Here is a 57,671-nt window from a genome sequence, read left to right as displayed (position 1 = left end):
ACGTGCACACAGTTCAAAAATATTTTTAAAATAGCCACCACTGTTTCGTGCTTCAACAATTGCTTCAATTGGTCCTTCACCAACGCCTTTTATTGCACCAATACCATAAACAATTTCGCCTTTGTCATTGACATGAAAATGGTATAAACCGCTATTAATATCTGGAGGATTAACTTTTAGTCCCATTCGTAGGCATTCATCAACCAAGCCCACAATTTTATCGGTATTATCCATATCTGCTGTCATAACAGCTGCCATGAATTCAGCTGGATAATGGGTTTTCAGCCATAATGTTTGGTAAGACACCAGTGCATAGGCGGCAGAGTGTGATTTATTAAAACCATAACCAGCAAACTTTTCAACCAAATCAAAAATATGCATTGAAAGTTCACCATCCACGCCTTGTTTTTCTGCTCCTTCTTTAAAAACAGAACGTTGTTTAGCCATCTCTTCTGGTTTCTTTTTACCCATAGCACGGCGCAGTAGATCAGCACCGCCTAAGGTATAACCGGACAAAGTTTGTGCTATTTGCATGACCTGTTCTTGATATAAAATAATGCCATAAGTTGGCTCTAAAATAGGTTTTAATGACTCATGTTGATATTTTATATCGGGATAAGAAACATCTTCTCGCCCATGTTTACGATCGATAAAATTGTCTACCATTCCTGACTGTAAAGGTCCCGGGCGAAATAATGCTACTAAAGCAATCATATCCTCAAAACAGTCTGGTTTTAAGCGCCGAATTAAATCCTTCATGCCACGCGATTCTAGCTGAAATACTGCTGTTGTTTCGGCTTTTAGCAATAAATCAAAAGAGTCTTTATCATCAAGAGGAATGCGCGTAATATCAACAAGTTCTTTCCCTTCTCGAATTTGACGTTCATTAATCATTTTGATAGCCCAATCAATAATGGTTAATGTGCGCAATCCAAGGAAATCAAACTTAACTAAGCCGGCATATTCAACATCATTTTTATCAAATTGAGTAACAGGATGATGCCCTTCGGGGTCACAATAAATAGGTGAAAAATCGGTAATTTTTGTTGGTGAAATCACAACACCACCGGCATGTTTACCAGCATTGCGAGTCACACCTTCTAATTGACGAGCAATATCAATTAGCGACTTAACCTCTTCGTTATTATCATACAATTCTTGTAGTTGTGGTTCGAGTTCAAATGCTTTAGCCAGTGTCATACCTGGATCTAAAGGAATCAATTTAGAAATACGATCGACAAACCCATAAGGATGGCCAAGCACTCGCCCCACATCTCGAATAACTGCTTTAGCCGCCATAGTACCAAATGTAATAATTTGAGATACCGCATCACGACCATACATATCGGCAACATGATCAATAACCAAATCACGTTTTTCCATGCAAAAATCGACATCAAAGTCAGGCATTGATACACGTTCAGGATTTAAAAAACGTTCAAAAAGTAAGTCAAAGGCTAGCGGATCTAGATCTGTTATTTTTAATGCATAAGCCACTAATGAACCTGCGCCCGAACCTCGACCAGGGCCTACTGGGATATCATTATCTTTTGACCATTGAATAAACTCCATCACGATCAAAAAATAACCGGGAAACCCCATTTGATTAATAACATTAAGTTCGGTTTCTAAGCGCTCATCATATTCTGCTCGTTTTTGTGCTCTAATATCTGGATCAGGAAAAAGAAACGCTAGCCGTTCTTCTAGGCCTTCACGAGATTTATAGACTAAAAAATCTTCAGTAGACATATCCCCTGTTGGAAATTTAGGTAAAAAATATTCACCCAAACGTATAGTCACATTGCAGCGCTTAGCTATTTCTACACTATTTTCTAAAGCTTCAGGAATATCTGAAAACAACTCACACATTTCCTGTTCACTACGCAGGTACTGTTCTGGTGAATAGTTTTTAGGACGATTAGGATCTTCAAGAGTATTGCCATCATGTATCGCTACGCGAATTTCATGGGCCTCAAAATCAGAAGGTTGTAAAAAACGAACATCATTGGTCGCAACAACCGGCAACATATATTGTTCAGCAAGTTTTACCGCGCTATGAATAAACAACTCTTCGTTGTTACGTTTAGTACGAACTAACTCAAAATAAAAGTGATCATGAAAATTTTCTTGATAAAAATTAATAGCATTATCGATTATAGACGGATTATTACGAATAATACCTATACCAATATCACTTTCCCGCCCCGCTAAAATTATAAGTCCAGTACGATATTGAGCTAACCACTGTTGATCAACAACTGGCATATCACCAATATATCCTCTTTCATAAGCTTTAGAGATAAGTAATGTCAGATTTTTGTAACCTTCATTATTAGCAGCAAGTAGAGTTAATCGATAAATATCATCCGGTAATTGTGAGCTTCTAATTGCTAAATCAGCACCAATAATCGGCTTAATTCCTTTAGCCATCGCAGATCCATAAAACTTAACCAAACCACAAAGGTTGGTAAAGTCGGTAATAGCAAAAGCAGGCATATGCAATTGATTAACTTCATTAACCAATGCCCCCACTTTAGCGATACCATCAACCATTGAAAAGTCACTATGTAGATGAAGATGAATAAACTTAGGCTCTGTCATATTTATCAGAAATAATTATGCTAAAAAATTGTGAGCGATTATATCACAAGCAATAGTAATATTCTTACTTCTGTTTATAAACATGTTTTGTTTGAATTGAAAAAAATAGAAAGAATCTTTTTAATAACTTTGAACGATGAAAAGAATTAAAACTATACCACCGATAATCTATTTTATCGGTGGATAATCATTAACTAAATTTTCTTAAATAACACTGAACCATTAGTTCCGCCAAAACCAAATGAATTACAAAGTGCATATTCTAAGTTTTTGACCTGACGAGCGGTATGCGGTACATAATCAAGATCACAGCCTTCATCAGGATTATCTAAATTAATTGTTGGTGGTACAGCCTGATCGCGTAATGCCAATACCGTAAAAATAGACTCAACAGCACCCGCAGCTCCAAGTAAATGACCAATCATTGATTTAGTCGAACTTACCATTACTTTGTTGGCATTTTCTTTAAAAATACTTTTAACTGCTTGTGTTTCTGCTTTATCACCAGCTGGCGTTGATGTACCATGAGCATTAATATAACCCACTTGCTCAGGTGTTATTCCTGCGTCACGAATCGCACATTTCATGGCTAATGCTGCACCACTACCATCTTCTGGTGGTGAAGTCATATGATAAGCATCTGCGCTCATACCAAAGCCAACAACTTCTGCATAAATTTTTGCACCGCGTTTTTTGGCATGCTCATACTCTTCTAAAAACATAATGCCGGCACCATCACCCAGTACAAAACCATCACGATCTTTATCCCATGGTCGACTTGCCGCTTTAGGATTATCATTATTAGTTGATAATGCGCGCGCTGCACCAAAACCACCAATACCAAGTGGCGTACTCGCTTTTTCACCACCGCCAGCAAGCATACCATCAGCATCACCATAGGCTATCATACGTGCTGCATGACCAATATTGTGTACACCTGAAGAACAAGCAGTTGCAATTGTAATACTTGGTCCTTTTAATCCATAAATAATCGATAAATGACCAGCTATCATATTAACTATGGTAGAAGGTACAAAAAACGGACTAATTTTACGCGGACCACCATTAATTAAAGCACTATGATTTTCTTCAATTAATCCAAGTCCACCAATACCTGAACCAATAGCACAACCAATACGTTCTGCATTTTCTTCCGAAATTTCAATACCCGCATCTTTCATTGCTTGTATACCAGCAGCAATGCCATATTGGATAAAATAGTCCATTTTACGAGCATCTTTACGTGAAATATTATAATCTTCGCCATTAAAATTTTTAACCATAGCGGCGAAGCGCGTTGCGAAAGGGGCAGTATCAAAGTGTTCTATTAGTTCAACACCACTTTGACCAGCTAAAAGTGCTTGCCAAGTGGATTCAACTGTATTACCTACCGGAGATATCATGCCCATTCCGGTGACAACAACTCTGCGTTTAGACACATTGTCCTCCAGAAAAGGATTGAAATGAAATTTGAATCATTGAAAATTTTATTTTGAGTTTTCAATACATGAATATTAATTTTTATCTAAAAATTAAAGACACAAATACAAACTAGGCGATCATTTGACCGCCTATTATGAAAACTCTGCTAACCTTATTGATTTGCAGTAATATAATCAATTGCTGATTGTACAGTTGTAATTTTTTCAGCTTCTTCATCAGGAATTTCAGTATCGAATTCTTCTTCTAAAGCCATAACTAATTCAACTGTATCAAGAGAGTCAGCGCCAAGATCTTCAACAAAAGAAGATTCATTCTTAACTTCGTCCTCTTTCACACCAAGTTGCTCAACAATAATTTTCTTAACTCGCTCTTCAATAGTGCTCATACTCTTTTTTTTCCTATAAATATCGCCAAAAGTGGCGGTGAATGTAAGTTTATAAAATGTTGAAAAAGATGCAAATCATTTTTCAACCCAATTGCTTATTTTTTGCTCAAAAAGTCAAAATATTGGCTTATTCTACACTATTCTGATCAATTACACCATATACATGCCACCATTGACATGTAAAGTTTCACCAGTAATATAAGATGCTTCATCAGAAGCCAAGAATGCAACAGCATTGGCTATCTCTGACGGCTCTCCTAATCGCCCAGCTGGCACTTGTGCTAACGTCACGGCTTTTTGCTCATCGGTTAATGCTTCAGTCATATCTGTTGCAATGAATCCAGGCGCTACCACATTAACCGTAATACCTCGAGATGCAACTTCACGAGCTAATGATTTACTAAAACCAATTAATCCTGCTTTAGCTGCCGCATAGTTAGCTTGACCTGCATTACCCATTGTGCCAACAACAGAACCGATTGTAATAATTCGTCCATAACGTTTTTTCATCATAGATCGCATTAAAGCTTTAGATAGACGGAACACTGAGGTTAAATTGGTATCTAAAATAGATTGCCACTCTTCTTCTTTCATTCGCATTAATAAATTATCACGAGTGATACCAGCATTATTCACTAAAATATCAATATCACCAAATTCAGTTTTAATAGCATTAATGACCGATTCAATCGATGCTTCGTCAGTCACATTTAAAGCAAAACCTTTGCCATGTGTACCTAAATATTGACTGATTGCTTCAGCACCTTTTTCTGTTGTTGCAGTACCAATAACGGTTGCACCACAAGCAACTAACTTTTCAGCAATCGCTTTACCTATCCCGCGACTTGCACCAGTAACTAAAGCAATTTTTCCTGATAGGTTCATAACTACCCCTTTTATCTTCTATTTAGTATTTTCTATTGCAACATCTAATGACGCTTTATCATTTACCGCACATGCTGATAACGAATCAACAATACGTTTAGCCAATCCAGTTAGTACTTTACCTGGCCCTATTTCAACTAATAGTGTTACACCTTGTTTAGCCATTTGCTCAACAGTTTCTGTCCAACGAACTGGGCTATAAAGCTGCGCAATCAATGCGGCTTTAATTTTTTCTGCTGAGGATTCAATCTTAACATCAACGTTATTAATAACCGCAAATTTTGGCGTGTTGAAAGTAATTTCATTCAAGGCAATAGCTAATTTTTCGGCTGCGGGCTTCATCAATTCACAGTGGGAAGGAACACTAACAGCTAATGGTAAAGCACGTTTAGCACCTGCTTCTTTGCAAAGTACGCCAGCACGCTCTACTGCTTCTTTATTACCTGCAATAACAACTTGCCCTGGTGAATTAAAATTGACAGGTGCAACGACTTGACCTTGGGCTGCTTCGTCACAAGCTTTACGGATCGAATCGTTATCTAAACCGATAATGGCATACATCGCACCAGTTCCAGTTGGTACAGCCTCTTGCATAAGTTTGCCACGCAATTCAACTAATTTAATTGCATCTTTAAAATCAATCACGCCAGCACATACCAATGCCGAATATTCACCTAAGCTATGTCCTGCCATAAATTCAGGTTGTGCACCATTAACACTTTGCCAAACTCTAAAAGTAGCAACTGAAGCAGCTAATAAAGCAGGTTGTGTTTGCCATGTTTTGTTAAGTTCCTCAACTGGACCTTGTTGTACCAGATCCCATAAATCGTAACCTAATACTTGTGACGCTTCGTCAAAAGTAGATTTCACAATTGGATAATTGTCAGCAAGATCTTTTAACATACCGACGGCTTGTGAACCTTGTCCTGGAAAAACCATTGCAAATTTGGTCATTTTTAAATCCTTGAATACTCAAAATAATTTTTGTTTAAAATCTAACGAGCGCAGAGCCCCAAACAAAACCGCCACCAAAAGCTTCTAATAAGATTAGTTGGCCTCGCTTAATACGCCCATCTCGCACACCTGTATCTAATGCACATGGGACTGATGCGGCTGAAGTGTTGCCTTGTTTATCTAAAGTGACAATAACTTTACTTAAATCCATATCTAAACGTTTTGCGGTGGCTGAAATAATTCGTAAATTTGCTTGATGTGGTACTAACCAATCTAAATCGGATTTATTAAAGGAATTTTCTGTTAATAATTCATCGACTAAATTTGAAAGTTCTTTGACAGCAATTTTAAATACATCATTGCCTTGCATAGTCATATAAACGGGATCATTCATATCACGGCGATCAACATAAGGATATTTTAATAACTCGCCGTAACGACCATCAGCATGAAGATGTGAAGCAATAATGCCTGGTTCTTGAGAAGCACCAACCACAACCGCACCTGCACCATCGCCAAAAATGATAATTGTTCCACGATCTGTTGGATCGACGCCACGAGTTAGCATGTCCGAACCAACCACTAATGCATATTTAATTGCACCACTTTTTATATATTTATCGGCAATATCAAGTGCATAGACGAACCCCGAACATGCAGCAGAAACATCAAAAGCAATGACATCTCCAATAGCTAATTTTGCTTGCAGTTCGGTGGCTGAGCTAGGAAAGGCATTTACTGAAGTTGCAGTGGCAACAATAATCATACCTATCTCATTTTTATCAATCTTTGCCATTTCAATAGCATTTAAAGACGCTTCATAAGCCATAGAAGTTACTGTTTCGTCTGGTGCTGCAATGCGTCGTTCTTTTATTCCTGTTCGTGTTGTGATCCATTCATCACTAGTATCGACCATTTTTTCAAGATCAGCATTGGTTCTTATCTGTTTCGGAAGATAACTCCCTGTTCCTAATATCTTTGTATACATCTAATTATTCGCTCTTAGGTAGTACGGAAGAAAGGCTGCTTGCAATCTTCTCAGGTATATTGGTTTGGATAGCCAAAATAGCTTGTTCTATTGCTGCAAAGAATGATTTTTGATTAGCACTACCATGACTTTTAATCACAATGCTTTGAAGCCCAAGCAAACATGCGCCATTATATCGTCCGGGATCTAAATAACCAAAATTTTTAGAAACCTTTCTTTGTAACCACTTACTTAATAGTTTCATTAATAATGAATTATGACCAATAGATAACTTAAATGAAGACATGAAAATTTTAAGTAAACCTTCTACTGTTTTTAATGTCACATTACCCACAAAGCCATCACAGACTAGTACATCGGTTTTACCAGTTAAAAGCTCGTTACCTTCTAAATAGCCGATATAATTAATATTATCATTCGATTTTAAAATCGCTGCTGCAGCGCGTATTTTATCCAAACCTTTTGTATCTTCTTCACCAATATTAAGTAAAGCAACTCTAGGATGATCAATTTTGAGCACTGTTTTGGCTAAGATCTGCCCCATTATGGCAAATTGCACTAACATATCACTATCACACTGAGCATTAGCACCTAAATCTAATACTACTGTATTTTGATTATTTAATGCTGGAATGATGGCAACTAATGCAGGACGATCAATACCAACTAGTGCATGTAATAATAGCTTAGACAGTCCCATCAATGCACCAGTATTACCAGCGCTAACGCAAGCTTGAGCTTGGTTATTTTTAACCAATTCTAGTGCTATTCTCATTGATGAGCCATGGCTATGCCGAATGGCATAAGCTGGTTTCATATCATTAGCAATCACAGATGTTGATTCGATCAACGTGAGTCGATGGTCTTGTTGATATTGCTTAACAAACTTTGCATTTTCTTTAGATAAAAAAAGATTAATTTCTGTTGGATCACCCACCAGAAAAATAGAGAGATTTGGATAACAATTTAGTGCTTGTATTGCAGCAGGAACAATCACACGAGGACCAAAGTCCCCGCTCATAGCATCTAACGCAATGGTTAGATTATCCAAAATGTCACCTGAAGATTTCTAATGACTAAATAATTATTTAGAAATCACTTTACGACCACGATAATAACCATCAGCGGTTACGTGATGACGTAAATGTGTTTTGCCTGATTCATCAACTGAGATATTAGCAGCAGTTAATGCATCATGAGAACGACGCATACCACGTTTTGCACGAGTTTTACGATTCTGTTGAACAGCCATGGATTTACCCCTTATTCTTTAAACTAACTAAAATTGCAAATGGATTCGGCTTTTCATTCTCAACAGGAATTTCACCAAATACCATATCTGCCTCTGACACTTCGCAGTGTTTACTATCATGCACCGGCGCAATTGGTAACGAGAGAATAATTTCGTCCTCAAGTAACGCTAATATATCTACCTCGCCAAACTCGTTCATAAAAACGGGTTCATAATGTTCCGGTAACGCCTCTGCCTGAGCATCGCTCTTAACAGGACTAAATTTATTCATCACATGAACTTCAGTGATAAAAGGTTTAAAACAACGTTGACAAATAAGCTCCAACGTTACTTTTGCATCAATTGCGATAACACAAAGTTTCTGTTCATCGTAATAAAAAGACAAACTACACTCAATATCGCTTTTCAGACTTTCAACCCTTGTTGCACTTTGCGCTGGATAGTATCCAACATAATCAAGTCGTTTTTGTGCCGCTTTGACAGGGTCAATTGTTAATGGCAATTTATTTTGCATAAGATAAGCTTGCTACCTTGAAAATTATTTTGTGTAGTTAAAAACTACACAATGCCGTAAGGCGCGCATCTTACCTTTAAATGACCATTTCGTCAATGGGCGCAAGTAATATTATTTGTATTAGTTATTGATTATTCCTCTAATATTTTATCAAATATATTTATTCCAATTTCGTGAAAGGTTTAATATAAAAAATACAATTTTGACTATTAAAAATACCCATGAAAGTTTAAGACAATCGCCCAAAGCTATCTTTGACTATAGCTTGGAAATCTTCAAAGGTTTTGCTATTTAATAAACGTTTGGTTGAACGCTCCTTCACTAAATTGACAAACAAATTATAAATTCGCATCGCATCTTCATATTCATCCTTACTAATTGCTAATAAAAAAATGACGTGTGCAACTTCATTTTTATCCCATATGATTCCTTGTGGCGCTAATATGGTTGTCACAACCGTCTTTTTGGCTAACAAACCTACTGAGTGTGGAATAGCAATATTTTCACCTAATAATGTCGAAACAATCGCTTCGCGTTCAATGACAGAATGATAAAAAGATGCATCGACATATCCATGCTTTTCTAAACGATGACAAACCACTTTAAAAAGCTCTGATTGTGTTATTGGTTTATCCATGATAAGAAAAAAATTTTTATCGAAAAAACGCTCGATCAAATGGGGCATTGTTCTATCTATCATAGCCAATCGTCCTAATTGCTCGAGTTGATAGGTAGTTGGAAATGGCGCTATTTTAACAATCTGCTTATCTTTTTCAGTCAAGCGTACGGTTGAGACAATAAAATCTTCCTCAATATTTGTTAACTGCTCATATTCTCGATAGGAAAGTATACGACTAATTTGAATATGTGGAAAATCTCGCTTAATCTTCGATTCAATCATACGTAAAGTTGCATTACCAAGATCGCTCACTAGCAGTATTTGAGCATACCTTTCATGACCTGCACTATAGTTACGTTCTAATGCGACACCAATGTGCACAGCCAAGTAACTGATCTCATCTTCTGTCATTTTTGATTCGGTATATTTTTCAGTATTTGCTAGTGCTGATAAGGTAATATCATAAGCAAACGGATAATATTGTTTTATTTCTTGCAATAAAGGATTTGTTGTACGAATTTGATATTTCACGCGCGATAGCATCGATGAAACATGAATTGACATATCTTCGAATAATTTTTCATCCTCCAATAAATTATAGTGATAAGTATGATTAATATAAGATAAAATATGTTTTACAAGTGCTAAACTTTTTGCTTGATTTGGCGAATCAATAATGGTGCGAGACATGATTTGAACGCATAAATAATTCAACTCAGCTTGAGAAAGTACACTACCTAAAAAATAAGAAAACTCTTCAGAAATCTCTTGAGCTGCGCCAATAACAGTACTATTAATCTGATCTATTTGATAATCAATTAACTCATAACCTTGCGTAATTCGGCTAATTGAAACAGCACAACTATAAAGTAAATAGCTTTGTCCTTCAGCGTTTAATTTTAATTCAAAACGCTCAATTTGATCTTGCAATACCTTTGCTAAATAATCCAACTCAATATCATTTAATATATGTTTTTGAAGTCTACCAATTGTTAAAGTATCTTCCGCCATATATCGTTGCCATAAAATATCGGTTAAACATGCTCGAATGGAAGACTCTTCACCAATTAAACGCATACCATAATAGGGACGGTTTTCTAATTGCAAATTATACTTATCTAAATATTGTTTAACTTCAATCACATCATTTTGCAACGTACTACGACTTAAAAACCATTTATCAGCAATATCATCTAATTTGACAGAATTAGATTGTGTGAGAAAAGCGATTATTAATGCAACTATCCTTTCTTTGCTTGTTCTTGGAATATTTTCTATTGAATGCGAATTAGTTAAAGCTGCATAACGTTTAGCATCAGATATTAGCAGTTGATAACCAATATTTTTAGTATAATCAATTTGCGCGCCATAATGACGTAAAATATCATTAAGTGCTGAAATGTCAGTACGAATAGTACGAGTAGATACCGAAAAACGGTTAGCGAGTTCCTGTTGAGGCAGCGTTTCGTTTTTTATGGTATCAAATAAATACGCTAATCGCTGATAAGAAAACAGCACTTTAGATGACATTATTTATCCTACCAATTTTTGTGTAATTGCCAAAAGTTTTTCAACATCAGCAGTGCGCGTTTCTCCTGTCGCTTGATTAATAATAGAACTATAAATATGTGGGATAATCCTTTTCACACCAGCATCTAAAGCTATCTTCAAAATGACTTCATAGTTGTCTAAATCGATTCCCCCTGTGGGCTCGAGATAAAAATCTTGTTCAGCACAACACTTTGCCACATATTCAAATTCGGCTCGATGTTTTAATCCACCCATTGGAAAAAATTTGATTGAACTTCCGCCCATATCTTTGAGTAACGCAATTGCTGTTTCAATCGGTACCTCACCCTTGGTAGTTTTACTACTTAACGGGCCAGTAGCAATATTGACCAATCCAATTCTACCCGTTGGTGATACTAAGCCATTAATCACAGTCTCTTTTTGACCTAACAATGCACGGCTAGTCCCTACACCAGTAAATACTTGATTGACATGTTGCGGTTGAAGAACTGCTGATATTTCAGATACCATAGTTGACTGATTTGGATCGCCAGCGCCTAAACCAACTGAAATTGCATTATCAATTGCTTGCGCATATTTTTTCATATCGGTTATTGCTGATTGATTATCACAATAGTTTTTCGATAAAATACCGACTACAACATGAGTTTGTGCTGCTTCATAAACGGCTTTAGCATTATCAATTGAATTAGCCAGAACATTTAAACAGACACGATCATTATAATAATTAGGTGTCAGTTGCATCATTTTACTCCTAGTATAATACGTTTAATTTTATTATAAATAATGTCAAGTTGAGCAGAAGTTACACTACGTACATCAACATCAACTTTACCTTCGTTAGCTTTATATTCGCGAAAATAAACAGCAATTTCACCTTGCTTCATTAATTCAACTATTTCGATAGCGCTTTTACCTATTACAGTGGCATCAAATGCGATTTCTGTTCGAGCAATATCTCGCCCTGCACTATCCCAAACAACTTTGGCTAATACGCCAGGTAAAGCATTAAGATTATCAATAAATGGGGCCATTTTACTCACCATTTGCTGACCAGTTTCTTGCTTAGGATCGTTAACATAAAGTTCAATGGCTTTAGTTAAACCTAAAATACCCTCTTTCCCCACTTTCATTGGGCGTCCAATTCCTTGAGATTGCAGTTTTAACCATTCAATCGCTTGATGACGGCCTATCACTAAACCACTAGTCGGCCCTTCAATTGCTTTTGCACCACTATAAATAACTAAATCGGCACCTTGTTGATAATAGGCTTGCAAATCCTCTTCTGCGGCAGCATCAACAATCAGAGGTATATTATGTTTTTTGGCAATTAAAGCAGTTTGCGCAACCGTTAACATACTTTTTTGTACACAATGATGAGATTTAACATATAAAATGGCTGCTGTATCGGCATTAATTAATGATTCGATATGTTCTGGCTTACATTCATTAGCGTAACCTGCCTCTACTACAATGCCGCCACCTAAAGACACCATTGTACCAATTGGCGCCCCAAAATTGACGTTATGTCCTTTAGGAACAATAATTTCACGGGGTACATATTTATCAGACGAATGGAGATTAAATAATAGATCGTGATCATCCTTAATAATAAACCCTGCAACAGCTTGTGCTATACCTGCTGAAGCACATGAAACCACAACCGCACTTTCGACATTGAGTAATTTGGCAATATATTGCCCTGTTTTATCAACTAAATCTTTGATTTCAAAATATTCGCTTAATCCCTGCGATACCGTATCCACTACTTCAGGTCTTGGTGTTGAAACACCTAATATAGTCATACGCCCTGATGCGTTAATGACCTTTTTTAAATGATATTGACTATAAACGTCTTTTTCAGTTTGAGATTCTGAGCGCATTTTTACTACCTTCTTCTGTTATTTCTATGTATAACGAATGTTTTGTCGTATCAGCAACAATCGATGCTAGAGGCACGAATTGTTCATGACTTTGTCTGACTTCACCGTCTGAATCAGCTAACTCAATAGCTTGTTGTTTAATATCAAAAACAGTCAAATCAGCATCATAACCAACAGTTAACTTGCCTTTATTTTTAAGACGCAAAACTTGTGCCGCATTTTGAGTAACACTATCAAGAATTCTTTTTCGGCTATAACCAAGACAAATAAACTTGGTCATTACATTTGCTAAACTAAATACGGGGCCTTGTAAGCGATTTTTGGAATAAATGTCGGAACTAATTGTATTAGGATAAATATCCAAGCACTTGGCACGCTCGGCGACAGCAAAGCTAAAGCTTTCTCCACCATGACCAATATCTAAAATGACGCCACGTTCAATAGCTCGTTTGATTGAATCTCGCAAATTGTTCTGTTTATCAAATATTTGATTTGGCTTACCATTAAAACAGTGAGTAATAATATCGCCTTTAGTTAATAAATCGGCAATTTCATCCAGCTCTGGCGGATTATTCCCGACATGAATCATCAGAGGTAAACCGGTTTTTCTCTGCATCTCTTTCGCTTTGATTAATGGTAAAATACCATTTTCACCCACCACACTCCGGCTCATCCTAACTTTTATTCCAATAATAAAATGTGGATATTTAGCTAAAGTTTTGTCAAATAACGCGACATCAATATCTTGCATATCGGCAAGTTCATTTTGTCTAATTAAACCAATCTTTGAGATATTCAAAAATGAATAAACATGAGTCTGCGCTTGCTGAGCTAGTTGATAGAACGCATCAACATCAAGTGCGCCAACACTACCTGCATCCACAACAGAAGTTACGCCAGCTTTAACCCCAATTAAATCAGGCTCATCATGATAGATGGGTGAACGCGCAAAGCAATGAGTATGAGAGTCGATCCATCCGGCACTGACATAATATTTCTGTTTTAGGTCTAAAATGCGAATAGTTGGATCTGAAATGACACTGTCTATTTTGACAATTTTTCCTTGATAAATAGCAATGTCGGTTATCGAGTCATCAATTAATATGGCGTTTTTTATAATTAAATCATACATAAGTTGTTCCAAATCCGCTGTAATTTAACTAACTACAGCGGAGAGTTAACATTAGACAATAGGAAATATTCCACCAAAAATCATCGCACCTAAAATTGCACCACCAGTGATTGGTTTTTTCCATACATAAAAGAGTAATGCACCCAGTAAAGAACCTATACCAATAGGAATTGAAGCTACCATAGCTGATAAAATAATCATTGGCCCTAAGAATCGTCCCGATGCATTACCGGCGCCCATCATCACATCAGCACCAAAAGTCGATCCACTGCCACTATTAACAGTAAATTTTCGGATAAGAATAATAATTGCGCCAATCAATGCACCTAAAACTAATCCAGTCGCTAATGCAGCTAAAAAGTTTTCAACAGGAAAGGTATAACCGCCCGCTAGCAATAATGCCGGTACACCTAATCCAATACCTGTTTGTAAAGCGCCACCAATGTCTAATATGCCAACTAATGAACCTTCGATAACGCGAGCAAACAAAAAACTAGCGCCAAATGCTGCAACTGCACCATAATCACCAGTTGTCATTCCTGATTTGAGCATTGCAACAAACGCAATCTCATTAAATGCACCTATACCATATACATAAAAAGTATGCGTTCCAGCAAAAATACCTGCTGATAAAAGTCCACAAATAATCGGGAATGACCAATCGGCATACCAAAAACTTTTATTAATGGTTGTTTGAGTATTCATAATGTGTTATTCCCTATATTATTTAAACCAATAAGACAGACCATCTCGAAATGAATTTATCATCTTCATATCAAAACCGCGAAAATAGCCACTCATTACAAATAGAACAATGACCGCGACTAACATAATCTTCATAACACGATTCCAGCCACTGTCATCAACACCTTTACCAATTAGGATACCTAAAACTAAGCCCGGTACAGCATTACCCATAATCAATTGCGCAAGTCCACCAAACAATGTCCCCCAAAAACCACTACGACGACCAGCATCTAACGCTGCCAACCAAAAGATCACTGGCATTACTGTTGCCACAAGCAGATTTGCCGCAGGGACTAATACTTTCGTCGCTGTAATTTTTAATGAATCAGGAATAACAGAAGTGGTGGTATTTAAAAATAACACCACTATGACGCCGATAAATGCACAAGCTAATGCCATTTTTTTAGGATCATGTAGCGTTTCGGCAAGATTACGATTTTTTATCATCAATAACGATGCTCCCCAGTTGGGGATAATTCGGTGATCGACATCTTGGGTAAAAGAGCCCGCAGCCACTGATGATGCCCATGCATTAAAAAAGAAACCCAGACCAAATGAGAAATGTGCCGCAGGATCACCTTCACAAGAATTAAGTTCGCCAAGTGTTCGAAAAGCCCCCATGCCTTGATAGGTTGGCGCATGAAACATTCGAGCCGCCCCCGCACCAACGCCAAAACCACAAAGTCCACCAATAATAATAGACTTTAATGCAATAATTAGAATTTCCATCATTTCCCTTATACGTTATGTTATTCAGATTTAAATTCAATATCCGCAAGATCAACAAAACTTACATTAACAGAGACATCAAGAGTGACGTCGTAAAGGGTTCTTTTCCTTGGCAGAAAAACAAACAAAAAGCGCTCAGTGGTTATCATTTGTTTTGCTGATACAACTTGAATATCTTGTGGTTCAATACGTAATACAATATTGCCAATATGGTTAAACACCTCTTTTTGAACCTGACTTAATGCTATTGCAAATGCCCGTTGTTTAGATTCACCTTTACCATTTACCCTGACATACAACTGTTGTGTTTTTTTCATTTTTATCTTCGCACTTATGGACGTGGATATTTTTTCAAAAATGCTTGTGCGATACGCTTGCCAAGCTCTTGTGTATCCATAAAACCAAAACCAAGAACTTTACAACCATCATTAATCGCAGTCTCACCTTCTTCTATTGATCGCATACCATGGCGTTGTGAATAGCCATATTTATTTTGTGCAGTAATCGCACCAGCACCGCCGCTGCCACAAAACGATAAGCCCAAATCAGCATGCTCGTTATTCATGACATCACCTAATTTCATATCAGCAGCCATACCAGGAATAACAATTGCCCTGCAACCTTCTACAGAGTTAATCCCTTCGGCAATCTTTTGCCCTTTTCCCATTCTATCGCCAATAACAATGACTACTTCAGTCATAATATTTCTCCTATTAATTATTGTTTTTAATTGTCTAGTAATCTTTTTAATTCGCCTTAGCCACCTCATAATGCACCGCTAACAAATAGGCCTCTTCCATTGGCAAATTATCAAATAATTTTACTGTTCTACGAGCTAGCGCTAATGATTCCTGTGAAAGTTCATCAAATAAGCTCGGATCAACTTCTGGCAATTTTTCAAGTGTTTTGGCTCGTTGTACCATAGCTTTAACGTGTGAAAGTAACATAGCCTTTTGCACATCATTTTGCGTAATCTGCTGTTCAATCAACCACCCATTTATAATTTTAATAATTTGTGGTGTAACTAATTCTGGTTCAAGATTATCTTCGATCATGCGGAACTTTATTGCTGACATAACAAACATTATTCTCTTCTTTTTTAAGCATGATTTAAGCGTAAATGAAACCACAATTAACGTGGATAGAGACTTTTTCCGTCAACAACAGGAAATTAATTATCATTTATCACAATAAATGGCATCATCTGTGTTTATGGAGGGAAAAATTAAGTTGAACCAAACTAAACTAATTGTTAATTTTGTGAGTTTGATCATAAAAATGGTACATAGGGAGGGAAGTGAAGATTTTTTGTTTTTGGGATTTTATACACAAAGTTTTCGGATTTTAGTGGTTTTGCTTAAATTCAGGATAGGATTCCATACTGAAACGTATCAATTTCCTTAAACTTTTTGATAATGTTTTTTATTCTTTAGGATTTCTGCCGTTAGTAGTTTGGTGATTTTTTCTTTTCAGTGCAAACGCCCGAGTAGGAGGATTTTGTGCTAAATCCCCCAACACCCCCTCGCAGTGTAATAACAAAACGGTCTGCAACTTCCCTCCGCCTTCGTGCGGTTTTACGCACCGTCGCTGATTTGTTCCTGACAAAACAGCGCCTTCCCAAACATCCCTGTTTGGCGTGCTAACCTTACTCAGTTATCGGTACTTTGTAATTGCGCAATAACAGTCACTTTCACAGCCCTTGATAAATAAAATTGGATACACTTCTAAATATTTTTTACAAAACATCTTTTATCTTGGTTAAAAAATGTGTTTTTTGGAGATAAAAATATGTTTTTAATTGAAATTTATTGGCAATAAATTAAATGTTTTATTGATTTAAAACAAAACCTAATCAAGATATCAGTTTCCCGTTTAAATGCTGCCGAGTGAGGGAATTGGCATAGAACATTCGGCAAGACGCCGAATGAGGCGAGGATGTACATGGATGAACGATACTCGCGGTTCGTTAAGTGACAATTTGCGAAGTGAGGATAGTCACACAGTGACCAGCATTTGTACGGGTGTGGGGGACAAATTTTTATGGATAAAATTTGAACAGATGATGACCTCAAAGAGGCGAGCATCATGGATGATACGAGTAGTTTATAAAGTGGGGCTCATACCATCCCCGCTTTACTCGGACGTTTTCACCGAAAAGAAAAAATAACCAAACTACTAACGGCCGAAAACCTAAAGAACAAAAATCAAAAAACGTTATCAAGAAGTTTAAGGAAATTGATATGTTTTAGTATCGGATTCCAAAATCTTTACCAACTACCAGAAGCACCACCACCGCCACTGCGTCCGCCGCCTCCACCACCGAATCCGCCAGAGCCGCCAAAACCACCACTATTACCACCAAAACCTCCGCCTCCACCGCGTCGGTTAATCCCCCCTCCACTTCCTTTAGCCATTAAAATACCACTTAAAATGGTACTTGCCACAAAAGCTAAAAATAATAGTGGTAAAGCAATAGATAGTGGATAGCCATGCCATAATGTAAATCCGCTAACGGAGAGTCCATTGAGTAATCCTGTACTTAAACTTCGTTTCGCACTGATTTTGCCTGAATTAGATAAGATGAAGTTAGCAATGACAAAGCAGAAAAAAAATGAGACTAACCCATAATTAAAAACAGTTGCGCCAAAGTCACTTGCTAACAATGAGTTCAGATTCTGTTGTGGGTCATCATCGGTTGTAGTATCTGAATTATCGATTTTTTGACTTAATACGGTTAAAGCATCATATATGCCTTGATAATAGTTATGTTGTTTAAACTGTGGTGCAAGTTGGTCACGAATAATGTGACTAGCAACCAAGTCGGTAATAGTACCTTCAAGTCCATAGCCGACTTCGATACGCATGCGTTTATCATCTTTGACGATCAGTAATAATATGCCGTTATCTCGACCTTTTTTACCAATTTTCCAGTTAATAAAAACTCTGTCGGCATATTGCTCAATTGTTTCATTATCAAGCTTAGCTATCATCAATACCGCAATTTGTGCACCATCAGTACGTGGTTTTTCAAATGCAATTAAACTTGATTCTAGCTCATCGATTTGTGACGATGTCAGGGTATGCGTGATATCAATAACACGTTGGCTAAAAACGGGGATCTCAGTTAGCCCATAACTGAGCCAACTGATCATCAATAACACGCTGAATACAAATAACCTTTTCATTTATATTTACTGGCCAAAATTGACAGCAGGTGCATCAGAGATCTGTTTTTCATTATCGACGGTAAATTGTTGCTTAGGTTGCTGGCCTAAAATATCTGCAACCCATTTAGTTGGTAGCGTACGGATATAACTGTTGAAATTTTTAACCGTTTCAATGTAGCGCCCTCTTGCTACTGTAATACGATTTTCTGTACCTTCAAGCTGGCTCATCAAATCTTGGTAAAGGGTATTAGCTTTAAGATCGGGATAATTCTCACTTACTGCAATAAGCCTACTTAATGCTGAACTTAAATCGGATTGTGCTTGTTGGAATTTAGAGAATAAAGCGGGATCCGTTAATTGATCAGCATTAATTTGAACTGATCCAACTTTAGCTCGCGCATCAGTTACTTGTGTTAATACTTCTTTTTCGTGAGTTGCATAACCTTTTACCGTATTAACCAAATTAGGCACTAAATCAGCTCGTCTTTTATATTGGTTAATAACTTCTGACCAAGAAGCTGCAACCGCCTCATCTTGAGTTTGAATACTGTTATAATCTTTAAAAAAGATAAATCCACCAATAATAATGAGTACAAGAATAACTAATAAAGATTTTGATTTCATTATAAACCTCTTATAAAGTACTTAACTTTGGTTAAATGTGAATACTAAGTAATTAAGCAACGATAAAAATACATTATTATGACATTCAGTTACTGCTTTAAATAACCATAATGCACAAACGCAGATGGCGTAAAAACAACAATGGACAACTTAATCGATAAAGATGAGATTATTAAAGATAAAGACAAAAATTTATGTCGCTAACTGATTGTTATAATTCACTATATTTCAGTTGCATACCACATGGTTTAAATTAACTGTTAAATATTATATCGAGTTTTAGTAAACTTGCGAAGTGTAATCGAAGGAATTTATGCAAAACACTTCATTGCTTTATTAATGGTTGCTCACAAAGCTATTTATTATAAGTATAACAATCTTTTAATTTTTAACGATAATTATAATCAGATTACTGGCTATAAAATCACTTCAAAACATTCAAGCTCTGCTGGTGCAAAATAGATATCACTATTATTTGGCCGATTATTGGTATTTCGGTGAGTATGTTTGAAGTGTTCAGAGTTTACCCAAGCTTCAAAATCCGCTTTAGTTTCCCACTCTGCAAAAGATGAAAATAGTGTATAGTTTTCTTCTGTTTTTCCTTGTAAGAAATAAAAACGATTAAATCCCTTCATCTCTTTCAAATGGCTATCACGATTTCGCCATATATCAATAAAAGTATCTTCGCTACCACGTTTAATTTTAAAACGATTCATTACTATATACATAAATATCTCCTTTTAATTTACTTATGTCCGATAAAAAAATAGCACGTTTACACGTGCTATTTTAAAAATTAAATCAACAAATTATTGATTGTTGTTTTCTTCCGCTGCAGAGTTAAGTAATTCAGCTAAGTTTGCTGTTGCTTCTTCAGCAGAAACAGTTGTTTGAATGTCATCAGTTGATGGCATTGCACGTTTACGTAAACGCTCTTTATGGTAAGCATAACCCGTACCAGCCGGAATTAATCGACCAACGATAACGTTTTCTTTCAAGCCTCGTAACTCATCATTTTTACCAGCAACAGCTGCTTCGGTTAATACGCGAGTTGTTTCTTGGAACGAAGCCGCAGAAATAAACGATTCAGTCGTTAATGATGCTTTAGTAATACCAAGTAAATCGTGCAAGTAAACAATTGGTTCTTTACCTTGTGCTTCAAGTTCACGGTTGATAATCTTCAAGCGTGACACTTCAAGTTGTTCACCGTCAAGTAGACGAGAACCACCCGGATGAATAACCGTTGCTTTACGTAACATCTGACGAACAATAACTTCGATGTGTTTGTCATTGATTTTTACACCTTGTAGGCGATAAACTTCTTGAACTTCGTTAACAATGTAACGAGTTACCGCATTAACACCACGTAAACGTAAAATATCATGTGCTGATTCCGGACCATCTGAAATCACATCACCACGTCCAACTTGTTCACCTTCAAATACGTTAAGTTGACGCCATTTTGGAATCATCTCTTCGTATGGTTCACTGCCATCTAGTGGCGTGATAATTAAGCGTCGTTTACCTTTGGTCTCTTTACCAAACGAGATAATACCATCGATTTCAGCAAGAATTGCTGGCTCTTTCGGTTTACGCGCTTCAAACAAGTCAGCAACGCGTGGTAAACCACCGGTAATATCTTTAGTCCCTACAGAGGCTTGTGGAATACGTGCAAGGGTATCACCCACATTGATTTCAGCACCATCTTCTAATTGGACTAATGCTTTACCAGGTAAGAAGTATTGCGCAAGCATTTCAGTGCCAGCAACATAAATATCATTACCTTTTGCATCCACAATCTTAATTGCCGGACGTAAATCTTTACCTACCCCAGTACGTTCAGCCACATCTAAAATTGCAATTGATGATAAACCAGTCAATTCGTCAGTTTGACGAGTAATAGTTTGACCATCAACCATATCTACAAATTTGACAAAGCCTTTCGCTTCAGAGATAACTGGCATTGTATGTGGATCCCAGTTAGCAACTGTTTCACCAGCATCAACCGCTGCACCATTACCTTTTGTTAAAATCGAACCATAAGGAACTTTGTAAGTTTCTTTCATTCGACCCAATTCATCAATAATGGTTAACTCAGCATTACGTGATGTAATAACTAGTTTCTTATCTGGGTTAGTTACAAATTTAGCATTGGTTAATTTAATGCTACCTTTGTTTTTAACTTGAACACTCGATTCTGCTGCCGCTCGTGATGCCGCACCACCGATATGGAACGTACGCATGGTTAACTGTGTACCTGGCTCACCGATTGATTGAGCTGCGATAACACCGATTGCTTCACCTTTGTTAACCAAGTGACCACGGGCAAGATCACGACCATAACACTTCGCACAAACACCAAAATCAGTATCACACGAAACCACAGAACGAACTTTCACACTATCAACAGATTCAGCTTCGAGTAAATCACAGTAGCTTTCATCAAGTAATGTGTTACGTGGAATTAAGATATCCGCACTACCTGGTTTTAATACATCTTCAGCCGTTACACGACCTAATACACGTTCACGAAGTGGCTCTTTAACATCTCCACCCTCGATAACTGGTGTCATTACTACGCCTTCTAAGGTGCCACAGTCATCTTCAATAACAACGAGATCTTGTGCCACATCAACTAAACGACGAGTTAAGTAACCTGAGTTCGCTGTTTTTAACGCGGTATCGGCAAGACCTTTACGCGCACCATGGGTCGAGATAAAGTACTGAAGAACGTTCAACCCTTCACGGAAGTTTGCCGTAATTGGAGTTTCGATGATAGAACCATCCGGTTTTGCCATCAAACCACGCATACCTGCTAACTGACGAATCTGAGCTGCAGAACCACGAGCACCTGAGTCGGCCATCATATAAATGCTGTTAAAAGAAGATTGTACTTCTTCTTTGCCTTCACGGTTAGTCACTTTTTCAGTTGATAAGTTATCCATCATCGCTTTTGCAACACGTTCATTGGCTGCTGCCCAAATATCGATAACTTTATTATAACGTTCACCAGCGGTAACTAAACCTGATTGGAACTGTTCTTGAATTTCAGCAACTTCAATTTCAGCTTCATTGATGATTTGCGATTTTTTCGCTGGAATTTCCATATCATCAATACCAACTGATACACCTGAACGAGCAGCATAAGCAAATCCAGTGTACATTATTTGGTCAGCTAAAATGACGGTTTCTTTCATACCTAATTGACGATAACAGATATTCAAGATACGAGAGATCGCTTTTTTACCTAGTGGTTGGTTAATCACAGAGAAGCTCATACCTTTTGGCATAATTAACCATAAAATAGCACGACCAACTGTAGTATCTACCACAGAGGTTGTTTCTTCCCACTCACCAACACTGTTACGTTGACTTTCAGTAATACGAACCTTAACTTTCGCATGTAACTCAACAAGACCTAAACGATACAGTTTTTCTGCTTCTTTAGGACCAGTTAAAATCATGCCTTCACCTTTCGCATTGACTTTGTCACGAGTCATGTAGTAAAGACCTAATACCACGTCCTGAGAAGGAACAATAATAGGCTCACCGCTCGCAGGTGAAAGGATATTGTTGGTTGACATCATCAACGCACGCGCTTCTAATTGCGCTTCTAACGTTAATGGTACGTGAACCGCCATTTGGTCACCATCGAAGTCAGCATTGAATGCCGCACAAACTAATGGGTGTAATTGAATCGCTTTACCTTCAATTAGAATAGGTTCAAATGCCTGAATACCTAATCTATGTAGTGTCGGTGCACGGTTTAGTAGTACCGGATGCTCACGAATAACTTCATCTAAGATATCCCAAACAATTGCATCTTCACGCTCAACCATTTTCTTCGCAGCTTTGATGGTTGTAGCATAGCCACGACGCTCTAATTTACCGTAAATAAATGGTTTGAATAGCTCAAGTGCCATTTTTTTCGGTAAACCACATTGATGTAATCGTAAGTATGGACCTACAGTAATTACAGAACGACCTGAATAGTCAACACGTTTACCTAATAGGTTTTGACGGAAACGACCTTGCTTACCTTTGATCATATCGGCAAGTGATTTTAATGGACGTTTGTTTGAACCGGTAATTGCACGACCACGGCGACCATTATCAAGTAATGCGTCAACAGATTCTTGTAACATACGTTTTTCGTTACGTACAATAATATCCGGTGCAGCTAAGTCTAATAAACGTTTTAAACGGTTATTACGGTTGATCACTCGACGATATAGATCGTTTAAATCTGATGTTGCAAAACGTCCGCCATCTAGTGGCACTAATGGACGTAAATCGGGTGGCAACACAGGTAATACATTTAAGATCATCCATTCTGGTTTATTTTCTGATTGAATGAATGCTTCAATGATCTTGATTCGTTTAGTTAATTTTTTACGTTTAGTTTCTGAATTCGTCGTTTCTAGTTCATCACGTAGTGCTTCACATTCCGCTTGCACATCAATATTACGTAATAATTCTTGAATAGCTTCAGCGCCCATACGAGCATCAAATTCATCGCCAAACTCTTCTAACGCATCTAAATATTGTTCTTCAGTTAAGATTTGACCACGTTCTAAGTTTGTCATTCCGCCGTCAAGAACCATAAATGATTCAAAATAAAGCACACGTTCAATGTCACGAAGTGGCATATCTAATAATAGACCAATACGTGATGGTAATGATTTTAAGAACCAGATATGTGCAGTTGGTGATGCAAGTTCAATATGCCCCATACGCTCACGACGCACTTTAGCTTGTGTGACTTCAACACCACATTTTTCACAAATTACACCACGATGTTTTAAACGTTTATATTTTCCACATAAACATTCATAATCTTTAACGGGTCCAAAAATACGCGCACAAAATAATCCATCACGTTCAGGTTTGAACGTACGATAGTTAATTGTTTCAGGTTTTTTAACTTCACCAAAAGACCATGAACGAATCATATCAGGAGAAGCAAGGCCTATCTTGATAGCATCAAAATCTTCTGTTTTTGTTTGTGCTTTTAGAAACTTTAGTAAGTCTTTCACAATTGGCTCCTATGGAGTTAAACCAATTAGATAACTTATTATCGCTAATAAGTTATCCCTATAAATAGAAATCATTTTTAGTTAGTTAAGATTACTCTTCATCTAACTCGATATTAATACCTAGCGAACGTATCTCTTTTAACAATACATTAAATGATTCTGGGATCGCAGGTTCCATACGATGATCGCCATCTACAATATTTTTATACATCTTAGTACGACCGTTTACGTCATCTGATTTAACCGTTAACATTTCTTGTAAGGTATAAGCAGCACCATAAGCTTCAAGTGCCCATACTTCCATCTCACCGAAACGTTGACCACCAAATTGAGCTTTACCACCCAATGGTTGTTGAGTAACCAGACTGTATGAACCAGTAGAACGCGCATGCATTTTGTCGTCAACTAAGTGATTTAGTTTCAGCATGTACATGTAACCAACCGTTACTGGACGTTCAAATTGTTCACCGGTACGACCATCATACAAAGTAATTTGACCAGAGGTTGGTAAATCACCCAGTTCAAGCAAAGATTTAATCTCTTGCTCTTTTGCACCGTCAAATACTGGTGTAGCAAGTGGCATACCATTACGTAAATTTTGCGCTAAAGTCATCACTTCTTGATCGGTAAATTCTGCAACATTAACTTTTTGTGCAGCACCTAAACCAAGGTCATACGCTTTTTGGATAAATTCACGTAATTTGGCTAACTCTTGTTGTTCTTTTAGCATTGCATCGATCTTCTGACCAATACCTTTTGCCGCCATACCTAAGTGAGTTTCGAGAATTTGTCCGATGTTCATACGTGATGGAACCCCTAGTGGATTCAACACGATGTCAACTGGACGACCTTTGTCATCATATGGCATATCTTCAATTGGGTTGATTTTTGAGATAACCCCTTTGTTACCATGACGACCCGCCATCTTATCACCAGGTTGAATTTGACGTTTAACCGCTAAATAAACTTTAACAATTTTGAGTACGCCAGGTTGTAAATCATCACCTTGCGTAATCTTCATGCGTTTAGCTTCAAGTTTTTTGTTAAACTCAACTTTGATTTCTTCGTGCTGCTCGGCAAGTTGCTCTAATTGTGCTTGCTTATCTTCATTAGCAATACCAATAGTTAGCCATTTTTCACGTGGCAGAGCATCTAATTTATCTGCTTTGATACCACCTGAAATTAACACATCACGAATACGTGCAAACAATGCTGCTTCTAAGATTTTAAGTTCTTCAGTCAAATCTTTTCGTGCTTGTTTAAGTTGCATCTCTTCGATTTCAAGTGCACGTTTATCTTTTTGTACACCATCACGAGTAAAGACTTGAACATCAATAACTGTACCTGAAACACCATTTGGCACACGTAAAGACGTATCTTTAACATCTGACGCTTTCTCACCGAAAATAGCACGTAGTAATTTCTCTTCTGGTGTTAATTGTGTTTCGCCTTTAGGCGTTACTTTACCAACCAGAATATCACCACCTTTTACTTCAGCGCCGATATAAACAATACCAGATTCATCAAGCTTAGAAAGCGCTGCTTCACCCACATTTGGAATATCAGCAGTAATCTCTTCAGCACCTAATTTAGTGTCACGCGAGACACAAGATAACTCTTGAATATGAATCGAGGTGAAACGGTCATCTTGTACCACTTTTTCAGAAACTAAAATAGAATCCTCAAAGTTATAACCATTCCATGGCATAAATGCCACGCGCATATTTTGACCAAGTGCTAACTCGCCTAAATCGGTTGATGGACCGTCTGCAAGCACATCGCCACGCTCAACTTTTTCACCTAACTCCACGCATGGAATTTGGTTAATACAAGTATTTTGGTTAGAACGGGTATATTTCGTTAAGTTATAAATATCAATCCCTGTTTCACCAGCATACATTTCGTCAGCATTGACATTGATTACGATACGTGATGCATCAACATATTGAACAGTACCACCACGACGAGCAACAGCCGTTACACCTGAGTCAACCGCAACTGCACGTTCCATACCTGTACCAACAAATGGTTTTTCCGCTTTTAATGTCGGTACTGCTTGACGTTGCATGTTTGCACCCATCAAAGCACGGTTCGCATCGTCATGTTCCAAGAATGGAATTAATGACGCACCAACAGAAACGATTTGTTGTGTCGAAACGTCCATATAATGAACTTGTTCAGGGCTGTATAAACCAGATTCACCATTTAAACGACAAGTCACTAAATCTTCTTTAAAACGACCATCATCATCTAAATTTGAGTTTGCCTGTGCAATAACAAATTCACTTTCATCGATTGCTGATAAATAGTTAATCTCATCAGTTACAACACCGTCAATCACTCGGCGATATGGCGTTTCTAAGAATCCATACTCATTAGTACGAGCATACACCGCCAATGAGTTAATCAAACCAATGTTTGGACCTTCAGGTGTTTCAATCGGACAAACACGACCATAGTGAGTTGGATGTACGTCACGCACCTCAAAGCCAGCACGTTCACGCGTTAAACCACCAGGGCCTAATGCTGAAATACGACGTTTATGCGTAATTTCAGATAATGGATTGTTTTGATCCATAAACTGAGATAATTGGCTAGAACCAAAGAACTCGCGAATTGCTGCTGAAATTGGTTTAGCATTAATCATATCTTGTGGCATTAATGAATCAAGATCGCCTAGCGATAAACGCTCTTTTACGGCTCGCTCAACACGCACTAAACCAATACGGAATTGGTTTTCTGCCATTTCACCAACACTACGAATACGACGATTACCTAAATGGTCGATATCATCCACTTCGCCGTGACCATTACGGATAGCGATAAGTTTCTTCATAACATCAACGATATCGCCTTTGGTTAACACACTTTCGCCTTCGATATCATCTCGTCCTAAAGAACGATTGAACTTCATGCGTCCAACGGCGGATAAGTCATAACGTTCGTCAGAGAAGAATAGATTATCAAATAGTGCTTCGGCTGCTTCTTTTGTTGGTGGCTCACCAGGGCGCATCATACGATAAATTTCAACTAATGCACCTAAACGGTCACGAGTTGAATCAACATTTAATGTTTCAGAAATGAATGCACCATGATCTAAATCATTGGTAAATAATGTTTCAATTTTTTTATGGCCAGCATTGGTTAATTCAAGCAATAGTTCCAACGAAATTGGCGTGTTAGCAAAAGCAATAACTTCACCAGTCTCTTCATTAACATAATTTTTTGCTAATACTTTATTAACGATATATTCAACTGGTACATCAATCTTAGTTACTTTATCTTTTTCTAGTTCACGAATGTGGCGTGCGGTTATACGACGACCTTTTTCAGCATAAACTTTACCTTTTGATTCAATATCAAACAGGGCTGTTTCACCACGTAAACGCTCAGGAACTAGATCCATTTTTAATTTTGATTTGCCAACTTCAAAAATAGTTTTTTCAAAGAAGATATCTAAAATTTCTTCGGTTTCATAACCAAGCGCTCGTAAAATAATTGTCGCTGGAAGTTTACGACGACGGTCAATACGAGCAAAAAGATTGTCTTTTGGATCAAATTCGAAATCAAGCCAAGAGCCACGATAAGGAATAATCCGCGCATTATATAAAACTTTACCAGAAGAGTGTGTTTTACCTTTATCACTATCAAAGAACACACCCGGACTACGATGTAATTGTGAAACGATAACACGTTCAGTGCCGTTAATCACAAATGTACCATTATCCGTCATTAAAGGAATTTCGCCCATATAGACGTCTTGCTCTTTAATATCTTTAACTGTTCCTTCTGGCGCATCTTTATCATAAATAACTAAACGTAATTTAACGCGCAACGGTGCTGAGTAAGTGATCCCTCTAATTTGACATTCTTTAACATCAAACACAGGTTCGCCCATTTTAAAGCTCACGTATTGTAACTCAGCGTTACCACTATAACTTTTTATCGGAAATATTGAACGAAAAGCGGCTTCTAAGCCATACTGACCTTCTGGATCTTGCTCAATAAATTTCTGGAACGAATCAAGTTGAATAGAAAGAAGATACGGTATATCCAAGACTTGTGGACGTTTACCAAAATTCTTACGAATTCGTTTTTTCTCGGTATAAGAGTAAACCATTAGTTCCTCAACTTGCTTATCTGCTATTTTAGCATGATTAAATATTCATCAGGGGTATTACTATCTATCAAATAAGAACGCCTGACACCTCATCGAAAATATCTATAAATATCAATTGATTAGGCTTAATAAATATACTATTTCTTTATTACTTTTTATTGATAGTCTTCAAATAAAATTCTTTGACTTTTTACAGCGCAAAAAGGCTGGAGGTAAAAACCCCCAGCCACTTAGCTTACAATTGATAAACTTATTTAAGTTCGACAACTGCACCAGATTCTTCAAGTGCCTTTTTAAGTTCATCTGCATCAGCTTTGCTAACGCCTTCTTTAACTGTTGCTGGAGCTGATTCAACAAGATCTTTCGCTTCTTTTAAGCCTAAACCTGTTGCACCACGAACCGCTTTGATAACAGCTACTTTGTTAGCGCCAACATCTTTTAAGATTACATCAAATTCAGTTTTTTCTTCTGCTGCTTCAGCTGGACCAGCTGCTGCAACTGCTACAGCTGCCGCTGCAGAAACGCCAAATTTTTCTTCCATCATTGATACAAGTTCAACAACGTCCATTACAGACATTTCAGCAACTGCATCTAAAATTTGTTCTTTAGTGATAGACATAATATAGTTTCCCAAATTTACAATTTTTTAATTAATAATATTCACAATCACACTGCCAATTAAGCAGCTTGTTTTTGATCGCGAACTGCTGCAAGAGTACGAACCAATTTGCCAGCTGCGGCTTCTTTCATGGTTGACATCAAGCGAGCTAATGCTTCTTCATAAGTAGGTAATGTTGCTAAGCGATCAATGTTCGCTGCAGTAATCAACTCACCTTCAAAGGCTGCGGCTTTAATCTCAAATTTTTCATTTTCTTTTGCAAACGCTTTAAAAATACGCGCAGCAGCACCTGGGTGCTCATTTGAAAATGCAATAAGAGTTGGACCAACAAACGCATCTTTTAAGCACTCGTATTGAGTTCCCTCAACAACGCGGCGTAATAGGGTGTTACGAACAACACGCATATAAACACCCGCTTCACGAGCAGATTTACGTAATGCAGTCATTTTTTCTACAGTTACGCCACGAGAATCAGCAACAACTGCAGATAGCGCACCTTTGGCGATTTCATTAACTTCAGCAACAATTTCTTGTTTATTTTGAAGATTTAGTGCCATTGGTATTGCTCCTGGATTATATACTAGGCAAAGCCTAGACTTATTTTAACTAACTACACATGTAGCTAGCACAACCACGATGAGCAGAATCCCTCTATTATATCTTATCAGGTTCTGTCACCGTCTACGTAGGAAGATTAAGTAATTAAATATCAATTACACCTACGGTCTTGGACGGGGTCTGGTTAAGGCCAGACACCAACCGATTTTTTGTTTAATTATCGAAATAATTAAACTGTTGCATTCAATGTCGCTTGATCGATAGCAACACCTGCGCCCATTGTAGTAGATAGGCTAACTTTCTTCACAAATACACCTTTAGCAGATGCAGGTTTTGCTCGTTTTAACGCAACAAGTAATGCTTCTAAATTTTCTTTAAGTTTATCTGCATCAAAGTCAGCTTTACCGATAGTGGTATGGATAATACCATTTTTATCATTACGGTAACGGATTTGACCAGCTTTAGCATTTTTCACTGCTTCAGCAACGTTAGGCGTTACAGTACCCACTTTAGGGTTTGGCATTAAACCACGAGGCCCTAAAATTTGACCTAATTGACCAACAACACGCATCGCGTCTGGTGATGCGATAACGACGTCAAAATTCATTTCGCCTTTTTTGATTTGATCAGCTAGATCGTCCATACCCACTAATTCAGCACCCGCTTCTTTAGCGGCATCAGCGTTTGCACCTTGAGTAAAGACTGCAACACGAATACTACGGCCAGTTCCGTGTGGAAGTACAATTGCACCACGTACGTTTTGGTCTGATTTACGTGAATCAATACCTAAATTAACTGCAACATCAACGCTTTCTGTAAATTTAGCAGTTGCTAGTTCTTTTAATAAAGCAATTGCTTCGTTGATATCATATTGTTTAGTCGCATTCACTTTTTCGCGGATAAGTTTAGCTTTTTTAGATAGTTTAGCCATGAATTAACCCTCCACTTCCAAGCCCATTGAACGTGCAGTTCCTTCAATAGAACGCATCATCGTTTCAATGGTAGCACCATTCATATCTGCAGCTTTTAATTCAGCGATTTCGCGAATTTGCGCACTTGTTACTTTACCTACTTTTTTCTTGTTAGGTTCGCCAGAACCAGACTTGATTTTAGCAGCTTTCTTTAATAATACTGCCGCAGGTGGAGTTTTAGTAACAAAAGTAAATGAACGATCAGAATAGACTGTAATAACAACAGGAATAGGTAAACCTTTTTCCATGCTTTCTGTTTTAGCGTTGAAAGCTTTACAGAATTCCATAATATTAACACCGTGTTGACCAAGTGCTGGACCAACTGGTGGACTAGGATTTGCTGCACCAGCTGCAACTTGCAACTTGATGTAAGCTTGTACTTTTTTTGCCATTTTTAGTTTCCTTTTCTCGGGTGCAAACGCCTCTATTAATAAATAGACAGCTCCCCTAAGTTAAATGAGGGCAGAATTATCCTACAATCGATTAATAAATGCAAGATTTATTTATTACACATAAAAGCAGGCAATGTTTACCGCCTGCTTTTTATTTAATAACAATGTTATTTGAGAATTAAAGTACATTAATTGCATTGAGTTCTTTAAACGCAAGTTCTAAACGTGCAACTAATGATTCTTGTCCTTTACGTAACCATACACGTGGATCGTAATATTTTTTATTAGGTGCATCAGGTCCTTCTGGGTTGCCTAATTGACCTTGTAAATATGCTTCGTTGGCTTTGTAATAATCTAAAATACCAGCCCAGTTTGCCCATTGCGTATCAGTATCGATATTCATTTTAACAACACCGTAACTGACTGCTTCAGCAATTTCTTCAGGAGTAGAGCCTGAACCACCATGGAATACAAAATTCAATGATTTTTCAGGTAAACTGAATTTTTCAGAAACATATTTTTGTGAATTATCAAGAATTTTTGGTGTTAACTTAACATTTCCTGGTTTATACACACCATGAACATTACCAAATGATGCTGCAATAGTAAAACGTGGACTAATTGCACTTAGACGCTCATAAGCATAAGCGACATCTTCTGGTTGAGTATAAAGTGCTGAACTATCCATATGGCTATTATCAACACCATCTTCTTCACCACCAGTACAACCAAGTTCTAACTCTAATGTCATTTTCATTGCTGACATACGAGCAAGATATTGGCAACAAATATCAATATTGTCTTTTAAAGTTTCTTCTGATAGATCGATCATGTGAGAAGAAAATAGTGGTTTACCCGTTTTAGCAAAATGCGTTTCGCCAGCATCAAGTAACCCATCAACCCAAGGCAGTAATTTTTTCGCACAGTGATCGGTATGAACAATCACTGGCACACCATATTTTTCAGCCATTAAATGCACATGTTTAGCACCAGATACAGCACCTAACACTGCACATTCTTGACCTTCAAGTTTTAAACCTTTACCCGCAATAAATTGTGCACCGCCATTAGAAAATTGCACAATAACAGGTGAACCAACTTTAGCTGCTGTTTCAATAACCGCATTGATTGTATTAGTGTCAACACAGTTTACAGCTGGTAATGCAAAATTATTTTCACGTGCAATTTGAAATACTTTTTGCACATCATCACCAGTTACAACACCTGGTTTAACAACATCAGAAATCTTTGTAGCCATTTTATTACCTATTAAATTTATTTATATAAAAAGTAAAAGGATGAGTGATTGGCTCATCCTTTTTTATTAAATGTCTTACTATGCTTTAGCTCTCGCTTCTAGCATTGCAACAGCCGGTAATTTTTTACCTTCCACAAATTCAAGGAAAGCACCACCGCCAGTTGAGATATAAGAGATTTTATCTTCAATACCGAATAAATCAATTGCAGCTAATGTATCACCACCGCCTGCAATAGAAAAACCTGCACTATCAGCAATGGCTTTCGCTACAATTTCAGTACCACGACGGAAATTCGGGAATTCAAACACACCAACAGGACCATTCCATAAAATAGTTTTCGCTTTTTTGATGATGTCCGCTAATGCTTCTGCTGATTTATCACCTAAATCAAGAATTTGTTCATTTTCTTTAACATCTTTTACTGATTTTTCAGTTGCAGTTGCAGTTTCACTAAATTCTGTTGCTACGCGAACATCAGTAGGAACTGGAATATGGCAATTTGCCATTAATTTTTTTGCCTCAGGAATTAAATCTGCTTCGTAAAGTGATTTACCAACATTATAACCTTCAGCAGCAATGAAAGTATTAGCAATACCACCACCAACGATAATTTGGTCAGCGATCTTTGATAAAGAATCAAGTACTGTTAACTTAGTTGATACTTTAGAACCTGCAACAATCGCAACCATTGGACGAGCTGGATTATCAAGTGCTTTACCTAATGCATCAAGTTCAGCTGCTAATAATGGGCCTGCACATGCAACTGGCGCAAATTTACCAACGCCATGCGTAGACGCTTGAGCACGATGTGCTGTACCAAATGCATCCATGACATAGATATCACAAAGCGCAGCATATTTTTTTGATAAAGCTTCATCATCTTTACCTTCGCCGACATTAAAACGTACGTTTTCAAGAACAACAAGTTCACCTTCTTTAACGTCAACACCGTTAAGATAATCTTTAACTAGGCGAACAGGAAATGAAACATGTTCTTTTAAATAATCAACAACAGGTTGCAGTGAAAATTCCGGATTATATTCTCCCTCGGTTGGACGCCCAATATGCGAGGTTACCATTACTTTAGCACCTTTTTTAATTGCCTCTTCAATTGTTGGCAATGATGCTTTAATACGTGCATCAGAGGTTACTTTACCATTTTTCACTGGCACATTAAGATCTGAACGAATAAATAGACGTTTTCCTTTTAGATCAAGATCTTGCATTCTAATAATAGACATGAGACATCCTCTTATAAAATATAAATAAAATAAATTTTACATTATTCTAACATAAAAAATAAGATTAGGTTACTCTCATTAACGCTTAAATAGTAAACATTTACGTTAAATACTTAATCGAAAAGCCACAAAATTTTTTTATCTAACAGCATTGACAAAAGAAAGAAAATCAGGCATATTTTGCCGCCTTATTAATATCTAATTTTTCTAAATTTGGGAGTTGACTTTGGCTAATATCAAATCAGCTAAGAAACGTGCGGTTCAATCCGAAAAACGCCGTAAACATAATGCTAGTAACCGTTCAATGATGCGTACTTATATTAAAAAAGTTTACGCAGCTGTTGCAGCTGGTGATAAACAAACAGCTGAAGTAGCATTTAAAGACATGCAAGCAGTTATTGACCGTCAAGCGGCTCGTGGTTTAATCCATAAAAATAAAGCAGCACGTCATAAAGCGAATTTAATCAAACAGATTAAAGCATTGGCTTAATACTTTATTCTGTTAGTTACTATAGTTAATTAAGAACCTAGCAAAAAGTGGTGAAAGCCACTTTTTTTATTTATGTGCTAATCATTTATCAATAACAAATAAAAACAAAGAGAGTTTATTGTGGTTCAGCGTGATTATGTGAGAAAAAAGAGCCAATCTAAAAAAAATAAGTCACGAAATATGCCTAATTTAATGATATTATTAGCTATTATCATTATTATTCTATTCTCTGCCATCCTCTACTTTGTTTCAAATAATAAACCTGCGCAAATTACTGAACAGCCTAAAGCGAAAACTCAACCTCCGGCAGTCACGTTACCTGAACAACCCCAAGAAAGATGGACCTATTTAAAAGAGTTAGAAACGCCAAATGCTAGCTCGAACGCTCAAACAAATTCTGTTGCAAGTGAACGACAACAAATTCTTGATAGTTTTGTCAATAATTCACGTCCTGTTGCAAATACACAAAATACCAATAATACGAATAATGCTAACACACAAATAGCAACAACTTCAGCACCATCACAAACAAGTCAAATAGTGAATACTTCAAATAAATGGTCACTACAGTGTGGAGCTTTTAAAGATAAAGCTAATGCTGATACGCTAAGAGCTAAACTTGCTATGACAGGAATAAGTGGTAATATCTCTTCAGGTCAACTGTATCGTGTGACTGTTGGACCTTTTACCAACAAAAATGAGGCAGATAGAACAATGAGCTCGTTACTCAGTAATGGTATTAACAATTGTGTTATTTCTAACAAATAAAAATGATGAAAACATTTAAGCAGATACAACTTTTCTCAAAAATGTTATGGTGGCGGATCAACCATGATCGTTTAACGACATCATCTGCGGGATTAGCTTATACCACGATACTTGCACTGGTACCGTTGATTACGGTAATCTTTTCTTTATTGTCTGCTTTTCCAATGTTTAGTGAAGTGAGTCGATCATTAAAGCAGTTAATTTATAGTAATTTAGTACCAACAGCCAGTGACACTATTCAAAACTATCTGGAACAGTTTATTGCTAATACAAAAAAAATGACTGTGGTTGGGATAATTGGACTAATTGTCACATCGTTATTATTAATCAATTCAATTAACACGGCTCTCAATCATATTTGGAAAACAAAACGCAAACGCTCATTAATTTATAATATAACCATTTATTGGACAATATTAACTTTAGGGCCTATTTTAGCTGGCAGTAGCGTAGCGATAAGTTCATATATTTTCTCGTTAAAATGGATTTCTACAGCAATCACCAGTAACTTATTAATTAGTATTTTACCATTTCTTATTTCTGTTATTGGTTTTTGGTTACTTTATAGTATTATTCCTACCGAATCTGTCCCTTTTAAAGAGTCATTTATTGGCGCAATCGTCGCTGCCATCTTATTTGAAATAGGCAAACGAGCATTTTCACTCTATGTTAGCTCTTTTCCTACCTATCAATTGATTTATGGTGTGGTATCTTCTATACCTATTATGTTGGTTTGGATTTACTGTTCATGGTGTATTGTACTATTTGGTGCAGAGTTTGCCGCGACATTAACTGACTATAACCGCCAAAAAAAACAATCTATTGAAAATCAGTCTAAAGTGGAATAATAAAATCTATGATTGCCTTAATACAACGCGTTACGCAAGCCAGTGTTACTGTTGATAAACAAATTATTGGACAAATCAACCATGGCCTACTTATTTTATTAGGTGTTGAGCAAGGTGATGATCAACAAAAAGCCACTCGATTATGTGAAAAAGTTCTAGGCTATCGTATTTTCAGTGATAGTGATGGAAAAATGAATTTGAATGTTCAGCAAGCTAAAGGTGAAGTATTAGTTGTTTCTCAATTTACACTTGCTGCTGATACCCAAAAGGGAATGCGACCTAGTTTTACTAAGGGAGCAAAACCCGACGAAGCCAATAAACTATACCAATTTTTTGTCGAACAATGTAAAAAGCAAATTAATACCCAAACTGGGCAATTTGCTGCCAATATGCAAGTTGCATTGATTAATGATGGTCCGGTTACTTTTTGGTTACAGACTTAAAATATTATTCAAGCCTCAACAAATAGATTAACTAAAAAGTGAATTATTTTACCGTAAAAGCCTAATAGACAGTTCCAGTAAAATTATTACTTCACACCTTTACAATCATCTTAAATTTTTTAACATATCTATCGCTGATGATTGAGGTGATAAACCTAATTTATTTAGCTTAGTAAGATAAAATTGTTTTACATCGTCCCAATTGTAGTAAGGATAATGTTCAGTTTTGATAGGAAGATGCACTTCCTGCTCATTTAACAGAACCTTTACCAATATCGGTTGATCTGCTTTTTTACTTTTATAAAAAATCCATTGAATATTTGCCATCATAGGAATAATTTTATCTGCCTGCCAAACCAAAGGATATTGTAGTATCGAGTTTGCAACTGTTGCAGTCCCTTCTATTTCAAGTAAAGTCTCCAAAGGCGATACAGTTTCGGCATGGGCAAAACGCAAATTAGCATCAATATTATTATTCTTTATAGCAATATCTGCTGTATTTAACATATCCCATAGTAAAGGTGCAGCTATTTTAATCTGAATACCATTTGCATCAAAGGCTGGACCTATTTGTAGATAATTTTTTACAGTAACAATATTATTAAATTGTGTTTTTTCATCTTCATGAAAAAATGAATTAAGATCCACATGATGTTCTGCTAATAATTGTGGAGAAAAAGAGAGTGATTCTTGATACAACTGATAAACCGCAATAACAAAATCCATTGATTTTATGGATGAATTTTCTTTAATTTCAAGACCTTTATCTAGATATTTGTGGATAAACTCATCACTGAAAATTCGTTGTAAGAAATGCTGCCCCATTTCCCATGAATCGGGCATGTTCTCGATCGATTTTACAGCATTTTTCACTTTTTTACTTTGCTTAAACTCTTTATAAGCGGGGGAATATTCAAAGAAACGCAATAACGTTTGTTGATCTTCTTGCTGTTGCGTAACGTTGATTTGAGGATATTTTGAATGAAACGCTTCTACAAAAATGTTTGCTGTCTCTTTGGCTCTCGGTGAACTTGAAGAGATAACCTCAATTTTCTGACCTTTAAACACAGTGGGATAATTATCCAACATCCGCTGACTGATTAAACGAATATTTTGCCGTCCCAGATCAGTTAGAGCACCATAATGGCCTTTATTCAATTGTGCAATACGGCTAATTTGGTCAAGCAAATCTTTACCAAGATGCGTCAACTGCCCCTTGCTTTCAGCGATTAATAAAGTTTGGTAGGCAATATCTTCATATTTTGATTTGCTAATATAACGCGATCCATGCCGTCCAACATGATCAATATAAAAAGCATCGTAACCATCAGGCACTGGTGTGTATGTGTATTTCGAATCAAAATGATATGCAGTTTTAGAACCTGCCGCTATTTGCGGTTCGGCAAATCCCATACAAGAAAAGGCAAATAAACACAGAGCACAAATTTTTTTGGCATAATCCATAAAAATACTCCTGACAATTAAATATCTATTTACCAAACGTATCAGTAAAAAATTAAATTATATAACACAATAAACGTTAAATTATAATTTAGCCAAATTGAATATTTCAGATAGTATTGTGATCAGACGAAATAAATCATTTAATTTTTATTCTACCTATTATAAATAACAAGGTCAAAAAACAGATTATTATTTTAAGTACTCTCTTTTTAATTTTTGTAAAAAGGATTATCTTATTACCCATTAAAAATAACCTTTGCTTAATTGATAAAAAAACTAATGAAATTATATGGATTTACTGGCACTAAAATTTGTTGTGCGTTCATTTCGGCATGTATAACAACCCCTTATAACCTCACTCGCTTTTTTAAAGACCTTATTGCAGGCATTACAGTTGGTATTATTGCAATTCCGCTAGCAATGGCACTAGCTATTGCCAGTGGTGTACCGCCTCAGCATGGACTTTATACGGCAATTATTGCAGGATTAGTCATTGCATTAACTGGCGGATCGCGTTACAGCGTTTCGGGTCCAACTGCTGCTTTCGTTGTGATTTTATACCCAGTTTCGCTACAATATGGATTAGCTGGATTATTAGTAGCGACACTATTATCTGGTTTTTTTCTAATTTTAATGGGCGTTGTGAGATTAGGTCGATTAATCGAATATATTCCTCTACCGGTGGTCTTGGGCTTTACATCTGGTATTGCAATAACTATTGCAACCATGCAGATCAAGGATTTTTTTGGTTTAACACTCGAACACATGCCCGAAAATTACGTTACAAAGGTCATCGAATTAGCAAAAACATTACCCACTATCAACATAGCCGACACCCTAGTTGGAATAGTGACATTAATTGTATTAATTGTCTGGCCAAAATTTCGAGTAAAAATATCAGGCCATTTACCTGCCTTAATTGCTGGTATTGCCGTTATGTTTATTTTTAAACAATTTGGTTATCAAATTGAAACCATCGGTTCTCGATTCACTTATACGTTAGCCGATAACAGTATTGGCCATGGTATTCCATCGGTGTTACCTGAATTCATTTTGCCATGGCAATATAGTGATTTTAATTTAGACTGGTCTACGCTTTCCGCGCTGCTCCCTATTTCACTCACTATGGCGATGTTATGTGCTATTGAATCACTGCTTTGCGCTGTAGTATTAGATGAAATGACTCATACCAAACATCATTCCAATAGTGAATTGATCGGTCAAGGGTTGGGAAATATCATTGCGCCATTTTTTGGTGGAATTTCTGCAACAGCGGCTATCGCACGTTCTGCCGCCAATGTCAAAGCTGGTGCAACATCTCCTGTTGCTGCAATGCTACATTCAATCATTGTTTTATTAGCGCTTATCTGCTTTGCTCCACTTTTATCTTATATCCCGCTTTCAGCCATGGCAGCACTATTATTAATCGTGGCGTGGAATATGAGCGCAGTACAACGCGTAATTTATATCATTAAACGCGCACCTAAAGATGATATTTTGATTATGCTTATTTGTATGTCTTTAACCGTATTATTTGATATGGTTATTGCTATAACACTTGGCATAGTCTTAGCTTCAATTCTATTTATGCGTCGCATTGCACATATGACACGTTTGGTTGAAATCAATCGAAACAATGAAAAAACATTGGTTCTCCGCATAAATGGACCACTATTTTTTGCCGCTGCTGAGCGCACCTTTTCGGAAATTTATCAGAAAATAAATGGCTATGAGCATATTGTATTACAATGGGATGCGGTACCTATTCTTGATGCTGGTGGATTAAATGCATTAATTCATTTTATTGATGAATTACCAAAACAAGTTGATTTATCCATTTGTGAATTACAATTTCAGCCGCTAAAAACAATAGCACGAGCTAAAATTGTACCTATTCCAAATAAATTAATGTTTTACTCAACGCTTGATGAAGCACTGAAAGATAAAGAATAATTTTATATTTAGTTTTATTATATTAATGCTATAAAAAACACAACAAAACTCAACAGTAATTATTGTTGTGTATATCGTATTAGACTGTAACACCTTATCTTTTTTCGCCAATCGTTATTGGCAAAATTATTGATAGGCATATACCCAACAACACAAATTAATCATGACAATATAGGAAATGCATATGATAACTGATTTAAACAATATTAATAATCTCAAACAAAAATCAAACTGGTTTATTTTAGTTGGTATAATTTTAATCGTGTTAGGATGTTTAGCACTAGGCTATCAATTCGTCGCAACTGTCTTTTCAGTGTATTTTATTGGAACATTAATTTTAATTGCAGGTATTGCTCAAGCAGTACACTCTTTTACTATTAAAGGTTTTGGACAATCAGCATTATGGGCAGTAATGGGCGTTTTATATATTTTTATTGGCTTAATGTCATTTTTCCAACCTATCGCTGTATCATCAGCATTAACATTAGTGGTTTCTATTCTTCTCATAATGAGTGGCTTTACCCAAATTTTTGCGGCAATGAATAACCGTCATTTACCACGTTGGGGATGGGTTTTAACCTCAGGAATCATCACATTAATTTTAGGATTTATGATACTTGCGGGTTGGCCATATAATAGCCTTTGGGTGTTAGGCATGTTTTTAGGTATTGATCTTATATTCCAAGGTTGGGCATATGTAGCGATTGGTTTTGCACTTAAAAATCGATAGTTTAAACGCAAAAGTTGCTCACTAACTTAGTGTATAAATTATGTGAGCAACAACTTTCACCACACTTATACCACACACTATAATTGATGTTTAACTAATACAACCAAATAACTATTTGTAATTTTTATTCGTTTTTGCTTTGACTTCTTTCATTGATTGTAAAATTCGATGATAGTTATCAAGCCTTGAAGGGGCTATTTTTTTATCAATAACTGCTTGTTGCAATAAACAACCTGGTGTTGTTGAATGATCACAATCACGAAATTGGCATCCCCCTAAATAATCCGCAAATTCTTTAAAACCATTTATAACCTGCTCAGGCTCTAAATGCCACAAACCAAACTCACGAATACCTGGAGAATCAATAATGTCTCCACCATTAGGCAGATGATATAACCTAGTTGACGTGGTAGTATGTTGACCAAGCCCAGATATTTCCGAAACATCACCTGTGAGTGCAAATTGCGATTGGTGAGGTAATAATAAGTTAATAATACTTGATTTTCCCACCCCTGACTGCCCAACTAAAATAGATACTTTATTTTGTAAGACCTGTTGTAACGCTATAATGCCTTGCTGATCTTGGCAAGAAACAAAAAGTACCTGATAACCAATTTGGCGATATATGGCTAATTGACTTTCAACGTCTTTACGTTGTGAATCAGTTAGCAAATCAATTTTATTTAATACAATAATTGGCGTGATGTCTGTTGCCTCACAAGCAACTAAATAGCGATCGATAATATTAAGCGATAATTCGGGCAAAACAGCTGAGATAATTACGATTTGATCGACATTCGCAGCCACCGGCTTAACACCATCATAAAAATCTGGGCGAACCAACTCTGAATGGCGAGGATAAACAGCCTCGATAATGCCATTGGTATTTGGCGCTAAACTTTCACGCCAAACCACTTTATCGCCAGTCACCAATGAAGGTAAAGTTCGACGAATATTACATCGACAAATTTTGCCTAAACTATCCTCCACATCAGCAGACTTACCAAAACGGCTAACAACCACACCATCACTTGGTGACGTGAAGTTGGCTAAGTTTTCATCTGACTTTATGGCTAAACGTTGTTGATGTTTCGCAGCCATGCGTCTTTTTTGGTTTTGAGATAATTGATTTTTTGCCACAGTCAATAATTTTTGCTAAAACAGTTTGACAGTTATGCTACACTAGTCGGCATTAAAAAGAAAATTTCTATGACATATTATGACTACATCATCACAAGTTAACAGTAATAATCTTATCTGGATTGACCTTGAAATGACAGGTCTGAATCCCACAGTTGATCGCATCATCGAAATCGCCACAATTGTGACTGATTCAGATCTCAACATTGTTGCTGAAGGTCCCGTTATTGCCGTACATCAATCCGAGGAACAACTGGCGCTGATGGACGATTGGAACAAAAATACTCATGGAAAATCAGGTTTAATTGAACGCGTTCGTCAGAGTCAAATCAGTGAACAGCAAGCAGAACAACAAACCATCGAATTTTTAAAACAATGGGTACCAGAAAACTGCTCACCCATTTGTGGCAACACTATTGCACAAGATCGCCGTTTTTTATTTAATTACATGCCTAATTTAGAACGTTACTTTCATTATCGTTATTTAGATGTCAGCACTATTAAAGAGTTAGCCAAACGTTGGAAACCTGAGATTTTAAAAGGAATAAGTAAACAAAGTACACACCAAGCGCTTGATGATATACGCGACTCAATTGCTGAACTTACTTATTATCGTAAGTACTTTTTTAACGTAACCCAATAATTAGACATGTTGGATAATTGTTATGCAAATTTTATATAATCTCCTGTTATATATTATCCAACCATTCATATGGATAAAGTTACTGTGGCGTAGCCGTAAAGCACCAGCTTATCGCAAACGGTGGTTAGAACGCTATGGTTTTTGTAAACGCAAAGTCAAACCAAATGGCATTTTAGTTCATGCTGTATCTGTTGGTGAAACCATTGCCGCCATTCCGTTAGTAAAAGCGTTACAGCAGCGATATCCCGATTTACCTATTACCGTTACCACAATGACGCCAACGGGTTCAGAACAAGTAAAAGCATCATTAAAAGATAGTGTCAGTCATGTTTACTTACCTTACGATCTACCTTGTGCATTACATCGATTTCTTAAAATAGTATCACCTAAATTGGTGATTATTATGGAAACAGAACTTTGGCCTAATTTGATATCTCAGTGCTATAAACGCCATATCCCAGTGATTATCGCCAATGCTAGGTTATCAGAACGATCGGCTAAAAGGTATGCTAAGTTAGGAAAAACTATAAGCCACTTATTGGCTAAAATCAGTACTGTCGCGGTACAAAATCACCAAGATGGCGAGCGTTTTATATCGCTAGGCTTGCCAAAAGAACATCTGGCCATCACCGGTAGTATAAAGTTTGATATCAACTTAACAAATCAACAGCAACAACAAATAATCGCATTAAAACAACAATGGCAATTAAATCGGCCGGTATTAATTGCAGCAAGTACACATACTGGTGAAGATGAAATTATCTTATCTGCTTTTAAACTATTACTGCAAAAACACGCTAATCTTTTATTAATTTTAGTACCACGTCATCCCGAACGTTTTAATACTGTTGAAAAGTTAATTAATGATGAAGGTTTTCATTATATCAAACGCAGTAATCAACAAATACCAACGCCTCAAACACAGATAATTTTAGGCGATACAATGGGAGAGTTAATGGTGCTTTACGGTATTGCCGATATTGCCGTAGTTGGAGGTAGTTTCGTTAAACACGGTGGACATAATCCATTAGAACCCGCTTTACACCATATTCCTATTATCAGCGGAGAGCACTATTTTAATTTCAACGTTATTTGTGAACAGCTCGTTGCTGATAATGCAATGATTATTAGTGATAGTTCAGCCAATAAATTGGCTTCATTGGTTGATAATTTATTAACTAACCCAACTCACAGCAAGCAAATTGGCGAAAAAGCATACCATGTGTTAAAACAAAATCAAGGTGCTTTAGCTAAGTTACTTGATATTATTAACCATTATCTTTGTTAATCGAAGGGTGATTTGTGGATAAAAAACAAGGTTTATTACTAGTCAACTTAGGTACACCTAGCAAATTAACACCAGATGCAATAAAACAATATTTAACAGAGTTTTTATTGGACAAGCATGTGGTCGATTTGCCTTATTTGTTATGGTATCCCATTTTAAAATATCTAATATTACCCAAACGTGTTCCCTATATTATAAATCACTATAAAAAAATATGGTTCAATAACTGCTCGCCTTTACTCCACTACAGTCAATTATTAGCTGACAAATTACAACAAGAGCTACCAAAAATTCACTGCGAGCTGGCAATGACTTATGCTCAACCCGATATGGAGTCGGCACTCAATAATCTTAAATCATGCAATAAAATTACTGTATTACCCTTGTTCCCACAATACTCTACCACTACAACGCTTGCAGTATTGGATAAATTAAAACAGATTATTAAACGTGATAGTCATTTTAATAATATTAACTATATTCGCGATTATGCTGACAATCCATGTTATATCCACGCGCTTTATACACAAATTGAACAGGCAATTTTAAAAAATGGAAAACCGGAAGTATTACTACTTTCTTATCATGGTATTCCTGAACGTTACCGCAAAAGACGTCAAGAAGATTATATTGAGCGTTGTCAACTCACTACCGAATTATTGATAAAAAAATGTCATCAAAGTGGTCTTGATCTATCAATTCAAATGGCTTATCAATCGAAATTTGGTAAAGGAAAATGGGTCGAACCTAACACCAGTGATATCCTACAAAATCTAGCGAATACTGGTGTCAAACATGTACAAGTAATGTGCCCTGGCTTTTCCGCTGATTGTATTGAAACCCTATACGAAATCGATGATGAAAATCGGCAAATATTTCTACAATCTGGCGGTGAACAATTCTATTATATTCCAGCACTGAATGATTCTCGTTTACATATTGAATTAATAAAAAGTTTGGTTAATTGTGATAAAACCTATCCTTTAACCTAAATTAGTCGGCATAATGTTAAACATTAAGCATAAGCACTAAACAAAAGACTAATCACTTAAAACGCAGATATGCTTCAATTATAAATTCAAAATTGATTACAATTAATGCGAAATAATTAGTGGCTAACAATATTTGATTTAACGTGTGGTAGGATAATAAATATTAATATTATTAGCAGTAAGGAAAAATAGATGAAAATAATTATTATCGGTGCTCAAGCAGCTGGAGCAAGTGCCGCAGCAAAAGCTAAAAGAATCAATCCCGAGGCAACTATCCGTATTTATGAAAAATCCGATATCGTATCGTTTGGTGCTTGTGGTTTACCCTACTTTATTGGTGATCACTTTAGTGATGCTAACGAAATGATATCAAGAACCCCCCAACAGTTCGAAAAAGACGGTATTGACATAAAAATTCTTCATGAAGTTGTTGCAATAGATACTCTATCTAAAAAATTGAAGATAAAAGATCTGACTAATGGACACTGTTTTGAAGACACTTACGACAAATTACTTTTAGCGGTGGGTGCAAGTCCGATCATTCCACCATTTTCAAATGATAAACTCAAAAATATTTTTACGCTTCGCGATATCTATGATGGTCAAGCAATTAAAAAAACGCTAAATGATGCTCAAGTTAATAATATTATTGTAGTTGGGGCTGGTTATATTGGACTAGAGCTTGTCGAATCACTTGTTGCATTAAACAAAAAAGTTAATTTGATTCAATTGGATGATAGAGTATTAGTTGATGCATTCGATGCGCAAATTACCGATATCATAGCTGAAAATATCAAGCAATATTGCGATTTACATTTGCAAGAAAAAGTACTAGGTTTTGGTGGACAAGATAAAGTCACCCACGTGATAACCGACAAAGACCAGTACCCAGCCGATATGGTTATTATTGCAACAGGTGTAAAACCCAATAGCAGCATTTATAACAATTTAGGGATTAATACCTTAAAAAATGGTGCGATTATTACTGATGCGTTAGGCCAAACCAATATTCGTGACATCTATGCAGCAGGCGATTGTGCCGCACTTTATCACAAGGTTAGCCATGATATGGTCTATATTCCATTAGCGACCGGAGCAAATAAGCTTGGCAAAGTTGTAGGTGAAAATTTAGCCGGTGGACACTGTCAATTTCCTGGAACCTTAGGTACATCAGCATTAAAAGTGTTTGATATTGAAGCTGGCCGAACAGGTATAACTGAAAATGATGCTAAAAAAGCAGCCATTGCTTATAAAACCGTTGTAGTTAAAGATAAAAACCACAGCAACTATGTTGCTGGACAAACCAGTATAACCGCTAAACTGATTTATCATGCCGATACTCGTATTATTTTAGGCGGACAAATTGCCGGTGGAGTTGGATCAGCGTTAAGAGTCAATGTGTTAGCAACAGCAATATGGGCAAAAATGACCATTGATGAATTAACTATGTTGGATTTTTTATATGCTCCTCCTTTTTCTAGACCATGGGATGTTTTAAATATCGCAGGATCCATCGCAAAATAGCGAATACATAATCAATCATGGGTTATAGAACAAGTATGTTGCAAATTAGCGACTAATATCCAATTAAAGTTAACACAATACTGAAATATACCCATTGATAGATTAATTAAATCAGAAATTTATTTTATAACCGATCTATTAACATTTTTTATTTGATAATTAGATTTATCAGCAAAGGCGAGGTTCAACTATGTCAGATGCCATTTTTCAAGGAACTTTTTTTGAAAAGTTCTTATCCATTACTCATTACCAAACCTTAATTGGAATTGGACTTTTACTTGTCTGCTTTTTTGCTGTAATGAGGCCGTTACAAAACCGAAAAGTCAATTTTTCGATTCGTATGTTAGTCGGATTAATACTTGGCGCAGTACTTGGCTTAGGTATTCAAGCTGCTGCCGGATTTCCTGATACATCAAGTGTTTGGATGCAAGAAACAGCAACATGGTATGGTCTTTTTGGGCGTGCATTTATTGCCTTTATCCGTATGCTAGTTATTCCCCTCATCTTTGTGTCTATCGTTAAAGTCATTATTGATTTTTCCGGTAAAGACAATCTCCCTCAGATTGCTTTTAGAGGTATCTTTTGGTTACTCTTTACTACGGCTATCGCCTGCTTAGTGGGTATTATACTGGCTAACTTATTTTCCCTCGGTGAAATGAGCAAAGCATCGGAACTTCAAGCTCAAGCAAAACAATATACCAATATAATTGATACGTTTATCAATCTAATACCCAGTAACATTATCGCTTCAATGGTCAAAGAAAATATTGTTGGTTTAGTCATCTTTTCTGCATTGATGGGACTTGCTGCCAATCGAATGGAAAAGAAAAATCCTAAACCAATCGAACTATTTAAAACATTTATCGAAGCGCTATACAAAATTGTCATGTCAATTGCTATGACAGTAATAAAATACATGCCTTACGCGGTAATAGCTTTACTTGCTCGTACCATCATTTCTAATGGTATCCCAGCTATTATTCAAGTTTCCAGTTTTGTCGTTGCCATTTATGTTGCGACCTTAATTATGCTAATTGTACATGTTGCCATTGTATTAACGCATGGTATATCACCAATGATGTTTATCAAAAAAGCGGTGGGTACATGGCTATTAGCCTTTACCAGCCGGTCATCTGTTGGCACATTGCCTATGACAATCTCCACATTAACCGTCAGAATGGGGGTTAATACCGGTACAGCTAATTTAGTCTGCTCGCTTGGTAGTACAATGGGAATGAACGGCTGTGCTGGCTTCTTTCCGGCATTACTTGCAGTCATGGTTGCACATATGGTTGGTATTGATACTAATATTCAATTTTATATTATGTTAGTGATTGTCGTTGTGATTGGTTCAATCGGTATTGCGGGTATTCCAGGCACAGCGACCGTTGCTGCAACTGTCGTATTATCTGGAATGGGCATGGCTGAGTATTTTCCGTTGATTGGTATGGTCCTTGCTGTTGATCCAATTATTGATATGGCCAGAACTTTAGCCAATGTGTCTGGCGCAATGACCGCTGCAATTGCCACTGATCGTGAAGTGGGTTTGATGGACTTGAACGTATATAACGATCCTAATGCGACACTTGAAAATGAATCAACAGATGCCTAATTAGTTGCTACTATCAATATAGCAAGCTAAATATCATCATAGGTAAACACAATAAGCAATTTTAAAAAGTTATACAAATGATTTTATAGCTTAAACTGCAAATAATCATTTAGGTTGAAAATCTACAAATTGTGTACATCTCAATTAATAAATTCAAAATAAAAAAGGTGCGAAATGCACCTTTCTTATAATCCATTAATGACAGTAAAAACATTAAAGCGTTTTAAGCCAAGCTTTTACATCATTACCTAAACTTTTGTGACGCATTGCGTATTGTACAAAAGTTTGAACATAACCTAATTTATTACCGCAATCATGGCTACGACCTTTTATACAATAAGCATCAACCGGATCTTCTTCTAGTAACATTGCAATAGCGTCGGTTAATTGAATTTCACCACCAGCACCTAAAGGCGTTTTAGCAAGTAATGGCCAGATTTTTTCAGATAATACATAACGTCCGACAACTGATTGATTAGAAGGCGCAGCGTCAATAGTTGGTTTTTCAACTACACTATACATCTGAGCAGTATTGCCAGCTAATAGCGCTTCACCGCGACAATCGACAATACCATAAGAAGAGACTAACTCTTTTGGCACTGGTTCAACCATGATTTGACTACGTTTTGTTTCATGATAGTTATTAATCATTGCTGCTAAATTGTCTGTGCTAAGATCACTATCATATTCATCAATGATTACATCCGGTAACACGACCGCAAATGGCTCATCACCCACTAAAGGGTAAGCACATAATACTGCATGACCAAGTCCTTTAGCTAACCCCTGACGAACACTGGTTATCGTCACATTTTTTGGCAAAATACCTTGCACTTCTTGGAGTAATTGACGTTTAACTCGCGCTTCTAGCATAGCTTCTAATTCAAAACTTGTATCAAAATGATTTTCGATAGAATTTTTTGATGAGTGCGTTACAAAAATAATTTCTGTGATTCCAGCTGAAATACATTCTTTAACGACATATTGAATAAGTGGTCTATCCACAACAGGCAGCATTTCTTTAGGGATGGCTTTAGTCGCAGGCAACATGCGAGTACCAAGCCCTGCAACAGGGATAACTGCTTTTTTTACTTTTCCATTCACTGATGGTTCAAAATTTAGTGTCATTTTATTTCCTTAAAAACAAATTAACTGACAACGCTGTTACAGCTTTAAATTACTATAACGTCGATTAACAAAGGTATTTCTGATTGGTATAAACTTTAGCATACAAGCAATCGAAATACTCAAATAAATTATTGCTACAAAATTTGATATTAGATAAGCCACTTTGGTTTTAGATTGTAATACAAAATTAGTCAGAACGGTATTAGATATCAATAAAACATCTAAGATTAATCTAAAAATATTACACAAAATTAGAAAAGGGTTATTTCGGCTTAACAAGCAATAAACACCATTATCGTTTACCTTAAATAAAAACAAATCGACATTAAATGCTAGCGAAAAAATCCAACAACAACAAATGGGGGAATGAGATGACCAATATAAAGTAAGAGTGCGACTGAATTTCACAAAAATTACCCAAATACGAAAGCATAATGTCAACTATTATCAGCCGATTAACGGATATCGCAATGAATTTTGTTCTCACATATAATGCCTATTTATTTATTGATATCTCATTAGACTCAATTAATAAAGGGTTTTCTTTATCTTTGGCTAAAGAATCAATAGCAATATAAACAATTTGGCAATTCTGTAAAATTGCTTGTCTAACAACAAATTTTGCTTTGCGATCACGTTCTTGTTTTTGTGCTGGGCTAATATAAAGATCATCGTAACCGTCATCATACAAGGTAGCCCTATCTAATAAACTTTGTGTACGCCAAAAGGTTTCCTTAGGATAATCACGTGTAAAAATCTGATCGGTTAGCTTGCCTTTTACACCAGCATAACTTGAAGATAAATGCTTACTAGCACGACTTTGCGCGATATAAATTGATTGGTAACTTTTTTTATTGGAAAGAAGTAAATTTAACGAAAACTCAACGCCTTCGCGAGTTGCATATTGGCAATTATGCATAACTGAGGGTGTAGTTCGAAAATTTAATGAACCACACCCAACAAGTAAAAAAAACACGACGAAAATAATAAGACGCTTCATTTTTACTTAAGTATATTCACAAAATAACCATTTTCACATTTACCTTGCAAATAGACTACTTTGTCTTATTTACATTTTATCGCTAACTTTTTCAGCAGTATTTGAAATAGCTTTACCGCCAGATTGCACATCTTTACCTACACCATTTACTGTATTACATCCAGTAACTAATGTTGTCATTACAAGACCGAACACAATAATTAACATTTTTTGCAACATTTGATACTCCTTTCATTATTTACATTGTTATTTTAGTGTAGCAAATGCTTCTGCCACACGATGAATGTTATGGTGATTTAACCCAGCCACACACATTCTTCCGCTGCCCACCAAATAAACAGCAAAGTTATCTTTTAATTGTGTGACTTGATTTTGGGTAAATCCAGTGTAACTAAACATACCACGTTGTTTAACTAAATAATCAAAATTACGGTCTAACGATTTGTTTTTTAATAATTCAACTAAAGTTGATCGCATTGTCACAATGCGATTACGCATTGATGCCACTTCGTTGAACCATAACGCTTTAAGATCATTATTATTTAAAACATAAGACACAAGATGTGCGCCATAAGCTGCGGGACTTGAATAATTACGACGAACTGTCGCTTGAAGTTGTCCAAGCACATGACTTGCGACTTGGCTATTATCACATAAAACCGACAAACCACCAACTCGTTCACCATAAAGGGAAAATGTTTTAGAAAAAGAGTTACTGATAAGTCCACACAATCCTACTTCTGCAGCCTTTCGAAGCGCATATGCATCATCGTCAATGCTTTCACCAAAACCTTGATAAGCAATATCCATAAAGGGAATCAAATCTCGGTTTTTCAATACTGTTATAACTTTATCCCATTGATCGTGAGTTAAATCAGCGCCTGTTGGGTTATGGCAGCAAGGATGCAGTAAAACAATGCTTTTAGCCGGTAATTGGTCTAAAGTTTGAAGCATAGCATCAAATTTTACGCCACAGGTTTTATCATCGAAATAAGGATATTGATTGACCTTAAAGCCTGCACCACTAAAAATGGCAATATGATTTTCCCAAGTAGGATCACTTACCCAAACCTGAGAATCTGGAAAATAGCGGTATAAGAAATCGGCACCAATTTTTAATGCACCTGATCCACCTAGTGTTTGAATAGTTGCAATTCGCTTATCTTTATAAGCACTGTGATTTTCACCAAAAAGCAAAACTTGAATAGCTTGACAATAAGCAGGCAATCCACTCATCGGTAAATAAAGTTGCGCACCTTGATTATGCTGATAGATATAATCGCGAGCAGCTTTAATACATGATAATTGTGGGACGACACTGTTTTCATCATAATAGTAGCCAATACTTAAATTGGTCTTGTTTTCTCTATTATCATTATTAAATTCTGCGACCAAAGATAAAATTGGATCGCCCGCATACGAATCGATTTTTTCAAACATATTGACTACCTACTAACACAATCAACACTGACTAATAGTTGTAGATTATTACATCAACTTAATTGTCAATCAATCACTAAATAAAAGTTTAACAACAAATAATTAGAGCGATATTTACTGGGTGAATAAAGGTAAAACATTCATTCTTAAACTATAAAAATAGACCAATCTATACTAAATTAGCTCAATCTATTAGTTATAGTTTATTTATCATAAACATTAGCACCTTAAGGTGCTAACAGAATATGTCACGCCTATTTAACTGCAATCACTTCAATTTCTACTTTTGCATCTTTAGGTATTTTAGCTACTTGTACGCAAGAACGAGCTGGAAATGCCGCATTGTTCTCCGTAAAAAATGACTCATAAATAGCATTCACTGCGGCAAAATCATTCATATCTGCTAAAAATATAGTTGTCTTGACAATATTATTAATCTGATAACCCGCAGCTGTCACGATTGCTTTAACATTAGCTAAACTTTGTTTGGTTTGTTCCTCAATAGACGTTGCCATTTGACCAGTTACAGGATCGAGTGGAATTTGCCCAGATGCAAATAACATATTACCTAAATCAACCCCTTGAACATAAGGACCAATTGCAGCAGGCGCTTTATCGGTACTAATCACTTTTTTTACCATGTTTGATTTTCTCCTTTTTCATCTTGTCTGGTTAATCATTCGTCTCAATACATTTATTTATTTTATCTATTGCCATTTCAACAGTAACCTAATTTACTGTCAAGTTTGCGCTAAATTATGATCGTGGGACTTCTGATAAATTTCTGATATGATAAACATAATTTTTTTATTTATTGAGAGTTAACATGTTTGAGAATTTAACCGACCGTTTATCACAGACATTTCGCAATATCAGTGGGCGTGGACGTCTGTCTGAAGATAATATTAAAGAAGCACTACGCGATGTGCGCATGGCACTACTAGAAGCCGATGTTGCTTTGCCTGTTGTTCGTGAGTTTATAAATCAAGTTAAACAAAAAGCTGTCGGCTTAGATGTTAGTAAAAGCTTAACACCAGGCCAAGAGTTTATCAAAATAGTCCAAGATGAACTCACCAGTGCCATGGGTGAAGTCAATAGCTCACTGAATTTGGCAACCCAACCCCCAGCAGTCATTTTAATGGCGGGTTTACAAGGTGCAGGTAAAACGACCAGCGTCGCGAAATTAGCCAAGTTTTTAAAAGAAAAACAGAAAAAGAAAGTACTCGTCGTTTCTGCCGATGTCTATCGTCCTGCTGCGATTAAACAATTAGAAACCTTAGCTAAAGCAATTGATGTTGAATTTTTTCCTTCCGATATTAACGAAAAACCAGTAAATATTGTTAATAAAGCAATTAGTCATGCTAAATTACAATTCTTTGATGTGCTAATTGTCGATACCGCAGGCCGTTTACATGTCGATAATGACATGATGGACGAAATCAAAGCACTACATCAAGCAATTAATCCAATTGAAACCCTGTTTGTGGTTGACGCAATGACAGGTCAAGATGCGGCTAATACAGCTAAAGCTTTTGATGAGGCTCTGCCGTTAACCGGCGTTATTTTAACCAAAGTCGATGGTGACGCGCGTGGTGGTGCTGCGCTATCAATTCGGCATATTACAGGTAAACCAATTAAATTCTTAGGCATGGGTGAAAAAACTGATGCTTTAGAGCCATTTTATCCTGACCGTATAGCCTCTCGAATTTTAGGCATGGGTGATGTGATTTCCCTTATTGAAGAGTTACAAAGCAATGTCGATCGAGAAAAAGCAGAAAAAATTGCTAAAAAACTTAAAAAGGGAGACAAATTCGATTTCAACGACTTCCAAGATCAACTCAAGCAGATGCGTAATATGGGTGGAATGGGCGCCATGTTGGCTAAACTACCGGGTGTTGGTCAATTACCAGACCATATTAAAGCTCAAATGGATGATAAAATTACAATTAAAATGGAAGCCATTATTGGATCGATGACACTAAAAGAACGAGCCAATCCTGAAATTATTAAAGGATCGCGTAAACGCCGTATTGCCAATGGTTCGGGCACGCAAGTGCAAGATGTCAACAAACTCTTGAAACAGTTTGAAGATATGCAAAAAATGATGAAGAAGATGAAAGGCGGGGGCATGATGAAAATGATGCGCCAAATGAAAGGATTAATGGGCGGAGGAATGGGCTTACCAAGACGCTAATGCGCAATTATTACAATATATAATTGCGTCTAATCTATTCAATTTTTTAATCTAAACAACACATCGCACCCAATATTAGTTTTGCGATGTGTTCTCTGTGCTAATGACTGACTTGATCGATTTAATCTTAGCCGGTCGATTCATCGCTAATACCGTTCCTATTGATGAGATAATTATTAAACCAATAGCAAACCATTGATAATGAGTTAATTGTTCATGTAACACAATTAAACCAGAAAATGCTGCAAATACAGGCGATAAACTCATTAACGTACTAAATGTTTGAGCCGGTAACCTTGGTAAAGCAACCATATCTAAGGCATAAGGTATAGCTGACGCTAACAAAGAAACCACAAAAACTAGCGGTAATAATTCTATGGAAAACATAGTGCTACCACTTTGCCACACCCCAATTGGAAATAGCAAAAATGACGCAATAATAGATCCAATTGCAACACTTGATGAACCGTGAATAGCACCGGATTGACGCCCAAAGAGTATATAACATGCCCAACATGCTCCAGCAGATAATGCCAACAAAATACCCAGCGGATCTAAATCATTTGATGCTTGATGAATCGGTAATAACATAGCTAATCCGACAACCGCAATAGCTAACCAGACAAAATCAGTCAAACGACGACCAGAAAACATCGCCACCATAATAGGACCGGTTAATTCAATGGCAACGGCAATACCTAACGGAATACGAGCAATAGCATTATAAAAGCTCAAATTCATACAGCCCATTGCAACACCATAGAAAAAAATATATTTAAAAGCTTGTTTAGTTATTGGTTTTCGCCAAGGCTTGAAGATAATAGATAACATAACCGATGAAAAAGTCAGTCGCCAAGCAGTCATCCCTTCTGGACCAAGTACAGGAAACAAGTATTTCGCCATAGACGCACTACCTTGAACCGAAATCATCGAAATAAATATTAAAAAAACAGGCCAAGTACGGTTAAACATAAAGTATTACTCTAATAAAATTCGACAATGATTATTCAAATAGTGAATATCAAAAAGTTCAAAAAAAAAACGATACTGCTAAGCATCAAACACAAACATGCTCAGCCAGCTTAGTTTTCTCTTTTAACAGATAGCAAAGCAAGATCTTGCAGCGCTTTTTTGTAAGGCGAATCAGGTAAAATTGCAATAACATCAAAGGCTTTTTGGGCCTCTTGCTGTGCAGTTTGTAACGTAAATTCAAGAGATCCACAGTCTTGCATAATCTGTAAAATACGATCTAATAAATGTCGGCCATTACCTTGTAAAATAGCTTGACGAATTAATTCAGCATCATCACTGTTGGTCGCATTATGCATAGCGTGTAACAACGGTAATGTTGGTTTACCTTCATTAAGATCATCACCTAAATTTTTACCCAATTTTTGATTACTATCAGCACTATAGTCCAATAGATCATCAATAATTTGAAATGCGGTACCTAAAAATTTACCATACTCTTGCAAGGCTAATTCTTGCTGCTCATTGGCGCCAGCCAATACCGCAGCAGAATGGGAGGTGGCTTCAAATAAACGCGCAGTTTTACGATAAATAACTTCCAAATATTGCTCTTTAGTAATGTTTGGATCATTACAATTAATTAACTGTTGTACTTCACCTTCAGCAATAACATTTGTTGCCGCTGACATGATAGTCAAAACTTTAAATGATTCGGTGCGTACCATCATTTGAAATGATCGTGTATAGATGTAATCGCCAACTAATACGCTAGCGGCATTACCAAAAAGTGCATTAGCGGTTGATTTTCCACGCCGTAAATCAGATTCATCAACAACATCGTCATGTAACAGCGTCGCTGTATGAATGAATTCAATAAAAGCAGCAGCAATAATGTGTTTATCGCCTTGATAGTTAAGCGCCTTAGCAATTAATAATGCAATAACAGGGCGAATACGTTTGCCTCCGCTACTAATAATATAATTACCTAATTGATTAATTAAAGCGACATCAGAGCTAAGCTCTGCTTGTATTGCTGCGTTAACTTTTACTAAGTCATCTTTTATAAGATCGAGAATTTGATTCATTGATGGATTATTCATCAGCCTAACCGCTAAAAACAATAGAAATTTATTGACTATTATCTGATAAATCTTTTTGTGCAACAAGTTATTGATATATCATATTTAAAAAAAAACTACAAATGATAAGCATTTTCATTTAAAATGCCCCCCTTAAGTAAAAAATGATAATTGTTATGAAGATTAACTTTGATATTGATATCAATACTGAAAAAGATCCACAAATAGTTGCTCACAAAAAGCCGAAAGGTACTTATTTATTTACCTCCCTTTCGGTCGCTTCACACTTATGCTTATTCGCATTATTATTTAGTTCTGCACTATTTGCCAAAGATATCATTGTTGAAGAAGGAGACAATTCAATAAAAGCTGTGATGGTTGATTTATCACAATTAGCAGCGCCTGAACAATCTTTAGTTGAAGACAAACCTGAAATAAAAGGTGACAATAACAGTGATGTTATCGACAATAAACCTATTGAAGAAACACCGGTAGAACCAGTTGTTGAGCCAGAAGTTATTGAAGAAAAAAAACCGGAGCCAGAACCCGTTAAAATACCTGATAAACCCGTTATCACACCTGAAAAAGAAGTGGTGAAACCACAACCCAAACCAAAGAAAAAACCGCAACCTACACAAAAATCATCGCAACAACAAGTTAGGCAAGAAGTTGCAAGTGAAAATATTGCTAGCACTTCGGTCGCACCTAAAATATCTGATAATCGCCAATATTCGGCAAGTGCTTCTCCAATTAGTCGAAATCAACCAGAATACCCTAGACGAGCACTCGATATGCGTTTAGAAGGATATGTGATTGCTATGTTTGATGTTAATAGCGAAGGACGTGTTGAAAATATCAGAATTATTGAGGCGCAACCCAATAATATTTTTAACCGTTCGGTAATTAATGCCATGAAGACATGGAAATACAAACCTATTGCTGCACAAAATTTAAAAATTAAAATTGTATTTAATCGGGATAAATCAATTAATTTAGACTAATAATTGAACGCCAAACTATATAAATTCACTCATAATGATTAAAAAGCGCCATAATCTTTTTAAACAATGATTATGGCGCTTTTTATCACTCAATAACGGATGCTTTATTGGCCATCAGCTTTTCAATTTCACTAGCCTCTTTAGGTACTGCAGAAGTGAGTACTTCGTTACCCGATGAAGTAATTAAAATATTATCTTCAATACGAATCCCAATGCCTTTATATTGATCAGGTACATCGGCATTTTGGTTAATATATAATCCCGGTTCCACAGTCAACACCATACCCGGTTTTAAAAGATAAAGGCGATCACGTCCTACATCGTGAACATCAATACCTAACCAATGCCCTAAACCATGCATATAAAATTCAGTATACGCCTTATCAGCGATCAATTTATCTACATCGCCTTGCATAATACCTAATTTTACTAATCCCTCGACCATAATTTTAATCACGGTCTGATTAACTTGGTTAATTGAGTTTCCTGGTTTTAATAGCTTAATTGCTGCATATTGTGATGCCAGAACAATATCATAAATTTCACGTTGAGCCTGACTAAATTTACCGTTTATAGGGAAAGTTCGCGTAATATCTCCCGCATAATGATGATACTCACATCCGGCATCAATTAATACCAAATCACCCTCTTTCAATGGTGCACTATTATTTTCGTAGTGTAAGATACAGCCATTATTACCGCTTCCAACAATAGTATTATAAGCAGGATATCGGGCACCATTACACGCGAATTCATACAAAATTTCTGCCTCTAAGTGATACTCATACAAGTTTGGCTTACATTTCTGCATAGCCCTTCGGTGAGCTTGAGCACTAATATCACAAGCCTGTCGTAAAATATTTATCTCAAAATCTGATTTAAACATTCGCATTTTATGCACAACATGCCGCCAATCACTGATTGAAATTGGCTTTAAACCAGTGGATTTACCTTCTTTGATTACAGCTCGTAATGCTTTTTTAATAATTTTATCCGCGTATTCATACTGCTCATCAGCATAATAAACGATATCTTTTCCCTTCAAGATTTTAGGCAAATTAGCATTAATGCTGTCAAAACAATAAGCCTCATCGACCCAAACTGTGCCTAAAGCAAGCTCTTGTCCTAAACGATAACCGGTCCATGTTTCAGCTAAAGGATCTTTTTTTCGATTAAATAAGATATAACGAGCCTGATTATCATGTTGTTTAATTACTGCAAAAACCGCCTCTGGTTCATTAAAACAAGTGAAATACCAAAAATCACTATTTTGCCGATAAGGGTAATGCGTATCGTTACTACGAACAACTTCTGGC

At 36.5% G+C, this 57,671-nt stretch carries 52 protein-coding genes (2 of these 52 cut by a window edge); 13 read left to right on the top strand and 39 right to left on the bottom strand.

What is annotated here, in order from left to right; translation table 11 throughout:
* The 29 genes from dnaE to pgk all read right to left on the bottom strand — a co-directional run.
* Positions 1 to 2,601: the 5' portion of a DNA polymerase III subunit alpha gene (gene dnaE / locus A9G09_RS06960; protein WP_065634144.1), read on the bottom strand. Its footprint begins 879 nt before the window's first position; only the first 2,601 of its 3,480 coding nucleotides appear in the window; it begins with the start codon at positions 2,599 to 2,601; its stop codon lies beyond the left edge, outside the window.
* A 194-nt stretch (positions 2,602 to 2,795) separates the two neighbouring features.
* A complete protein-coding gene (gene fabF, locus A9G09_RS06955; RefSeq protein ID WP_065634143.1) occupies positions 2,796 to 4,040 on the bottom strand; it encodes a beta-ketoacyl-ACP synthase II in 1,245 nt (414 codons plus the stop codon).
* Between the two features lie 155 nt (positions 4,041 to 4,195).
* Positions 4,196 to 4,429, bottom strand: a complete 234-nt coding sequence (gene acpP / locus A9G09_RS06950) for an acyl carrier protein (RefSeq protein WP_025316503.1) — start codon at positions 4,427 to 4,429, stop codon at positions 4,196 to 4,198.
* A 150-nt stretch (positions 4,430 to 4,579) separates the two neighbouring features.
* Positions 4,580 to 5,314 carry a 3-oxoacyl-ACP reductase FabG gene (gene fabG / locus A9G09_RS06945; RefSeq protein ID WP_065634142.1) on the bottom strand — a complete coding sequence of 245 codons (735 nt, stop codon included), beginning with the start codon at positions 5,312 to 5,314 and terminating at the stop codon, positions 4,580 to 4,582.
* Between the two features lie 18 nt (positions 5,315 to 5,332).
* Positions 5,333 to 6,268: an ACP S-malonyltransferase gene (gene fabD / locus A9G09_RS06940; RefSeq protein WP_065634141.1), complete on the bottom strand. Its 936-nt coding sequence runs from the start codon at positions 6,266 to 6,268 to the stop codon at positions 5,333 to 5,335.
* A gap of 34 nt (positions 6,269 to 6,302) precedes the next feature.
* On the bottom strand, positions 6,303 to 7,256 hold the full coding sequence (locus A9G09_RS06935) for a beta-ketoacyl-ACP synthase III (protein ID WP_065634140.1): 954 nt from the start codon (positions 7,254 to 7,256) through the stop codon (positions 6,303 to 6,305).
* Between the two features lie 4 nt (positions 7,257 to 7,260).
* A complete protein-coding gene (gene plsX, locus A9G09_RS06930; protein WP_081297506.1) occupies positions 7,261 to 8,307 on the bottom strand; it encodes a phosphate acyltransferase PlsX in 1,047 nt (348 codons plus the stop codon).
* Positions 8,308 to 8,340: 33 nt separating this feature from the next.
* The gene (gene rpmF / locus A9G09_RS06925) at positions 8,341 to 8,508 is read right to left on the bottom strand and encodes a 50S ribosomal protein L32 (protein WP_065557369.1); all 168 of its coding nucleotides are present in this window, start codon (positions 8,506 to 8,508) and stop codon (positions 8,341 to 8,343) included.
* A 4-nt stretch (positions 8,509 to 8,512) separates the two neighbouring features.
* Positions 8,513 to 9,022, bottom strand: coding sequence for a 23S rRNA accumulation protein YceD (gene yceD, locus A9G09_RS06920; RefSeq protein WP_065634139.1), 510 nt, complete (start codon positions 9,020 to 9,022; stop codon positions 8,513 to 8,515).
* A 229-nt stretch (positions 9,023 to 9,251) separates the two neighbouring features.
* Positions 9,252 to 11,171: a transcription antiterminator gene (locus A9G09_RS06915; RefSeq protein WP_065634138.1), complete on the bottom strand. Its 1,920-nt coding sequence runs from the start codon at positions 11,169 to 11,171 to the stop codon at positions 9,252 to 9,254.
* Positions 11,172 to 11,174: 3 nt separating this feature from the next.
* Entirely contained in the window at positions 11,175 to 11,915 is a 741-nt protein-coding gene (locus A9G09_RS06910) for a KDGP aldolase family protein (protein ID WP_065634137.1), read from the bottom strand.
* Complete coding sequence (locus A9G09_RS06905; protein WP_065634136.1) at positions 11,915 to 13,054, bottom strand: DgaE family pyridoxal phosphate-dependent ammonia lyase; 1,140 nt, start codon at positions 13,052 to 13,054, stop codon at positions 11,915 to 11,917. The genes A9G09_RS06910 and A9G09_RS06905 overlap by 1 nt, the downstream gene beginning before the upstream one ends.
* Entirely contained in the window at positions 13,032 to 14,186 is a 1,155-nt protein-coding gene (locus A9G09_RS06900) for an amidohydrolase/deacetylase family metallohydrolase (RefSeq protein WP_065634135.1), read from the bottom strand. The genes A9G09_RS06905 and A9G09_RS06900 overlap by 23 nt, the downstream gene beginning before the upstream one ends.
* Positions 14,187 to 14,237: 51 nt before the next feature.
* Entirely contained in the window at positions 14,238 to 14,891 is a 654-nt protein-coding gene (locus tag A9G09_RS06895; RefSeq protein WP_065634134.1) for a DUF4310 family protein, read from the bottom strand.
* Positions 14,892 to 14,909: 18 nt separating this feature from the next.
* Positions 14,910 to 15,662 (bottom strand): DUF4311 domain-containing protein, encoded by a 753-nt coding sequence (locus A9G09_RS06890; protein ID WP_065634133.1) that lies wholly within the window; start codon positions 15,660 to 15,662, stop codon positions 14,910 to 14,912.
* Positions 15,663 to 15,682: 20 nt separating this feature from the next.
* Positions 15,683 to 15,979: a DUF4312 family protein gene (locus A9G09_RS06885; protein WP_065634132.1), complete on the bottom strand. Its 297-nt coding sequence runs from the start codon at positions 15,977 to 15,979 to the stop codon at positions 15,683 to 15,685.
* A gap of 14 nt (positions 15,980 to 15,993) precedes the next feature.
* Positions 15,994 to 16,362: an SFCGS family glycine-rich protein gene (locus A9G09_RS06880; protein WP_065634131.1), complete on the bottom strand. Its 369-nt coding sequence runs from the start codon at positions 16,360 to 16,362 to the stop codon at positions 15,994 to 15,996.
* 46 nt (positions 16,363 to 16,408) lie between these two features.
* Complete coding sequence (locus A9G09_RS06875) at positions 16,409 to 16,747, bottom strand: hypothetical protein (RefSeq protein WP_218056860.1); 339 nt, start codon at positions 16,745 to 16,747, stop codon at positions 16,409 to 16,411.
* A 1,182-nt stretch (positions 16,748 to 17,929) separates the two neighbouring features.
* The gene (locus tag A9G09_RS06860; protein WP_065634128.1) at positions 17,930 to 18,847 is read right to left on the bottom strand and encodes a YgcG family protein; all 918 of its coding nucleotides are present in this window, start codon (positions 18,845 to 18,847) and stop codon (positions 17,930 to 17,932) included.
* A gap of 6 nt (positions 18,848 to 18,853) precedes the next feature.
* Entirely contained in the window at positions 18,854 to 19,453 is a 600-nt protein-coding gene (locus tag A9G09_RS06855) for a LemA family protein (protein ID WP_065634127.1), read from the bottom strand.
* A 416-nt stretch (positions 19,454 to 19,869) separates the two neighbouring features.
* Positions 19,870 to 20,181 carry an antibiotic biosynthesis monooxygenase gene (locus A9G09_RS06850; protein WP_065634126.1) on the bottom strand — a complete coding sequence of 104 codons (312 nt, stop codon included), beginning with the start codon at positions 20,179 to 20,181 and terminating at the stop codon, positions 19,870 to 19,872.
* Positions 20,182 to 20,262: 81 nt separating this feature from the next.
* On the bottom strand, positions 20,263 to 24,489 hold the full coding sequence (gene rpoC / locus A9G09_RS06845) for a DNA-directed RNA polymerase subunit beta' (RefSeq protein WP_065634125.1): 4,227 nt from the start codon (positions 24,487 to 24,489) through the stop codon (positions 20,263 to 20,265).
* Between the two features lie 91 nt (positions 24,490 to 24,580).
* Positions 24,581 to 28,609: a DNA-directed RNA polymerase subunit beta gene (rpoB, locus tag A9G09_RS06840; protein ID WP_065634124.1), complete on the bottom strand. Its 4,029-nt coding sequence runs from the start codon at positions 28,607 to 28,609 to the stop codon at positions 24,581 to 24,583.
* 250 nt (positions 28,610 to 28,859) lie between these two features.
* On the bottom strand, positions 28,860 to 29,228 hold the full coding sequence (gene rplL / locus A9G09_RS06835) for a 50S ribosomal protein L7/L12 (RefSeq protein ID WP_034884317.1): 369 nt from the start codon (positions 29,226 to 29,228) through the stop codon (positions 28,860 to 28,862).
* Positions 29,229 to 29,287: 59 nt separating this feature from the next.
* On the bottom strand, positions 29,288 to 29,785 hold the full coding sequence (gene rplJ, locus A9G09_RS06830; RefSeq protein ID WP_065634123.1) for a 50S ribosomal protein L10: 498 nt from the start codon (positions 29,783 to 29,785) through the stop codon (positions 29,288 to 29,290).
* Between the two features lie 230 nt (positions 29,786 to 30,015).
* Positions 30,016 to 30,717 carry a 50S ribosomal protein L1 gene (gene rplA, locus A9G09_RS06825; protein ID WP_065634122.1) on the bottom strand — a complete coding sequence of 234 codons (702 nt, stop codon included), beginning with the start codon at positions 30,715 to 30,717 and terminating at the stop codon, positions 30,016 to 30,018.
* Positions 30,718 to 30,720: 3 nt separating this feature from the next.
* Positions 30,721 to 31,149 (bottom strand): 50S ribosomal protein L11, encoded by a 429-nt coding sequence (gene rplK, locus A9G09_RS06820; protein ID WP_034884321.1) that lies wholly within the window; start codon positions 31,147 to 31,149, stop codon positions 30,721 to 30,723.
* A gap of 178 nt (positions 31,150 to 31,327) precedes the next feature.
* Positions 31,328 to 32,407, bottom strand: coding sequence for a class II fructose-bisphosphate aldolase (fbaA, locus tag A9G09_RS06815; RefSeq protein WP_065634121.1), 1,080 nt, complete (start codon positions 32,405 to 32,407; stop codon positions 31,328 to 31,330).
* A gap of 78 nt (positions 32,408 to 32,485) precedes the next feature.
* Positions 32,486 to 33,649, bottom strand: a complete 1,164-nt coding sequence (gene pgk, locus A9G09_RS06810) for a phosphoglycerate kinase (RefSeq protein WP_065634120.1) — start codon at positions 33,647 to 33,649, stop codon at positions 32,486 to 32,488.
* 226 nt (positions 33,650 to 33,875) lie between these two features.
* Between pgk and rpsT the strand changes: the two genes are divergently transcribed.
* From rpsT to dtd, 4 genes are all read left to right on the top strand, one after another.
* Complete coding sequence (gene rpsT, locus A9G09_RS06805; RefSeq protein ID WP_065634119.1) at positions 33,876 to 34,139, top strand: 30S ribosomal protein S20; 264 nt, start codon at positions 33,876 to 33,878, stop codon at positions 34,137 to 34,139.
* Between the two features lie 120 nt (positions 34,140 to 34,259).
* Positions 34,260 to 34,907 (top strand): SPOR domain-containing protein, encoded by a 648-nt coding sequence (locus A9G09_RS06800; RefSeq protein WP_065634118.1) that lies wholly within the window; start codon positions 34,260 to 34,262, stop codon positions 34,905 to 34,907.
* 2 nt (positions 34,908 to 34,909) lie between these two features.
* Complete coding sequence (locus tag A9G09_RS06795; RefSeq protein WP_065634117.1) at positions 34,910 to 35,755, top strand: virulence factor BrkB family protein; 846 nt, start codon at positions 34,910 to 34,912, stop codon at positions 35,753 to 35,755.
* Positions 35,756 to 35,763: 8 nt separating this feature from the next.
* Positions 35,764 to 36,198: a D-aminoacyl-tRNA deacylase gene (gene dtd, locus A9G09_RS06790; protein WP_065634116.1), complete on the top strand. Its 435-nt coding sequence runs from the start codon at positions 35,764 to 35,766 to the stop codon at positions 36,196 to 36,198.
* 105 nt (positions 36,199 to 36,303) lie between these two features.
* On the opposite strand, the gene A9G09_RS06785 is transcribed toward dtd, so the two are convergent.
* Positions 36,304 to 37,662 (bottom strand): histidine-type phosphatase, encoded by a 1,359-nt coding sequence (locus A9G09_RS06785; RefSeq protein WP_065634115.1) that lies wholly within the window; start codon positions 37,660 to 37,662, stop codon positions 36,304 to 36,306.
* A gap of 279 nt (positions 37,663 to 37,941) precedes the next feature.
* Between A9G09_RS06785 and dauA the strand changes: the two genes are divergently transcribed.
* Together dauA and A9G09_RS06775 are read left to right on the top strand one after the other, a co-directional pair.
* Entirely contained in the window at positions 37,942 to 39,615 is a 1,674-nt protein-coding gene (gene dauA / locus A9G09_RS06780; protein WP_065634114.1) for a C4-dicarboxylic acid transporter DauA, read from the top strand.
* A 184-nt stretch (positions 39,616 to 39,799) separates the two neighbouring features.
* Positions 39,800 to 40,345 carry an HdeD family acid-resistance protein gene (locus A9G09_RS06775; RefSeq protein ID WP_176700960.1) on the top strand — a complete coding sequence of 182 codons (546 nt, stop codon included), beginning with the start codon at positions 39,800 to 39,802 and terminating at the stop codon, positions 40,343 to 40,345.
* A gap of 111 nt (positions 40,346 to 40,456) precedes the next feature.
* Here A9G09_RS06775 and rsgA read toward each other — a convergent pair whose 3' ends face one another.
* Positions 40,457 to 41,485 (bottom strand): small ribosomal subunit biogenesis GTPase RsgA, encoded by a 1,029-nt coding sequence (rsgA, locus tag A9G09_RS06770; protein ID WP_065634154.1) that lies wholly within the window; start codon positions 41,483 to 41,485, stop codon positions 40,457 to 40,459.
* Between the two features lie 79 nt (positions 41,486 to 41,564).
* Here rsgA and orn point away from each other — a divergent pair, with 79 nt between their 5' ends.
* The 5 genes from orn (at position 41,565) to A9G09_RS06745 (ending at position 47,544) form a co-directional block, all read left to right on the top strand.
* On the top strand, positions 41,565 to 42,128 hold the full coding sequence (orn, locus tag A9G09_RS06765) for an oligoribonuclease (protein ID WP_065634112.1): 564 nt from the start codon (positions 41,565 to 41,567) through the stop codon (positions 42,126 to 42,128).
* 22 nt (positions 42,129 to 42,150) lie between these two features.
* Positions 42,151 to 43,416: a lipid IV(A) 3-deoxy-D-manno-octulosonic acid transferase gene (waaA, locus tag A9G09_RS06760; RefSeq protein WP_065634111.1), complete on the top strand. Its 1,266-nt coding sequence runs from the start codon at positions 42,151 to 42,153 to the stop codon at positions 43,414 to 43,416.
* Between the two features lie 14 nt (positions 43,417 to 43,430).
* Complete coding sequence (gene hemH, locus A9G09_RS06755; protein ID WP_065634110.1) at positions 43,431 to 44,408, top strand: ferrochelatase; 978 nt, start codon at positions 43,431 to 43,433, stop codon at positions 44,406 to 44,408.
* A gap of 192 nt (positions 44,409 to 44,600) precedes the next feature.
* A complete protein-coding gene (locus A9G09_RS06750) occupies positions 44,601 to 45,932 on the top strand; it encodes a CoA-disulfide reductase (RefSeq protein ID WP_065634109.1) in 1,332 nt (443 codons plus the stop codon).
* A gap of 190 nt (positions 45,933 to 46,122) precedes the next feature.
* Positions 46,123 to 47,544 carry a cation:dicarboxylate symporter family transporter gene (locus tag A9G09_RS06745; protein WP_065634108.1) on the top strand — a complete coding sequence of 474 codons (1,422 nt, stop codon included), beginning with the start codon at positions 46,123 to 46,125 and terminating at the stop codon, positions 47,542 to 47,544.
* A gap of 213 nt (positions 47,545 to 47,757) precedes the next feature.
* Here the strand turns inward: A9G09_RS06745 and galU are convergent, their stop codons facing one another.
* The 5 genes from galU to A9G09_RS06720 form a co-directional block, all read right to left on the bottom strand.
* The gene (gene galU / locus A9G09_RS06740; RefSeq protein WP_065634107.1) at positions 47,758 to 48,672 is read right to left on the bottom strand and encodes a UTP--glucose-1-phosphate uridylyltransferase GalU; all 915 of its coding nucleotides are present in this window, start codon (positions 48,670 to 48,672) and stop codon (positions 47,758 to 47,760) included.
* 496 nt (positions 48,673 to 49,168) lie between these two features.
* Positions 49,169 to 49,672, bottom strand: a complete 504-nt coding sequence (locus A9G09_RS06735) for a hypothetical protein (RefSeq protein ID WP_065634106.1) — start codon at positions 49,670 to 49,672, stop codon at positions 49,169 to 49,171.
* Positions 49,673 to 49,741: 69 nt separating this feature from the next.
* Positions 49,742 to 49,891 (bottom strand): entericidin A/B family lipoprotein, encoded by a 150-nt coding sequence (locus tag A9G09_RS06730; RefSeq protein ID WP_081297505.1) that lies wholly within the window; start codon positions 49,889 to 49,891, stop codon positions 49,742 to 49,744.
* Positions 49,892 to 49,918: 27 nt separating this feature from the next.
* Entirely contained in the window at positions 49,919 to 51,112 is a 1,194-nt protein-coding gene (locus A9G09_RS06725) for an amino acid aminotransferase (RefSeq protein WP_065634105.1), read from the bottom strand.
* A 254-nt stretch (positions 51,113 to 51,366) separates the two neighbouring features.
* Entirely contained in the window at positions 51,367 to 51,753 is a 387-nt protein-coding gene (locus A9G09_RS06720; RefSeq protein WP_065634104.1) for a RidA family protein, read from the bottom strand.
* 185 nt (positions 51,754 to 51,938) lie between these two features.
* Between A9G09_RS06720 and ffh the strand changes: the two genes are divergently transcribed.
* Positions 51,939 to 53,306, top strand: a complete 1,368-nt coding sequence (ffh, locus tag A9G09_RS06715) for a signal recognition particle protein (RefSeq protein WP_065634103.1) — start codon at positions 51,939 to 51,941, stop codon at positions 53,304 to 53,306.
* 75 nt (positions 53,307 to 53,381) lie between these two features.
* Here the strand turns inward: ffh and A9G09_RS06710 are convergent, their stop codons facing one another.
* Together A9G09_RS06710 and ispB are read right to left on the bottom strand one after the other, a co-directional pair.
* Positions 53,382 to 54,278: an EamA family transporter gene (locus A9G09_RS06710; protein ID WP_065634102.1), complete on the bottom strand. Its 897-nt coding sequence runs from the start codon at positions 54,276 to 54,278 to the stop codon at positions 53,382 to 53,384.
* A 110-nt stretch (positions 54,279 to 54,388) separates the two neighbouring features.
* Entirely contained in the window at positions 54,389 to 55,375 is a 987-nt protein-coding gene (ispB, locus tag A9G09_RS06705) for an octaprenyl diphosphate synthase (RefSeq protein WP_065634101.1), read from the bottom strand.
* Between the two features lie 155 nt (positions 55,376 to 55,530).
* On the opposite strand from ispB, the gene A9G09_RS06700 reads away from it, so the two are divergent.
* A complete protein-coding gene (locus A9G09_RS06700) occupies positions 55,531 to 56,355 on the top strand; it encodes a TonB family protein (protein WP_065634100.1) in 825 nt (274 codons plus the stop codon).
* 85 nt (positions 56,356 to 56,440) lie between these two features.
* Here the strand turns inward: A9G09_RS06700 and pepP are convergent, their stop codons facing one another.
* Positions 56,441 to 57,671 carry the 3' portion of a Xaa-Pro aminopeptidase gene (gene pepP / locus A9G09_RS06695; RefSeq protein WP_065634099.1) on the bottom strand. The gene runs 95 nt beyond the window's last position, so only the last 1,231 of its 1,326 coding nucleotides appear in the window; the start codon falls outside the window, past its right edge; its stop codon occupies positions 56,441 to 56,443.

The sequence above is a fragment of the Gilliamella sp. wkB292 genome (assembly GCF_001690235.1).
Lineage (GTDB): Bacteria > Pseudomonadota > Gammaproteobacteria > Enterobacterales > Orbaceae > Gilliamella > Gilliamella apicola_F.
Note: the sequence above shows the minus strand (reverse complement) of the source record. Positions and strands in the feature narration are given on the sequence as shown.

Bases quoted from the DNA above. Each gene is read 5' to 3' on its own strand.
- A9G09_RS06785 (WP_065634115.1), bottom strand. From the start codon at position 37,662: ATGGATTATGCCAAAAAAATTTGTGCTCTGTGTTTATTTGCCTTTTCT.
- A9G09_RS06860 (WP_065634128.1), bottom strand. From the start codon at position 18,847: ATGAAAAGGTTATTTGTATTCAGCGTGTTATTGATGATCAGTTGGCTC.
- A9G09_RS06900 (WP_065634135.1), bottom strand. From the start codon at position 14,186: ATGTATGATTTAATTATAAAAAACGCCATATTAATTGATGACTCGATA.
- A9G09_RS06895 (WP_065634134.1), bottom strand. From the start codon at position 14,891: ATGAATACTCAAACAACCATTAATAAAAGTTTTTGGTATGCCGATTGG.
- galU (WP_065634107.1), bottom strand. From the start codon at position 48,672: ATGACACTAAATTTTGAACCATCAGTGAATGGAAAAGTAAAAAAAGCA.
- A9G09_RS06910 (WP_065634137.1), bottom strand. From the start codon at position 11,915: ATGCAACTGACACCTAATTATTATAATGATCGTGTCTGTTTAAATGTT.
- A9G09_RS06850 (WP_065634126.1), bottom strand. From the start codon at position 20,181: ATGTATATAGTAATGAATCGTTTTAAAATTAAACGTGGTAGCGAAGAT.
- rplA (WP_065634122.1), bottom strand. From the start codon at position 30,717: ATGGCTAAACTATCTAAAAAAGCTAAACTTATCCGCGAAAAAGTGAAT.
- fabD (WP_065634141.1), bottom strand. From the start codon at position 6,268: ATGACCAAATTTGCAATGGTTTTTCCAGGACAAGGTTCACAAGCCGTC.
- A9G09_RS06725 (WP_065634105.1), bottom strand. From the start codon at position 51,112: ATGTTTGAAAAAATCGATTCGTATGCGGGCGATCCAATTTTATCTTTG.
- A9G09_RS06905 (WP_065634136.1), bottom strand. From the start codon at position 13,054: ATGCGCTCAGAATCTCAAACTGAAAAAGACGTTTATAGTCAATATCAT.
- rpmF (WP_065557369.1), bottom strand. From the start codon at position 8,508: ATGGCTGTTCAACAGAATCGTAAAACTCGTGCAAAACGTGGTATGCGT.
- A9G09_RS06890 (WP_065634133.1), bottom strand. From the start codon at position 15,662: ATGGAAATTCTAATTATTGCATTAAAGTCTATTATTATTGGTGGACTT.
- A9G09_RS06710 (WP_065634102.1), bottom strand. From the start codon at position 54,278: ATGTTTAACCGTACTTGGCCTGTTTTTTTAATATTTATTTCGATGATT.
- rplK (WP_034884321.1), bottom strand. From the start codon at position 31,149: ATGGCAAAAAAAGTACAAGCTTACATCAAGTTGCAAGTTGCAGCTGGT.
- A9G09_RS06935 (WP_065634140.1), bottom strand. From the start codon at position 7,256: ATGTATACAAAGATATTAGGAACAGGGAGTTATCTTCCGAAACAGATA.
- A9G09_RS06855 (WP_065634127.1), bottom strand. From the start codon at position 19,453: ATGAAATCAAAATCTTTATTAGTTATTCTTGTACTCATTATTATTGGT.
- dauA (WP_065634114.1), top strand. From the start codon at position 37,942: ATGAAATTATATGGATTTACTGGCACTAAAATTTGTTGTGCGTTCATT.
- waaA (WP_065634111.1), top strand. From the start codon at position 42,151: ATGCAAATTTTATATAATCTCCTGTTATATATTATCCAACCATTCATA.
- ffh (WP_065634103.1), top strand. From the start codon at position 51,939: ATGTTTGAGAATTTAACCGACCGTTTATCACAGACATTTCGCAATATC.
- rplL (WP_034884317.1), bottom strand. From the start codon at position 29,228: ATGTCTATCACTAAAGAACAAATTTTAGATGCAGTTGCTGAAATGTCT.
- A9G09_RS06750 (WP_065634109.1), top strand. From the start codon at position 44,601: ATGAAAATAATTATTATCGGTGCTCAAGCAGCTGGAGCAAGTGCCGCA.
- yceD (WP_065634139.1), bottom strand. From the start codon at position 9,022: ATGCAAAATAAATTGCCATTAACAATTGACCCTGTCAAAGCGGCACAA.
- acpP (WP_025316503.1), bottom strand. From the start codon at position 4,429: ATGAGCACTATTGAAGAGCGAGTTAAGAAAATTATTGTTGAGCAACTT.
- fbaA (WP_065634121.1), bottom strand. From the start codon at position 32,407: ATGGCTACAAAGATTTCTGATGTTGTTAAACCAGGTGTTGTAACTGGT.
- dtd (WP_065634116.1), top strand. From the start codon at position 35,764: ATGATTGCCTTAATACAACGCGTTACGCAAGCCAGTGTTACTGTTGAT.
- A9G09_RS06775 (WP_176700960.1), top strand. From the start codon at position 39,800: ATGATAACTGATTTAAACAATATTAATAATCTCAAACAAAAATCAAAC.
- rpoB (WP_065634124.1), bottom strand. From the start codon at position 28,609: ATGGTTTACTCTTATACCGAGAAAAAACGAATTCGTAAGAATTTTGGT.
- A9G09_RS06720 (WP_065634104.1), bottom strand. From the start codon at position 51,753: ATGGTAAAAAAAGTGATTAGTACCGATAAAGCGCCTGCTGCAATTGGT.
- rplJ (WP_065634123.1), bottom strand. From the start codon at position 29,785: ATGGCACTAAATCTTCAAAATAAACAAGAAATTGTTGCTGAAGTTAAT.
- A9G09_RS06745 (WP_065634108.1), top strand. From the start codon at position 46,123: ATGTCAGATGCCATTTTTCAAGGAACTTTTTTTGAAAAGTTCTTATCC.
- A9G09_RS06880 (WP_065634131.1), bottom strand. From the start codon at position 16,362: ATGACTGAAGTAGTCATTGTTATTGGCGATAGAATGGGAAAAGGGCAA.
- orn (WP_065634112.1), top strand. From the start codon at position 41,565: ATGACTACATCATCACAAGTTAACAGTAATAATCTTATCTGGATTGAC.
- A9G09_RS06700 (WP_065634100.1), top strand. From the start codon at position 55,531: ATGAAGATTAACTTTGATATTGATATCAATACTGAAAAAGATCCACAA.
- A9G09_RS06885 (WP_065634132.1), bottom strand. From the start codon at position 15,979: ATGAAAAAAACACAACAGTTGTATGTCAGGGTAAATGGTAAAGGTGAA.
- A9G09_RS06915 (WP_065634138.1), bottom strand. From the start codon at position 11,171: ATGTCATCTAAAGTGCTGTTTTCTTATCAGCGATTAGCGTATTTATTT.
- A9G09_RS06735 (WP_065634106.1), bottom strand. From the start codon at position 49,672: ATGAAGCGTCTTATTATTTTCGTCGTGTTTTTTTTACTTGTTGGGTGT.
- A9G09_RS06875 (WP_218056860.1), bottom strand. From the start codon at position 16,747: ATGTTTGTTATGTCAGCAATAAAGTTCCGCATGATCGAAGATAATCTT.
- pgk (WP_065634120.1), bottom strand. From the start codon at position 33,649: ATGTCTATTATTAGAATGCAAGATCTTGATCTAAAAGGAAAACGTCTA.
- fabG (WP_065634142.1), bottom strand. From the start codon at position 5,314: ATGAACCTATCAGGAAAAATTGCTTTAGTTACTGGTGCAAGTCGCGGG.
- A9G09_RS06795 (WP_065634117.1), top strand. From the start codon at position 34,910: ATGATGAAAACATTTAAGCAGATACAACTTTTCTCAAAAATGTTATGG.
- ispB (WP_065634101.1), bottom strand. From the start codon at position 55,375: ATGAATAATCCATCAATGAATCAAATTCTCGATCTTATAAAAGATGAC.
- A9G09_RS06730 (WP_081297505.1), bottom strand. From the start codon at position 49,891: ATGTTGCAAAAAATGTTAATTATTGTGTTCGGTCTTGTAATGACAACA.